We start from the raw sequence: 50,931 nt of genomic DNA, 5'->3' as shown, positions 1-50,931 counted from the left end.
ATGTCGGCCGATTCCTTCGAGTTGGGTGGTAGGCTCATGCAGCCTGCCGGCGGGAGCGGGATCGCAGATCGACGTTTCGCCGCTTGTTGCAGTATTCCAGCTCCGTCATGTGGGCCGCCTTCGGCACCTTGTAATCGGGAGGTGCCGCCGCATTGGTGATGCCGGATTGGTCGCGGGCCTGCTCCATCCTGGTCCACCTCTCCTGTGGGGTGATGCGTCCGGCCCGGAAATCCTCTTCGATCTCGGCAAACCGGCTCTGATAGGCGTCCAGCCGCTGGTAGTGATACGGCGGCGGGGTGGCGCCGCTGGGTGCGGCGCCGATGTTGGTGACTGTCACAGACCGGCTCACTCTGCCCTCCCCTGGCCTGAAAGCGGTGCCGTGTTCGCCATCAGCGTGGCAGACAGCGCGTCGGCGGAAATGAGCCGCCAGCCCTCGGCCATGCGATGGGCAATGAGACGGCCGAGGAAATCGGCCGCCCTTCCCCGCCGAGCATCTTCGTCGTAGGAACCCGGCTCGGGCGGGTGGTCGGGCGGATCGCGCAGACTGACGATCATTCGCAGCAGGGCCTCGCCATGCCGGTGTTCGGTGATCGAGCACGAGCCGTAGCCGTCACGAGCCCAGGCCCAACTGCGGCCATGGCGGGTCGATGTGGGCGCGGGAAGCTCGGTGCCGTCAGAGAGGACGAAGGGGTCGGTCGAATGCATGGCCGGTCACTCCGCCGCTTGCATCTGGCGAGACGGAGCATGGAGCGCGTGCACCGCGTTCGCTTGGGCCAGCAGCATCGCCATACGCTTGGGGACGGAGTTCCCCACCAGCCGCATCGCCTCCGTCTTGGTGAGCGGTCGGGTGACCATCTCCGGTTTGCCGTCCGGGCCGATGACGATGTTGCCCTTGCGGTCGCGCTTGTAGACGGTGATCAGGTCGGGCATCCGCAGTTCATGGGCAGCAGCGGCTTCCCGCGGCCGCAGCATCCGCATGCCGATGTCGACCACGATCCACGGACCGAAGGTCACGAACTCCCGATCATCCCAGACGCCATGGGCGCGGAGAAAAGCGGCGACCTGCCTGGCGCGGGCCAGCTTCTCGGGCGGCAAGGGCGGAGCCGTGACGTCGGCGCCGTGAACGGCGAAGCGATCCACCGTGGGCAGCGCGTTCAGGGGCGCGTCCACGGGCTGGTGCTGCCCGCCTGTGCCATAATACTCAGACAGGTAGGCTGCGGTGACCTGATGATGGGAACCGCCGCGGTCCCCGCCCGAAGTCTGGGCCGAGATGGGCGCCCCGGCATCCTGGGGCACGCCGGTTCCGCGCTGGTGGACAAGGTATGCCCCGGCAACCTGCTGGTGGCTGACGGTCGTAGTCATGGCGCTGACCGGATTGCTGACACTGTGTCCGTTGTGGACGTCGCTCTCCCCGTTCGGTTTGGTGTGGTTGTTGTGCTGGACCATCCAGGCGCCGACGACGGCGTGCTTCGCCGCACCCGCGACCTGGGTGCCGATGGCGTCTTCCACGTCGAGCGCCCGTGGGGCCTGCCCGTCGCGCTCGCCGTAGCCGGTCTGGACGAGCGCCGCGCCGATCACGGCGGAATGCTCCTTGGCGGTCTGCGCTGCCAGAGGATCGTCCGCCGGGCGGCCGACATCACGGGTGTTGTGCTGCTCCAGGAAGGCACCCACCACACCGAACCGTGCGGCGCCGGCCATCATCGTATCGGTGGGCGCGTCGGCGGACTGGCCGGGGCTGTTCTCCTGGAACTTCGTCAGGTGGGCAGCCACCACGAAGTCCCGGTTACCGGTCGTGAGCGCGGGCACGGCTTCGTCCACCGCCGCCCCGACGTTGTTGGTGTTGTTGGTCATGATGGAGGGGGCGAGCGTGGCCCCGACGATCCCGAAGCGGTTCTCGGTGGTGTTGGTCGGCAGTGAGTCCTCTGGAACAACGCCGCGCGCCTCGCCCTCCCTGCGCTCCCCGTGGTAGCGGAGGAGGTGAGCCGCCATCACGGCTTGGTCGTTGCTGCCGGTCGCCGTGCGCATCGCATCCTCGGCGTCGTAGACCCGGCTGCCGCTGCGCGAGTCGTCGCCATGAGCGATGCCGACCAGCGAAGCCGCCACCAGCCCGAAGGACGGGGCACCGCCTGGATGATGGTCGGAGTGCTGCGCGGTGAAGGTCCGCGTGGACTCGTCCATGCCGTGGCCGACCGCTCCGTTACGGAACGTCGTGACGTGGGCCGCGACGATGCAACGGTCCTCCTTCGTCGTGGAGGCGTTCAGTGGTTTGGCCGGGTCCATCGGCGGGACCTGGGCGGCCCGGCCGCCGGCGCCGACGATGGCCGCCCCCATCACCGCGAACTCGCCTCCCTTAACCGCCGCCGTCAGCGTCGGCGTGGCGCCGCCCCCGTCATGCGCCCGCGCCGGGCTCTTGCTGTGCGTCGTCGGGATCAGGGCCGGCCCGACGAGGGCAACCTCGCCGCGGTGCGCGCAGGTCATTGTCGGGCCGGCGTCGCCGATGTCGTGCAGCCGGCCGCCGTGGGTCAGGTGGATCAGGAAGGGTTCCTTGGCATTGAGCACGAACCGCTGCATGCCCACGGCGATCCGCTTCTGGGTCGCCGGCGCGAGATCCTTCGGACGGTCGAAGATGCTGGGCAGGTCGAGCGACCAGTCGATGATCTCCGCAGCGGCGCGGTGGGGCTGGAGCGGCGCCTGCCCGGCGGCGGCTCGCTCCTCGTTCAGCCGTACCAGCTCCTTGCGGCTGGCGTGGGTCTGCTCCGGCCATTCCGGCTTTCGGCCGTCGAAGTGCAGGACGCCGAACAGGCGCTTCCGGCTGGTCGGGACGCCATAGTTGGCGCAGCAGAGATCCCGGTCCTCGTACACGGCGCCCAGCCGCTCCATGTGACGCTTCCAGGCGCGGTAGAGCCGGCCTTCCGTCCGGAGACGGTCGCGGACGCGCTTGCTGTCCGGCACCCGCTCGCCCTCGGCGGCCACCCTGACCATGTGCCGCCCGTCCTTGACCAGCAGGCGTCCTGTCGCCGAGTCACGCTTCGGCTTCCCGAACTTCCGCGGGTTCCGGACGAGCTGCTGTTCCCAGACCGGCACCCGCTCACCCGGCGCGGCGACCGACCCATCGAGTTTCAGCACGCGGCCGGTGGCTGGATCGCGCTTCGCCACCAGATGATTCCATCCACGGATCTCGCGGACGTTCTCCAGGAAGCCGACCTCGGGGCCGAGGCCGCGCTTGCGCAGCACGCCCACCCAGCGGCAGAGCTGCCAGGGCATGGAGCGGACGCGGGGCGACCGTGGGGCGCCACCCTTCGCGACGCTATGGTCCGTGCAATCCGGAGACCCCCAGAGGTTCCCGACATGGCGCCCGCCGGTCGCCTCGAGCGGGTCCACCTCATAGATGTCCGCCTGCAGGTGCTTCGTGAATGGGTTCAGCGCCTTGTGCGCGGCGATGGCGATCTCGTCGTGGTTCACGGCCAGATGCACGGGGAACCCGGCATCCTCCAGCCCTTGGCAGGCGCCGCCCATGCCGGCGAACAGCACGACGTTGATGGAGCCTTCGAGCGGCCATTCCGTCGAGCGGTCGACCGGCTTGTTGCGCCGGGCCTTCGCCCGTGTCCGGACCTTCGAAGGGGGGGTGCTGCTGACCGGCAGCATGTCGATGGTGAACAGGCCGTCCATCGTCACGCCCCCTGCCCGGCCATGAAATCGCGCACGGCCAGAAGCCGCGCCAGATGGCGGCGATCCTGCTGGTGTAACCGCTGCTGCTGCTCGGCACTTCCCTCGTACCGGGTTGGGTTGCTGGCGACGACGCGGGCCTCATGGATGACGAGATCGAGGGCGGACAGCGCATCCGAGACGGTCACGCTGGCGACTTCTTCCGGCGCGATCTCAATGTGGACCGGAGGCGGCGCCGTGATGCCGGGGGAAGCAAGCGGCGGAAGGGTGCGGGCCGGGTGGCTCATGGGACGATTTCTCCGGAGATGGTGACCAGCCGGTTCGCGCGGCCAGCAGCGGCGGCGGCGATGTGGGATTCGGCGGTGCGGTAGCCCGCCTTGACGGGGTGGGAGAGCCAGCAGGCGACATACCCGATGGCGAACAGGGGCCAGCCGATCAGGAGGCGAGGCAGACGGGCGAAGGCGTCACGCATGGCCGGCGCTCCCGATGACGGTGGCGCCGGAGCGAATGCTGGCCACCGCCGCCTCCAGCGTGAGCCGACCGGCGCGGGCCCGGGCGGCATTGGCGGTCCGGCGGTCGCCGTCCTGGTCGAGAAGGTCCGCCTGCCGGCGCAGCATGTCGGCCATCAAGGGCAAAGCTCGGGTGTTGCCTGCCGTCACCGGGCGGGCCGAAAGGATCGGGAAGCGCATTTCAGTGCTCCAGAAAGAGCGGGGTGATTTCGGTTTGGCCGGGGATGTCCCGGTGAGCGTAGAGGCGCTCGAAGAGGGTGCGGCGGCGCGGGATCTGGGCGGGGTTATGAGCTGCGGCCGCAACGGGCGGATAGGGCGCCTGCCCCATCGCCGCCCTGCCCGGCTCGCCGGTCTCGGCTATGCGGCGCATGTCGCCTCCTGTGCCGCGGCGCGCCGCTCCAGCTCCCAGATCTGCGCCTGGAGCGCGGCGTCCAGCCGGGCATGCACCTCGTTGTGGGCCTTGGTGACGTTGATCGTCACGGCGTCGGCGCCTTCCTTCCAGGCCTTGGCGAACGCCCGGCCGTCGGGCCGGACACCGCTCATGATGGCCCAGCGCTCGGAAGCGGGGGCGTCCTTGGTCTTCGGCTTCGGCAGGGCCGCGGACGCATCGTCGACTCGCTCCGCATACTGTGCGCTGGGAAGCCATCCCGACACCGGCTTCCTCTCGCCGGGCTTGGTCATGCTGGGCCCATAGTTTTCAAAGGTGCTGCGGCTGGTGGCATCCCCGTCGCCCAAAGCGTAGGCGACGATCCTGGACAGCTTCAGCCCCGTGAAATGGGCGCTGCGCACCTCGACCAGGGCTTTCTTGATCGCCGTCAGTTCGGGGTTCTTCGCGCAGTTCGGTACATTCGAAACATTCACGGCAGGTCTCCTCGGAGTTGCCAGTAACGGAAGGTGGAATCGAGTTCGGCCCACAGGCTGGCGGCCTGTGAACGGGGTGCGATCTGCCGCTTGCGATTGACACCGCAGTGCAGGCAGACGGCGTCGGAGGCATCCTCGACCGTCTCGATGGGCTCACCGGCCCAGCGGGTGAGGAAGCGGCGGAATTCAGCGTCGCGGCACCGCATGGCGGCCTGTGCCGCGGGCTTCATCTCGTCCCAGTTCTGGCCGGGCCGCCCGATGAAGACCGGCGGTTTGGGTTCACCGTCGTCATCCAGCTCCACGGCGACCAGCATGAACGATGCGCCGGCCGACGCGTTCAAGAACAGGTCGGGCCGGTCGAGCGGGTGGAAGTCGAGCGCCACGCGGAAACCGCCGTCGCCGTTCTGGCGGATGCCTTCAGGCGCGAGCCGGCACTCCATAGCCACGGAGGCGCGGGACGCCCGGTTCGGCATGGTGGGAATGGCGGAGATCGCGCGGCGGGGCAGGGCGGCAGCGTCGGTCACCGGCGCTATCTCCCCTCGATTTTGCGTTGGTGGATGGACAGCTTGAACGCCTGTTCGCGGGCGGCCTCCAGGAGAGCGCCGATCCAAAACTCGACCCTGTTGAGTTCCGAGATCGAGGTCACGCTGTCGAAGCCGAACATCTTCAGTTCGGCCACCAGCAGGTCGCGGTTGAGCTCCCGGAGGGCGTGCGTCAGGAGATGGTTGGCTTCATCGAGGAGCGCGTTACGCTGATCGTTCGGCAGGTCCGGCCAGGACCAGCCCAGGCGGCAGGTCTGCCGCGTCACGAGGCGTTCCAGAACGTCCGGATGGTGAGAAGGGCCGCAGTAGGGCAGGGCGAGAACCGGTTCAGGCATGGGCCAGACTCCTGGAGCGGGTGCGCCGCATTGCGACCAGATAGGCGACGCCTTCGGGCGTCACGCGGATCACGCGGAAGCGATTGCTGATCTTGTGGTAGCTGACGTATCCGGCCTCCTGGCAGGCTTGGAATCGGGGGTCGTTCCAGGCAGAGGACCGGACCTTCAGGCCGTCGCTTGAGGCGGAGATTGTGGCGAGATAGGCGCGGGCGGCGCGGTCGAGGACGTCGCGACCGTCAGCAGGGGAAGCCCGTTCCGACCGGCGCCGGCGGGAACGGTCGGCACCACCGCCGCACCCAGCGCAGCGGCGCGGGAACCCGTCGCCGTCGCCGTCGTCGATCAACTCGCCGCATCCTTCGCACAGGGTGCCGTCCAGCATCATGTCGGCGATCTCACCCATGGATCACCTCCCCGTTCTTGCGACGGATGAGCATTTCGCCGGATCGGAGGGAAACGGTGAGGGTGCCCTGCTTGATGTCGACCTCGGCCACCAGCGGGTGGTCGCAAAGGAGTTCGGTGGCCTCCCGGAGCGTCAGAGTGCTCAGGCGCTGTTCCAGGGATTCGGCGGTATCGCAATGGTTCAGCCCGATGGAGAACAGACGGTGCAGGATGACCGCTTCCGATGTCTTCTCAACGGATGCCATCTCCGCCACGCGCTGTGCTTCCCACGGGGATACAGGGAAGTTCTTCCGAAGCGTGTCACCCATGGACGGCCTCCCCTCGTGCGGAAGCGGGGTGCATGGCCGCCGGGGCAGGGGGCGCCGGGGGCTCCTCCATCCGAAGCGTGTACGGAATCTTGCCCAGTGCCTCCTTCAGTTCGGCGGCCTGCCGGTCGAGGTCGGCATCGTCGAACCACGCCCCCATGCCGACGAGCCGGGCGAGTTCGCGCGTCGCGTAGTAGCGCAGCGTGGCGGCGGTCATGACGGGCAGGGCGACGGAGGAGCCCCCCGCCCCGTGGGTGAGCGTCCGGACGGCCATCGTGATCGCGACGGCGAGGTCCGTGGCATCTTGAGCGAACGACGGATGGGCGCCCATCTCCACCCAGGTCGAGAGCCGCCCATGCTCCTTCTCGGCGTGGTGCAGGATCGTGCAGAGCGATGCCGCCGGCAGGATGACGTGGGTGGGGATTGCTGGCTCAGCCATGACGTGCCTCCGCCGCTGCATGCGCCCAGGCAAGCTCCTGCCGCTGTCGGTCGAGATGTCGGCATTGAGCGTCGTAGCCGAAAAAGATGTCGCTCCTCTCAGCGGTCACATGCATGCGCCACCGAGCCGCCTCGTCATGGTCGCCGCGGTCCACGGCAGCATCGAGCCGGGCTTGCGCAGCTTCAATCCGGTCAGCGCTCCGGATCACTGCCGTTTCCGCCTTCCACACGGCCCGGCGGGCGCTGGACACTCGCTCCATGTCTTTCAAGTCACGGGTGGGGCTTTTCAAGCGGGGGCGGGACAAGCGGATCTGGTCGCCCTCCCATCCGGCAATTGCTTTCTTGCCATCGACAGTCCAGGTGTAGCCCCTGCGGCGATAATCGTGCGCAATCCAGCCCCGGAACCGGCAGCGGTGGAAAGCTGCGGCCTCTTCGAACTTCTCCCGCTCATGCTGATGGTACTGGCCGGACCGCTTGGCCGGTTTCCATGGCTCGCCGGCGAGCCACATGCGCACGAGATCGGCAGTTTCGGACGGCTTCAGCACCGCGGCGGCGATGTCCTTCGCCTCGGCATCCAGATAGAACCACTGGTCGAACATGTTGCTGTAGAGGCCGCTGCTCCAGTTCATGAGGCGCAGCCAGTCCATGGCGGCGAGGCTCAGCAGGGCGTCCTCATCGATGAAGCCTGGGTACCACCGATCGCCGGACCAGCGCATCTCCGGGAACGGACCGGTGTTGCGGGCGTCTTCGCTCAGCAGGACGCGCTGCGCTTCCCGCCAGAGATAGTCGGCGTGGACGGTGCCGTTGCCTTCACAGGTCCGGCAGGATTCGCCGTGGCAGGCCGGGCAGTCGCACCAGCCGTCGTTCTCCAAATCCTCCAGGTCGGCTTTCTTGTAGCCATGCCGGTAAGCGGCATGGGCCTTGATCCGGCGGTCGCCCTTGCACAGCCAGCAATCCGGCTTGTCCGCGCCGGTGCCGTTGCACGTGGGGCAGTCCATCTTGAACAAGGTCGGCGGTTCGTGGTCGAGCGGGTAGGCGTGGCAGATTGTCACCGCCTCATAGGCGTGGGCCACCAGCTTGCCGAAGGCGGTCGGCCGCGCAGTCACGCTGAAATAGCCGTTGATTGCCGTGGGCACGATCATCTTGCGCTCGTTCAGGAGGTGTCCGGTATCGGCGTCGTGTCCGCCGATGCTCGGCCGTTCCGCCCCCTCCCTGCGCACCACGGCGGCCAGCACCTCCTGCTCATGCCGGGAGAAGGGGCGGACCAACTCCCGCTTCCAGTGATCGTGGGAATAGCCGTCACGGGGCATGGGAAGCCTCCGCCTGGTGCTGTGTGCTGGTGGTGCGCATTTCCTCGACCCAGGCCGCAAAGCCCTTCAGCACCGGGACGATGTTCTGGTCATCGGCCCAGCCGGCGAATCCGACGAAACCATCCTGGTTGAAGGACACGGCTTCGCGCCCACGGAAGTGGTCGGATCGGCAGCGGAGATATGCTTCATTACCGCGTCGTTTCTGGGGCGCGGGGGTGATCCCCTCTTCCATGCGATAGGAGCCGAGGATCAGGCCGCTCTCCCGCATCTCCGCGTCGAGCAGGCAGATCAGGCGCTGCAGGTTCGTCTCGGTCAGTATGCTGTAATCCAAGCCACTGGCGGCCCACAGAGCGCGAGCGTCATTCCTGTCCATGAGGCGGCTCCAATTTCAGGAGGACAGCGCGGGCATCCGTCAGCGCGGATTCCATGGCCACGGTCGCGCGGCGCACCCATTCGCCCATGTTCCGGTACTTCTGGTCGCTGGCACCCTTGACCGTGGCGAGGCGGTCCTTGGCATGCCCGAGGACCTTATCCGCGTAGAGCACCCGCTTCAGGGCCTTCCGGAGATGCTCCTTATCCGCCTCGGCGGCGGCGAGGGCGGCACGCGCTTCGTCCCGCTCTGCCTGTGCTCTGCCGGCCGCCGCGATAGCTGCGGAGCAGGTAGCCTTCCATGAATTCCGCTCGGCGATGGCTTGGTTCAATGGCGTGGTGTCAGCAGACATCGGCCACCTCCGCATCGACGCCGGCGGTAACCGTGGCGGGATGGTCTTCCACCGCCTCGACGGTAAGGCCGCGCGCATCCAGGTCCAGATCATGCTCATCGACCCAGGCGCGAACGGCGGCCTCGATCTCTGAATGCAGCGCGCGGTCGGCGCGGATGGCGACGTGGATCTGGTCGGGGAGTCCCCAATCCTCGTCCCGCGTCTGCCCGGCTTCGACTTTCTCCGCCAGCTCCGGGGCGCCGTGCCGGCGAAGCGCCTCGCCCAGCGCCTTCCGGCCAGCCGCGCCGCTGGGTTCCCGGCTGACGCGGCCGCAGGCGTCGGTGAACTCGCCTTCGAAATCCGCATCGGCGTTGTGCCCGGTCAGCGCGTCCATCAGCCAGTTTCCGAGGTGCCCCTCATTCTTGAGCCAGTCGTCGGCCGCTTCGGCGAAGTCCGGATAGGTGATCGGGATGTTCGCGACTTCAGCCGTCTGGAAGGCCTTGCCGCCACCTTGAGCGATGGCGGCGGCGATCGCTTCCGCACGCGAGGTGAAGCCAGTGGTCCAGTAGTCGCCGCCCGCCAGGACATAGCCGAACTCCGGCTTCAAGGCGATGACGCCAGCGACGCGGCTCTCCGTGACGGAGACGATGGTCGGAGCGCAGGCGGCGACCACCGGGGCGGCGACGAGGGCGCGCAGGACGGTGCGGCGGGAGAGGTTATGCATCGGTCACCTCCAGATCCGCTGCTGTATTGCTGATGCCATGTTTTTGGTATCCATCATGTTGGCTGTGTCACTTCGCAGCACGTCGCCAACGTCATGCATTTCAGAACTGAACGCCTCCACAGACCTGTGATGATGGTCTGGGACCGTGATGCATATATTGTATCCGTTCCATTCGAACTTACGTGCGCCACGGTAATGGGTCTTTACGTCAACTTGCTTTCCGTTTTGGAGCTTTCTGGTATGCTTACGTACAGCGTGGAATACTTTTCGGCGCGATCCATTTACCGTGACCTGAAGTTCCCGGTCTTTGAAGAATGTGGAAACGCGATCGACCGGCACACCAAATCGACCAACTACATTGTCCTTTTTAACGTTGATTTGAACGCCGTCAAAAGCAGCTACAGCCGCGCTCATAGAAAGGAAGAATAGGCTGCTTACATAATCCTCAATTGTTTCGCTCTCATTCTTCTTCCTATCTCTGAAAAGCTCGATCAGCGGAGAAGGATATCCAACCGACCTATGCGTGATCATAGTTGAAGAACTATCGCCTCGGCGCTTGTGCCGATGTCTCACCAATTGTTTGCTTGATGTGGCCTGGCGGAGTGGAATCACGGTTCCATCAGGAAGAACGCCAACATAGAAGGCGACAGGAAAGCGAAATTTCTCACCTTTCTTGGTAAAGAATAGAACCCCTTGATAGGTGCTCAATCCTGCAGAAACCACACCGTCTCGGTTGCTGTCAGTTATATGAATTTTTCGGAAATATATAAGCTTCGGAACAATAATGGAGCTATTATCATCGGCTTTGTTTTGAAAAGAAAACATGAAGAATGACGGCCATTGCCGTGGGTCTTTCGGCACGCGATGATCAAGTACGGTCGACATCCGCACTGTGTCGGTGTGCGGAATTATCGTTCCGCCAACCCTTGAGAATAGGCTGTAAGCATCAGGATGTACATCTTTCAGACGTTTAATCCAAAGCATGTAGTCGCCGATACCGTCAAGAATATCGGAAACGTGATAAGCGGAGGTATCGGACGCGTATTTGTCTTCGACATCCACTTCCAGTTCGCTGGCCTTCACGATGGCGGGCAGTTCACCAGCTACGTCATTGGCGACGTAAGCCTGGGATACGGCGACAGAAGTATTTTTCAGTAAAGCGGCGCCTTCGCGCAGATCACAGGAAACAGCACCGCTGGACCGCTTGCGCCATAAATCTCCAATATATGACATCATAGATGTAATCGGGGCATGAATAGCGGTGACAAGGTTCATTTCCGTTGATCCTTCATTTATGTGTCCACGCAGCGCTAAAGCAGCCAGCGAAGATCAAGTTAGGCATTTCCGAGTATTGAAGCCTCAAAGGGAAAGCCCGCGCCCTTGGATGAAGGCTTCGTACAGGTGACTGTCGCGACCTTTCAGTCGAGCTTCGGCTTGGCGGGCAGGCCGATGGCCAGAGCGGACTTGTCGACGCGGGAAGGGCGGGGCATGGGGGCTGGCTCGTCGGGCGTGGGCCGGATCAGGCGGCTTCGTCGGAATAGACGAGGTCAATCGAGTCCTCGCCCTCCCGACCTTCGGCATAGAGGCCATTGATCGGCCACGAAGCTGTGGTCGCCGTATCCGCACCGGCGAACATCACCGTGGCGATGATGGCCATGCCGTCATCGGACAGTTTGGCCGAGATGATGGGCTCCCCAGCCCGAGTGCGAAGCGGGCGCGTCAGGTCCAGGGGAGAGACGGCGTCGAGGTGCTCGGCAGCCTTCAGCCGCCACTTCTGTCTGCACTCTTCCGGCAGATTCTCCCACGTCGGACCGGGTTGGAAATCACCGATGGCGTCGACCATCGTGCGATCGATCTCGTGGAGATCCTTTGCGCGCTGCTCAAGCTGATCCTGCGTGTACCAAGCCATTGTTTCACTCCGTGAAAAACGAATTTCAGAGGAAGCTCGGCAGTCCCAGCACCCGCTCCCGATGCTTGACCAGCCCCACCGACCGTTCCCCGCAACGCCGCACATGAATGAGGCTGAAGAGGGCCACGTCGTAGGTTTCGGCCATGCCGACATCGATGAGGTGACGGGCGAAGGAGGCCGTGAGCTGGGTGGCGCGGTGAGGTGCGTTCGGCACCTCGCCGGTGGGAAGGGCAGGGGAGAGGGTGGCGAGCATGTCGGGCGCCCTCACGCGGCCTTGACCGAGGACGGCGCCGGTTCGCCGTCGCGCAGCGCTGCCATCGCATCCTTCAACGGCTGGGCGACGCCTCCGGAAATCCAGAAGGTCCGGCCCAACTTGGCCGCCTCAAGGTCCGGAATCTTCGCTGCGTTGAGGTTCAGCGCGGTGTTCTTCAACGCCGCAGCGCTGAACGTCATGCAGACCACCGCGGCCATGCCGGTTTTCTTCAGCATACCGAACAGCCCGTTGCGGCCCTTCTGGTCCAGGACGTCGGCGGCGTCGAGGATCACCAGCCGGTCGCCGGCCCGCTCGGCGAGGGCGACTTGCAGGATCGCCCGCACCCGGTACTGGTCGGAGGAAAGCTGCGGGCCCAGACCGGAAAGCTGGCTGTAGGGCCGGCCGCCGTAGCTGATGCTCATGTCCGGCTCGACCCGGACGGCCTTCCAGCCGGCGGCGTCGCACAGCGGGCGGACCATGTCGTTGTTGAAGGTGTCGAGCACCCGCTGCGTGTTGGCCTGCCGCAGCCCGGTCGGCGCGAGGATGCCGATGATGGTGGACATCGAGGTGATCTGCCGGTCCAGAGCATCGGCGCGGGCCTTGGTCTGGTAGAGGTCGAGGCGAAGCTGTGCGGCCGCCACGGCGTCACGGGCTTTCTGCACCGCTTCCGTCGAGCCGGATTCCCCAGCGCTCTGCGCCTCCAGGTCGGTGAGCTTCCGCTTCGCCGATTCCGCTCCGGCGACGGCGCGCTGAGCGTCGTCGAGAACGCGCTGCGCGGCCTGAAGGCCGGCCCTGGCGGTGCTGAGCGCCACCTTGGCGCGGTTGAGATTCCCTTCAACCGTGATGCGGTCAAGGCGGCGCTGCTTCAGGACATCGTCGCTGAGCCGCTCGGCCTTGTCGAGCCGCACCCCGTCCTGGCCCTTGTGGTAGTGGACCTTGCCCTGGCAGTGCGGGCAGGACAGACCGGAATCCTGTTCGGCCGGCAGCAGGTTGGCGACCGCCTGCTCCGCGTCGCGCTGCGCCTTCTCGGCGTCGACCACCGCCACCTCGGCGTCGAGCTTCTTCTTGCTGGCGGCCTGCTCCGCCTCCTTCAGCGCGTCGAGCTTGCCGGCATCGACACGGAGGCGGTCGAGTTCGGACTGGTCCACGGCTTGGTCGGCGACCACCGTCTCCAGCGCCGCGTTCGCCGCCGCGAGAACGGCCTGCAAGCCGTCGGCGGAGACCTCGGCGAGGTCCGGCGTCCAGCCGTCCGGCTTCCAGTTCTGAATCTTCTGGTCGCCGAAGGCTTCGCCGGACACTTCGGCCCAGCGGCCCTTCAGTTCGGTGCGCTCGCCCTCCAGCTTCTTCAGGGCGCCGTCCCAGCCGCGCGTCTCGATCTGACACCAGAGCCAGTGCACGATGTTCAGACCGACTCCGACCGTCTTCAGGAGCTTGGCGTAATCCATGAGGGAAAGAGCGGGATCGGCGGTCTTCCCGGCGTCCTCCAGCGCCTTGGTGATGGACGCCGCGGCGGGTTCATCCTTGAAGCCGGCGTCCGCCAGGGCGGCGGCCAGATCCTCGCGGGTCGGCGCCGTCTTCAGCAGCTCGCCCAGCACCAGGCCGCGCTTCTTCTGGTCGATGTCGACCAGGGAGTCGAGGCCGGCGGCGATGCGCCCCAGCGTGGGCGGGGTGCCGGTGCTGCTGACCTCGGCCTTCGGATAGGAAACCGAGATGGAGCCGCCCGGCCCGGTTACCATGACGGAGCCGGACTTGGCGCCGTCCTTCACCAGCGCCTTGACGTCCTTCTTCAGATAGCCGTGGAGCGGGTCACCGACCATGGCGCCGGCGATGGCCTTGGCGACGGAGGACTTGCCGTGGCTGTTCTCGGCGGCGATCAGGGTGACGCCTTCTCCGAAGGTGATGTCGGCGCGCTCCAGAATCTGGAAGGCGCGGACGGTGGCGGTCATCGTCATGGTTGGTTACTCCGAGAAGAGGCTGCCGGTGTCGTCATCCGCCGGGAGGTCGGGCATGGCGTCTTCGGCGGGCGGGGTATCGGCGCGGCGAGCGCTCGGCTTCGGCTCACGCGACGTTGTGGCCTGTTGCTGAGCGGGTGCGGGTTCGCGCTGCTGCTCCGCGCCGATGTCGTTGTTCATCGGCTGGTCTTCGCCGTGCTCGATCAGCGGGGCTTCGGCTTCGCCAGAGGCGACCGCGCGAACGAGGTCGGGATCGGTCATCTGTGAAAAGTCGATCTGGCCGACATCCGCACCGTCATCGATAGCCGCCGCCGCCGCGATCTGCGGGGTGATCGGAACCTTCTTGCGAAGCCGCTTGGTGCAGGACTTTTCGACCATTTGGTCTTCCCACATCACCCACGGCGTTTCGGCCAGTTTGCGCTCCGCTTTCTGCCGCTGGTCCGGATTCCGGGCATTGTCGATGCCGCGGAGGAGTGCGCGGTAGGTTTCTGAGCGGGAGCGGATCTTCTCGATTTCCTTCCAGGGGACGACCGTGGGAATGAGGTCGACACCGCGTTCGGTTTCCAGCTTGGCATAGGCATAACCAGCGACGATTCGTCCTGGATCATCGACCAAATAGTTGGGCTCGTACTCGAACACGATGTCGGCAGCGTCCTTGAAGACGAACCGGTCGTGCTCGTAAATTGCGCCGGCATTCACACGCGTGATGCCAGGGCTCCGATACATCAGTTCCTTCCAGCCTTGGGCGCCGATCTGGAACTGGCACTCGTAGTAGTCCTCCCACTCGTTGTCGCCGACCTTGCGCCGGGTCTTGTACGGGAGCAGCCACGCAAGTTGCTGGGGCGTGTTTGGCTCCAGCGCGAGCGCGGTCGTGGTCATCGTCGCGCCGAGGACCGTGCGCGGATCGCACTTCAGCAGGTCCGGGGTCCGGTTGATCGCGTTGATGATCAGCCGGGTCATGCGCTCCGGGTTCATGTGCTTCCCGGCCACCGCCGCCAGTCCCTTGCGCACCCGGTCGCTTTCCAGCAGGTCGAGGATGCCCCGCTTGTTCTGCTGCGCCGGGACCAGCGAGGGTCGCGCGCCACCACCATCAGCCATGGTCGTTACTCCTTGTCGTCGGTTTGATGCTCGCGGCAGAAGGCCGTGCCCCAGGCCGGGCAAAAGCGGTCGCTGCAGAGCTTCGAAGAGGGGTTGGCGGCGAAGGCCCACGGATCACCGGGCTCGATGCCCTGCACCGGGTCGCCTTCACGCCAAATCTTGAGGTCGGTCTGGATGTGCCGGATCACCGACCACGCCGCGGTTTCCGCGCCGGCGAGGTCATGAAGGAAGGACTGCGGGTCCGGCTGCGGCTTCTTGATGGAGGCCCGTTCGATGAAGTCCTCGGCCAGCCCTTGGACATCATAGCCGTGGGACTTCGCCAGCAGGGCATAGACGCCGAGCTGGGGCTTGTGGTTTCCCCGCTTCCCGGTCTTCAGATCGCGAACCCGGTGAGGTTCCCGCGCCAGAACGTCCTGCTGTCCTGAGACGATGATCTCCGCAGTGACCTGGGCCTCCAGCCGCTCCTCCACCAGAACCGGCTGAACCAGCGGGGCCACCGCCGCATTGTAGGCGCGCGTCATTCGCACGACCTGCTGTTCGGCAACCGTCAGCGAGCCGGTGGTGCTGTCGTAGATCACGCCGTCGCGGATGCCTTTCCGCACGGTCTCCACCGCGCAATCGGTCGCGACGTCGAGCGGGGGGAGATTCCCCGTCTGCGCCTTCTCGGTGAGAGCCAGAGCCGCACCGGCATGAACCGCGGTTCCGACTGCGGCACCGATGCCGTTGGGCAACTGGCGGAGGTCGTAGCCGGCGGCGACGATCTCGCGGGGAATCTGTCTCGCTGCCCAACGGCGCGGGCAGTCCGGATAGCCGCTGAGCGAGGATGCGCGGATGACGAGCGGTGCCGTCCGAGATGAACGGAGCGCCGTCGAGTTCAGCATCATGTTCATGGCGCGCTGCCTTCCGTCGAAGTGTTCGCGGTCAGGCCTCGGCGCCCGGCTGGTCGCCGCCGGTCTTGCCCAGAACCTTGGTCATCTCGAAGAGGCGCTTGCGCACCGACGGGTCGTTGATGCGGTAGTAGGCGCGCACCAGCTCCAGCGTTTCCCGCTTCGCCATCGGGTCCGGTTCGGAGGAGTCGGCGCTGGCGGTGCACATGTCGTCCGTCACCGCCGCCGCCGTGGTCGCCTCCGACATGTCGTCGAAGAAGAAGGACACCGGCACGTCCAGAACTCGGCTGAGGTCGAACAGCCGGCTGGCGCTGATGCGGTTGGCGCCACGCTCGTACTTCTGCACCTGCTGGAAGGTCAGGCGGAGAGCATCACCCAGCTTCTCCTGCGACATGCCGAGCAGGGTGCGACGCAGCCGGACGCGGGCGCCGACGTGGATATCGACGGGGTTCGGGGCTTCGCCGTGCGGGGGACGGCCGGCGGCGCCGCGGCCGCGCTTGGGAGTGCTCATGCTGGAGCAGGGGGGCGATTCGGCGGAAAGGCGGCGGGAGATGGCGTTCATGGGATTTAGGCTCCGTGTTGGAGAAGGGCAGGGGAGGGGCGGGTGTGGGGAGAAGCGACCGGCAGCTTCTGAGGGCCGGCGCCGCACTGCTGCGGCACGTGGTCGGCCGTCGCTTCGGCGATGAGGATGGCGGCGTTCGCCGCGGTGTAGCGCTTGGCCCACATCTCGATGTGCGGCGGGGCAGGGCGGGTCTTTCGGATCGACGTGCCGGGGCCGCAGACGATGTCCGCGCCGAGGAACGTCACGGCGCCGCCGCTGGCCGGCCCGGCAGGGGAGGGCAGGGCGGCGTAGCTGAAGGAGATCATCACCTGGGCGGAAGCGACGACGCTGCCGTTGATGCGGTTCTCGAAGACCGTGGCGTGGTGGTGATGGGAGGTGGTGGCCATTGCAGTCAGGTCTCCACCGTGTGGTCGGTGGCGGGCGCGTTCGGCATGTCCTCTGGCACGACTTCATGCGACCCACGCGGCGGGTGACCACGCCAGACGCGCCAGAGGTCGCGCAGCAGTGCCTTGGTCATCAGCCTGCGGGCGTGCTTGTCCACACGGGCGGGCGTCCAACGCTGGGCCGCCGTCAGTTCTTTGGTGGCCTCGATGCGCGGCGCGGCCTTGGCCTTTTCGCGCCCGTACACCTCACCATAGGGACCGATGGGACCGGCGGGCGCGATCACCACGTCGCCTTCAGTCTTCGCGCCACGCCACTGGCCGCGGAACAGCGGATCACCGATCACCGCGAACATCTCGGCCCGGCGGCGGGGGTTGTAGCCATGCTCTGCGGCGAGGTCCGCGTCGGACTTCCGCTGCTGGCGCTCGCCGTTGATGACGGCCAGCCCAAGGCGCTTCCACAGGCGGGAGACGGTGGCATAGCTGCCGATGTCGCCGGCCTCCGCGACGATCACGGCCAAGCCGAGATCCCCGAGACCGCGAACGCCCAACGCCCAATCCTTCCAGACCGGGAGAGCCTTGGAGAGCTTGCGCATCTCGCGCTCGGTCTCGGCCAGCATGTTGTCCAGCGGCTCGCGGGACTTCGCCGCGGCCAGCACCAGCGGGGCCACGACGGCACCGACGCTGGCGAACTCGCCGGTAAGTTCCTTGCCGGACTCGATCAGCGCCATGACGGCGGCGGCGCGGCTGTTCAGCGCCTTGCGCTCCTTCTCCGGCATATCGAACTGCCAGCCGAGGAAGCGCCGGATCAGTGCCGCTGTGGCGTTGTTCATCCGGTTCCGCTGCTTGATGCAGAAGGTGCGGCGGACCTGGAGTTCCCCGATCAGGGCGATGGTGTGGGAGAGGTCGGGCGATGCCGGTCTGGGTGTCGCCGAGCCAATGGCCCGATTCTCTCCCCCGCCGTTTCCGGCGGTTTCGGTGTGGGGTGTCGAGGAAGGCGTAGCCTCTATGGGTGTCGCCTTAACAATGGCCTTCCTCGACCGTCCGCGTTTGGGCGCGGGCGAAGGGGTGGAGACGGCGACCACATGATGGGCGTCGCACTTCTGCTGGCCGTCTCCATCCGGCACGGAGCCGGAACTCGGAATGGGGGTGAGGGAGGGCGCTTGTGGACTGGGCGGCAAGAATACAATGGCCGCTCCCTCGCAGGCGTCGGACACCAGCCCGTCGCCGTTCTGAATCTCGTTAAGCATTGGTCGAAACCTCGCTGAAGCCGTCCGGCTTGGTCAGGGTGACCGTGGGCGGCGTGATGGACGGCGGGTTGGTGGCGAGTTCCCAGCAACGCTCCGCATCGGAGTCGGTCACGAAGTCACCGATGACGCCGCCGTGGGGGATGCCGGTGATGATCAGCTTCACGAACCGGGCGTCACGCTCGCGGCCCGCTGCCCAACGGTCGGCTTCCTCAACCTTCACGGCACGCAGCGGCTGGCCGTTGATCTGGTAGCTGTCGAGCAGTGACCGGCGGACCGGCGCCATAGCGGCGGCGATGATGGACGCGCCGCGCTTGGCGTGGCCGGGGGAGATTTTGGGGCGGGCGCCCGATGTATGGGTGACGTCAGGTGTCTGGCCCGCCCCGCCGGCCTTGGCCGGATAGGTGGACGCGGCGTTCCGTGCTTGGGTGTCAACGGACATTTGGCCGCGTCCCCGGCTGTCGCCAGCCGGAAGGGTTGAGGAGGAGGCGAGTCGATCATGGGCGTCGTAGTAGCGTTGGCCTCCCCCAGCCGCACGGGGCGGCTTCTCGGAATAGGGGCGAGCGGCAAGTGCATAGTGGTTGCCGTACAACGTCTGGCCGCTCGCAGCCGCGTCATCGCGCGGCGTCTCGGGAATGGCATGCCCGCCGGCACGCCAGCCTTGGGTGTCAGACCGATGCTGGCCGGCGGGCTGCACCTGCCGATGGGCGGCTGGTGTCTCGGGAAGAGGGGCGGACGGGCGGGCGTAAGGGTTCTGGGTGCAGCCTTCCGAATGGCCCATCCCGTCCGCGTCGGCGTTGCCGCCGAAGGTGTTGGGTGCGGCGGGGGCGCATGGGACATGGGTGTCTGGCGCAATCTGGCTCCCGCCGCCGGCAACGGCTTCCGCCGTGCCGATCTCGTCATGTTCAATGTTGCTCACCGCCGCCCCGGACAGCATCTCCTCCCGCAAGCACGCGATCAGCCGCGCGCAGTTGTCGGGGAAGAAGAGGTTGTTCACGGCATCCATGAGGTTGGTGTCGGCGCGCAGTTCATTGGCGAGCAGGACCGCGGCGGCGGCGCCGTCCCGAAGTTCGTTCTCAGCCCGCTCAATGCACTCGGCGGCGATCTGCCGAACCCGTTGCAGAGCAGGGGCGTAGGGGAGGGTGGTGGCATTCATCATCAAGCCCTTGTTCACTCTGCGGCAGCCGGCGGCGACTTCCGCACCCGGCCTTCCGGTTCAAAATCAGCGGCCCGCCGCGCCGTCTTCTGGTAGGCGTTCCAGGCGTGTCGCAGACTGGCGAGGGACCGCCGCCCCCATGCGGAACCCAGCGTCCCGCCCCGAAGATGCCTTCCCACCGCCCGACAGGCTTCGACCAACTGGCTGGACCAGAAGCGCTTATCCGCCTCTGCATCCCGCCGCTTCATCGCAGCCGCGCCGTGCTGGAGCAGGAACATCCGGTTTCGGAAGTCCCGGTCCGAAAGCTGGCCGCTGACGATCTGGTCGATGTCCGTGGGAAGGCGGCGCATCGGCTATCCCCCCACCGCTTCGCGGTGCCGGTTCACCTGGGCGAGAGCCGGCAGCAGATGAGCGGCCAGCACCTCGACCGGGAACCGTTCGCGCAACGCGGCGACCGGCACGTAGCCGTCACGGTCCGCATGCTGGCGGAGAGCGGCGCCGATAGCGGTCGTGGTGGAGGTGGCGTCCTGGGAAACCATCATGCCACCCTCAGATCCATGGACCGTCCCCGCGCGAACTCCTCCGCCCGGTCACGGCTGGCGAACGGCCCTTCGGCACGGCCCGCGGCGGTGAGCGGCTCGACGTAGAACCCGGCGGTCGGATGCCGGGGGCCGACCTCGTTCTGGCCGACAAAGTAGATTTCCGGCTCGTTCAGCTTCTTGGTCACGCGGCACCTCCGACCGGAAGGGCGGCGGCGCCACCGTTGACCATCCCGGCGAAGCCCGGCCCGGCCAGGCGGATGCGATCCACCGGAGCGCTCCAGCTCGGCGTCTCGGCGAAGACGACGCCGTTGCTGCAGGGGCTGAGCCGGTCGATCTGCGCCGCCGGCAGCGTGACGAGATCGCTGGCGTGCTCGACGCGGTCGCCGACCTTGAACCCGGAGCAGAAGGGCGGGGCGCTCATGCGGCCCTCCGCTTCTTCGTCTCGGCCGTCGGCGCGGTGAGGATGGTGATCGGGGTGGGCTTCTGGAGGGCGACCAGCCGGTCGGCGATCTGTTCGTGGCGGCGGCCGACATGCGTCAGGCCACGAGCGAAGCAGTTCGCGGCGATGCCGCGATGGTAGCGCGCGCAGATGGTGGCGCAGCGCTCGGCGTCGGCGGGGAGGTCGGTGCGGTCACGGTTCGGGCGGAAGTCGGCCATCACGCCACCTCGCTTGGCGTGGGGACCTCGGGCGCCGACGGCGCTTCCACCGCGGGCTCCTTGACGTCCACCGTGGTCGGCAGGGCGACGAGCTTCTCCTTGGCCTCGGCGATCACCGCGTCGAAGTCGAAGCTTTCGGCGATCACGGTGCTGCGGAAATCGGCGGTGGCGGCTTTCACGGAGACGAACGGGGCGACCGTAAAAGCAGAGGGACGAGCCGTGATGTCGATCGTGATTGCGGCGATGACGCCCGGCTCGCTGGGGGTGAGCCCGACTCCGGGCACATACCGCTCCGGACGAATGAAGCGGCCCAAGGCCAGCTTCATGAGCTGGTCCGCCAGCTCGACAGGGGAGAGCGGAGCCGGCGTAACCGGAACCGCGTCCGGCAAGGGGGCTTCTTCATCAGTGCCCCCCTGCGCCTCGGCAGCAATCGGCGGCGCTAGGACATCGGCCAGTGCGTGGAGATAGTCGGCGAGGTTCTGGACCGGCTCGGTCCCCCGCTGTCCCCAATGCGGCAGCGGGCCAAGGACCGCCTGAAGGTGGGCTCGCAGCTCGGGGGAGTTGGGCGAGCATACCTCTTCGTCCCCCGCCACTCCGAGCGAACGGAAGCCGCACATGAGGTGCATGGCCGCGTTCGCCGCGTCCGTGTGGATGATGTACTTGGGGTGTCCGGTGGGCTGCGTCTGGTTCTGATCCATGGCGATGTCGCCCCTGTTGATGGTGCTGCTGTTCGGCTTGCCGGGAGGTCCGGATCGTCTCCGGGCTTCCTGGGAAGCCGCCGGGCGAAATGGCGCCCGGTGGCTCGGTTCAGGCCGGCGGGGGCCGCCGTTACTCGTCCTCGTCCGGCTCGCTGCCGCCCTGGTCCTCGTCGCCGTCCTCGTCGTCACCGTCGTCCAGGGCCTCGACCTCGGCGTCGGTCGGTTCGGTGCTGGCGAGCTGGGTCGGCTTGCTGATCTCGCTGTTCACGTCGGGCATGCCCGTTCTCCTTTTCGGTTTTCGATGTGCCGCGGCTTGCGGCTGGCTGGCTGATGGGCCGGGCTTGGCGCGCCCGGCTGGCGCATTCCGTTTGTCAGGTCGTCGGGTTCTGCCCGGAGAGGATCGGGCTCCATACACCGGCCGTTTCGGTGCGGTTGCCGCCGTCCTTCTGCTGAGCGGTGATGCTGGCTTGGCTCGCTGCGCGGGGTATTGCCTCGGCTCCCCCGACCGGTGCGACTGGGGGAGGTCCACCCATCGCCCAAAGCAGCGCCAGCAGGATTAATTCAAGCGTGCGGTCCTCCTCTTCCTGGTGCAGCGGAAGGGGCGCCATCCCCTTCTACTGCCTCGACCCCCACCCAGCGGTCAGGCCGGGTAAGGGGGCGAGGGGCCGTTTTGACTCCTCCGGCTGAGGAGATGGCGCGCCCTTACTCCGCCAATTCCCGGCGCATTGCGGGAGCCGAAGCTGGGACCTACTGACCAAGGCCGGGCCTGTGCACCGGCGAGCCCTAGCGTTCGGCCCCGCATCTGGTGCCGGGGCGGTCGGGCGGATCGCGTTCGACCTGGGGCTGGTCGGCGTCGTCCAGCGGACGCGGCCAGTTTCCCCAATCGCCCGGACGGCGCAGCCATCGGGTCCAGTCGCGAATCCAATCCACTCTTCGCCTCCTGTTGGTGCCAGCATCGAGCCGTGCTGGTGTCGGACCGGGCCGAAGCCCTCTCTCACGGCCCCGAGCCCCTGCGACCGGACCGTTAGGGGCTGGAGCGCGCCGGAGCGCGGGGTGGGGGGAGCGGTCAGGAAGCGTCGCCGACCGGGTCGGGGACTTCGATGTCCTCGATCTCGCTGATGCAGGATTCGAGGTGACCGATGACATTCGCGGCTTCGTCGCGGATGGTTTCGAACTCGCTCTTGGAGATCATCACCCACTTGCCGTCCGCGATTTCCGGCGTGACATCCAGAGCTTCACGAAGGTCTTTGATGTCCCGCTCAGCAGAGGACTTGTCGGAGTATTCGAAATCGGGCATGGCGACGGGCATCCGTTGGAAGGTGAAGTGAAAAGGGCTTACTCGGCGGCCTGCCGCATGCTGGCGGCCTTCCGGGTGGTGATCAGGCGGACCGGGACGCCGGTGCCGGACTTGGCGAACGTGCCGGCGGGGAGCTGCTCGACTTCGGCGTTGTTGTCGGAGAGCCAGTTCCGAAAGTCGCGGCACTCGCGCTCCTGACCGATGAAGCCGTGCTCGCCCATTATGGCGACCAACCGCCCGCCCTCGCGCAGCAAGCCGAAAGCGGCCATGACGTGGCGGATGTCCTGGTTGCCGGTGAAGGGCGGGTTCATCACCACCTTGTCGAAGCGGCGGCGTTCGCGGATCGCCCATTCCAGGAAGTCTTCCTGGTGAACCTCGATGCCGCCGATGCGGCTCAGCACGTCCGCGTTGACCGGGTCGATCTCCACGGCCACCACCTCGGCGCCCCGCGCCAACATCGGCTTGACCAAGCGGCCATGGCCGGCCTCCGGCTCCAGCGCGAGGTCCCCCGCCCTGATGCTGGCCAGCTCCGCCATGCGCTCGCCCAGGTCTTCGGGGGTCTGGAAGAACTGAAGGGTGGCCTTCCGGTTCAGCGCCTTCCCGGTCCCCAGGGCATCCTCCAGGATCGCGCGGGGATCTTGAGCGAACAGGTGACCGCCGGCCTTCCGGTTCCACTTCCCGCCCATGGCGGTCAGCACCTTGTTCACGGCGTCGTACAGCGGGCGCGGGAGCTGGCCGGGCGGAAGGATGATGGCGTTGCCCTGGACGGTGGCTTTGCCGAGAACGGTGGCGACCTCCGGCGGAACGGTGACGGTTTTCATCTTCATGGAGCGATTCCAGTTGAGGCGTTGGGTTGTTGCGCCGGACGGTCAGGCCGCCATCGCGGGTGACTGGACGGCGGCCCCCCGGACGGGCCGGCTTTCCGACCGCTTCACGCCGTTGATGCGCAGAACCTCCCGGATCACCGGGACGGCGGCAGCGTCCGGATCATCCGCGATGGTCCAATCCCAGACCCTCTCAATCCCCTCGGCGGCGCGCATCGCGGCCTCGGCGCTCGGAGCGACACCGATCAGCGTTCCGGTCGGCAGGTGGGTCAGGTTCCAGCCGTCATCCGCGCCGTGGACACCGAAGGCGCCACGGGCCTTGCCGAAATCGACCATCGCCGGGCCGCCGCGGTTCATGGCGATCAGGAACGGATAGAACGTCCAGGCGCCGTCCGGGGCGGTGGTGTTGAGTGGGGCAGGGGAAGCCATGGGTCCCTCTGGCGTTCAGTGCTTGGAGGAGGTCCGCCGGGGCAAATGCTGGTTCAGCGCGCCCCGGCGGCAGGCGGGGAAGGGATGGTCAGGCAGCGGCGGCGGCGGGCGCTTCGGCGGCCTCGACGGCGCCCACGTCCTGCGAGGCGGGCTCAGCGTCCTGCTCGCCGGTGTCGGCGCTGGCGTCGGTGACCGGCACATGCAGGAAGGCGATGCCGTGGTCCGTCAGGTAGTCGGTGTCGAGCCGCATCCCCTTCACGCCCTCGGTGCCGGTTTCGCGCTTGATGGTCTCCCACAGCGCATCGGCGTCCGCCTTGCTCTGCCCGATCAGGTCCTTCACCTGACCCATGAGCGCCTTGATCTGCTGGGCGATGGCGTCGTGGTTGGCGTCGAGCTGACGCGCGGCGTCGATGGCGGCGCCCTCCAGCTTGATCGAGCGGGTCGGGCGGCAACCCTCGCAGCCGCAGCCGCCGAAAACCTCGGTGATGGAAACGTCGAGCATCAGTGATCCTTGATGTTGGTGGTTGGCCGGACCGGATGGGGCCGCCTTCAACGCCTCATGCCCCACCCGCGGGATCGGCGCGGGTAAGGGGCTTGGAACCGAGAAGGGGAGGGGAGTGGTCAGGTCGTTGCGGGATGCCCCGCCCTGCCCTTCTGGCCGGCCAGCATCGGCGAGCCGGTCGCCCAGAGATGCCGAGCTTCGTCCACCACGCCCATGTCCTGGGCCGCGCCCTCCAGCACCGGCGCGATGGCCGTGCGGCAGGCGGCAAGGAAATCCTGGTCGAGATCGACGTCAGCGGTGCGGCAGGCAGGCAGGCCCATGGCGGTATCCTCTTCCGGATTCTGCGCTCCGCCCCTGAGAAGGTGCCCGCCGACCGGCTCGACCGGCGGGCACAGTCTGAGGAGGAAACGCCCAGCACTCGAACGAGCGTAGGAGCGCGTACCCCTTGGGTGATGGTGTGAACCGCTACCTTGCGGGGTATGGATATAAATTACATAACGCAATTATGCGAAGTCAACCGAAAAATTACATATCGTAATTTGTTGGGCGCGGACATCGATCACGCGGGGAGACATACTCGACGAGGAAGTGCGCTATGGCGGGCGCTCATACGTTCGTATGTGGAGAGTAATGAAGGACGTCGTTGCCACTGCATTGATGCTATTGGTTGCTGCCCCAGCGCTCGCCGCCGATCTGACCGGCACCGCCTCGGTGATCGACGGCGACACACTGGAGATCCGCGGAACACGCATCCGTCTGCACGGGATCGACGCGCCCGAGAGTCAGCAGTTCTGCCAAGACAGCGCTGGGAAGAACTGGCGCTGTGGGCAGATGGCCGCGCTTGCACTGTCGGAACGGATCGGGCGGCGCACGGTGACCTGCGAGCAGAAGGACAAAGACCGCTATGGCCGAGTCGTTGCCGCGTGCTTCGTCGGCGGTGAGAACCTAAACGCCTGGATGGCCGCGAACGGCTGGGCCATGGCCTACCAGCAGTACAGCAAGGACTATGTGGGCGCTGAGGCTACGGCCAGGGCGGCGCGGGCTGGCATCTGGGCCGGAACGTTCCAGCCGCCGTGGGAGTGGCGCGCGGCGAAGCGTGAGGGCAAGCCCCAGGTTGCCAACCAGAGTCGTTTGGCACCGGTGACGGCCCCGACCAAGGCACCCGGCGAGTGCCAGATCAAGGGCAACATCAACTCGAAGGGCGAGCGCATCTATCACGTCCCCGGCGGACGGTCCTACGGCCAGACGCAAATCGACACGAGCGACGGCGAGCGATGGTTCTGCAGCGAGGACGAGGCGCAGGCTGCGGGCTGGCGGAGGGCGGGGCAGTGAGGGGTCATCGGGCAACCTTCGCGTCTCCAGGACTGTGACGACGGAAAGGCCGCTCCAGCTCGGAGCGACCTTTCCATGCGTCTTAGTCTGTCGAACCTTCCTCGATGTGGTGAAGGGCGTTCCGAAAGTATGCCACGGTAAACACCCTAGTTGCTGAGCTCAGCGTCTGATCTGGTCGCTTCCGGCCGTCAATCTCGCTGTAAAGCTCCGATAAACTTTTTTTCTCCCGGTCGCAGATATCTTTGAGAGCTTCGCGGAACTCTGGTTCCATCCGTGCACTGGACCGCCGACCTCCAACGAATATGTTGTGACTCTTAGTCCATCCTGAGCTTGCCGACTTGTCAGCCGGCGGCGTCTGGTTGTCCGGCATGGTTATGCTGCGAGTTCCACGGCATTGGCCGGCGTTACGCCCTCCAGAGGACCTGGCCGGTCCCAGGCACCTTCAGGCCGGATCAGCACGAGGTGCCCGGAATGAAGCCCCAGAGCGTCGGCTGGCAGTTCGGCGTCCCCGGCCATCGCCACCAGCTTGTAACCCTCAACTTCGAACTCACCATTCGGCACCCGCGCCGTGCCGAATCGCGCCCAGAACCCCACGAGCTCCTCGACCGCGTGACCGTAGACGGTGCGATATCCCTTGCGATGGCAGAAGTCGAAGGCGAACTGGGCAAGTTCATAGGCGACCCCCCTCCGACCATACCGCCCACGCCGATAGGACGGCAGAACAGTCAGGCGCTCGGGCTTGGCAAAGGTTCCGAAGTAGCGGATTCGGCAGCAGCCAACCGGTTCTTTGTCGATGGTGGCCAGAAGGTGCGTGGCGTGATGGTCGTTTCCATCAAATTCATGCCCATACGTCCGCCCGGCCTCGCCCAGGTAGACCGCCGCCCTGACTGCCATTGCCTTCATCAGGTCGTCCCAACCCGAAACCACCGCTACTTGAATGACCCCCTTACGATGGGGTGCCCCGTCTGCGCTATTCATGGATGAATACCTTTGCATGCGTTTCAGATCAGGCGCGCACTAACCGGGAATTGCCCACATCTGTCTGCAAGACAGCGTTCATTTCTTTCGCTCAGCAGCGCGTATGCAGAAAGTTACGTCATGCAGTTGCGTGTATAGTTGTCTTCGTTTCGTATCAAAAGTATGCATGGATGCATAACATGGTGGATCTGGACTGGGACGACGTTCAGCTGTTCCTACGGGTGGTTCGCGCGGGTAGCTTCAATGCGGCGGCGGAGGGAACACCGCAGACTCAGCCGACCATCAGTCGCAGAATTTTTGCTTTGGAGCAGAAGCTGAACACGCGTCTTTTTCGTCGCCTTCCACGCGGAGTGCGACTAACCCCGGCTGGTGACGCAATCCTCTGCTTTGCATTGGAAATGGAGCGTGCGGCCCGTTTTATTGTGGCTTCCGCGGCCCAGGAAACCGAATTGTCTGGCCGGGTGCGGCTTTGGGTGACCGACGGGATCGGCGGCTACTGGTTACCTCCACGCCTGGCCGAGTTCCACAAACGCTTCCCAGCGGTAACCGTGGACATACTGTGCTCCCAGGAGCCTCCGAACATTGACAAGATGGAGGCTGATATTGTGGTCCATTGGGTGGAACCAACACATCCAGATCTTGTCGTTTTGTCAAAAAACACGATGGTTTTCCGCCCGTGTGCATCGCGCGATTACCTGGAAATCTATGGAGTACCTCAGAATTTGGCCGATTTGCGGCGCCATCGTTTGTGCAATCACCTACACTATCCAAGGGATGGGGAATGGAAGACCTGGGCGGATCTGCTGGACGGGCATCCTAACCTCAGCTATCGAACCAATTCTTCAATGACGCTTGGTGAGGCTACCGTTCACGGTGTCGGTATCAGCCTCCAACCGATCGGCGTTGTCGATCGGGAGCCCAACGTGGTTATGCTTGATCTCGAGGGTTACGAGACGTCGGTGACGTTCTGGTTGGTTTGCCATCGTGAGACTAAAGATGTGCCGCGGATGAGGGCGCTGATCGAGCACCTTCAATCGACGCTGTTCCAATCGCAGCTTCAAGGAACAGCGTTTAAAAAGCTCCCAAATAGCGAATGAGAGTCTATAGCCGGGGGGGCAGAGTTTGATTGCGGCCAGCCCGCAGTCGCCCTGGCCGATCTGAAGCGCCCGCGCCTCGAAAGCCGCTCGTTCCTCATCCTCTGGCTCCCGCACGACCAAGGCGTCACGGTGCGCCGATTGTGCATTGCCTAGCAGCATGACCGCGGCCACGGTGCGTGCGCGGCCAACGTTACGCGCTAACACCACGACGCGCTGCCGGGCGACCTCCACGACGAAAAGCTGACGAAGGCTATCGGACATAGCGAACTCCAAAACAGATGTTCGCTTTATGTTCGCGTTTACTATGCCTGGAGTCAAGTGCAAGCGCAGTTCAAGATTCTTCGGTGCTGTGGTTTGCCCACGAGCCTATTCGGCGCGGTAGCTTCCGACTACCACTCCAGTAATAGCCACCTCTTCATCACCGTCGCATGCGAGCGGGACAGGTTGCTGAAAGGCTGGGTGTGTGGAACGCGGCCACAGCCAAACTTTTTCGTCTTGCACCCTAAATTCCTTCACGGTTGCTTCAATACAACCGTCATAGCGGCGTCGCTCCACGACAACACGTTCTCCGTGGCGTGGTTCTCTGCCGAGATCTATAAGCTTGATGCAGATGACGACGCTGCCGTCAGGGTACAGCTCGTTCATTGAAGGTCCGCGGACCTCTAGGCCATAGCGTCTCTGGTTGGGAAAGCGGCCGTCTGGGGGAATTGCAATCTCATACCATTCATCGCTTTCCCACTGCACGGCTTCCACCCAATTCCCTGCCTGGACGGCACCGACAACAGGAACGCTGGAGACGTAGACTGTGTTTTCTGGCTCGTCTCCAGAGCCTTCCGGTCCGGCACCCTTTCCCGTCAATAGCCACTCTACACTAATGTCAAGAAGAGTTGCATACTTGAGCGCGGCATTTCTCGAAAGGCCACGAGTTCCGGTTTCGTGCGTCGAATAAGTGGATTGAGGAATGCCGTGCGTATCGGAAAACTGCTTCGCAGTCCGATACTTACGCGCAGCACGAGCTATCCTCAAGCGATCCGCAGGCGTCTCATCCATATTGCATTTTGTAATCCGCCGCTTGCGACACGGCAACACCTCGGAAATTACATCACGCAATACGGCGGGTTGACCTAAAAAATTACGCAGCGTAATATCCCCGGCATGAGAACGTTCCGGGACATCATCGACGCTTGGCCTTCCCGACAGATTCTTGCGGATGATCTGGGGATTGGGGCCAAAAAAGTAAACGTCTGGCGCCATCGGGGCGCTATTCCCCCCGCTCATTGGCTCTGCCTGGTCAATGCGGCCAGGACCCGGGAAATCGAGGGCGTCACTCTCGAGTTATTGGCGTCTTTCGCAGCGAAAGCAGCCATCCGCAAATCGTGTGCCGGTTCCAGTTCTGCCCAAGAGGGGAATGATCGGGCTGCCGTCAGCTTAGCCAATGAAATGAAGGTCCAACTCCATTCCTTTCCGAACCGACCAGATGTGAGTTGACCATGACCATGGACTTTCTCACCAGCTTGAGCGCTGCCGACTTGGAGACAGATTCCCAGCATTCGGAACCGTGTCAAGCATGTCTCGGTGCTAAGTGCCCTGTCACGCGCGCATGCGAGGTGGAACGGTACCCCTCGCGTGGTAGCGCCGAACCCATCCTGCCGCTGATCGCCGGCCTCTTCGCGCTCTGGCTGGCGTTCCTGCTGACCCTCGCTGCGGGGGCATAAGCCATGTTGATGCCGCTCTACGACCCGCCCTGGACCGCGCAGCTCGCCACCGCGATCTGGCCCTACTACGCCGTCATCGCGATCGGCCTGGCCGTGCTTGGCATCCGCAAGTGCTGGGGAGGCTGAGCGCATGCCGGTCATCGCCACCATCTCAGACCCCCGTCCGGTCAACGGCGACAACGCCATTCATCGGCTCCCTGTCTTTCAGGTCGGCAACGCGCTGCGCTACGGCGCCGACGCGGCTGCTGATCGCCCAAACCTCCCGCTCCTCATCTCGCGGCACCACCACGGCCAGCCGTGCAAGCGCGCGGATCGCCTCCGCGGCGGCTTGGTCAACGACCGTCACGGTGCTGAGCAGGGCGGCGCCCGTAATGGGCGTGGCGATGCCGGTGTCGTCGGCAATGGGAAGCGGAAGCTGAGCAGTCATGTCCCCAATGTGCGGAAGCAACGCCGGGGCGTCACGTCCAATCGAAAGGGCTATTTTGGATGACCATTTATCGAAAGCCCGGCTCCATTGAGGATGCGCTGCGTCAGGCCGTCCAGGAACTGAGCCCGCAGGAAATCAAGAAGGCCACCGGTCTCGGGGACTCGAAGTTCCGCAAGACCAGCAACCCACTCTACGACACGGATCTGGAACTGGCTGACGCCGCCGCTCTGGATGCCGCCCTGGTCGCCCGCGGGAAATCGCCGGTCTTCATCGAGGTAATGCAGGAGATCACCGCGGCGAAGCTGGCCGAGTTGCAGGGAGACCAGCGTCCGGAAACGGACTTTGCCCGCCAGCTCGTCCGCCTCGACATCGAGTCCGGCACTCTCGCCAAAGAAATCGACACCGCCCTGGCCGACGATCATGTCGACCAGCAGGAACGCCGGCGCATCGCCCGTGCTGCGCAGAACGTCATGGACCATGCCCGGGAAATCCGGGACGCGGCCGAGCCACCGCACCTGTCCGGCAACGTCACCCAGCTCCGGGCCGAAGCGTCGGCCTGATCCCTCCGGGCGCCACGGCGTCACACCCAAGCACTTCTGAAGACCGAAAGGAGGTGGCCTCATGGCCCGCAAGCTGAACGAGAAACCTGCCATCGACCCGTCAAGCATTTCCCCGTCCGACCTTGAGCGGGCGATGGATCAGTTGCTTGAGCGGGAGTCCCAAGCCGCCGCCGCGAACTCCAAGAAAGCGGAGGTGATTCGCGACGCTGCGAAGACCGGTGTTCGCAAGCCCGTGTTCAAGGCGCTGGCGCGGCTGTTCGCGAGGAAGCGGAACGACGATCCCGAAGCGACCATCGAGGCCCAGCAACTTCTTCACCTGATCCCGGCGCTTCAGCTCAACGTGCCCCGCCAGCAGGCGCTGTTCGATGAGATGCCGGACGCCGAAGCCGTCGCGGGCGCGATGGAAGCGGTCATCGGGCCGGACCTGTCGGCTATCCCGAACCCGCCCCCGCCGGCCGACTTCGAAGGCAAGAAGCGCAAGCTTGGCGCTTGGGCCAAGGGCTGCGAAGCCCGTCGCAACGGCGAGAAGCGCTCCGACTGCCTGCTTACCGGAGCGGAGTCCGTCGCGATCTTCGAGCAGGCGTGGGACGCCATGGACGCCGCGATCAAGGCCGCGGCGGAAGGTGGTCAGCCGGCATCCGGCGCCAGCGCGACGGTCGGCTCCGAACTCCCCGATGGCATGTCGCAGGACGAGCACACGGCTCTCCTCGCGGAGGGCATCAAGCTGTTCCGCGAAGGCAAGGCGCCCGGCGCGCACGCCTACGGCGACGACCCGGTGAAGGCCGGCATCGTCATGAAGGGCTGGGCGACCGAGCAGGATGCCCAGAACGCGGCCCGCGCCACCGAGCGCGCGGCGGAGCAAGCCGCCGAGGGCGGCGGTCAGCAGTCTGAGCAGGCACTGAGCGCCGAGGAAGTCCAGGCGCTGGAGGCGGAAGGCGCCACCGCCTGCGAAGCCGGCGAGCCGCAGTCCGCATGTCCGCATCCCGCCGGAAGCGCCAAGGCCGACGCGTGGCTGGCCGGCTGGGAGCGCCAGGACAACGCGCTGTTCGATGAAGCCGGTCCGGCCGCCGCCGAGGCGCCGGGAGAGAGCGGGGAGGTGGTTTTCGCCGATGCGGACGACGGCGACGATCTGCCGGACCTGCCGGAGGACGATGAGGCGGACGTGCTGATGCCGGCGATGGCCAGCAACGGCGCCGCCGACGCCTTCATGGCCCCGGCGGAGTAACGGGAAATGGCCGGCGGCATTCTTGGCCTCGACCTTGGGCGGACGATGGGATGGGCGGTCGCTGACCGCCCTGCCATCGACGTCTGGCCGCCCGGTCCGTTCCTGATCGGGCGGACACCGCCCCGTCCGAAGATCCACAGCGGATCGCACGTCATCGGCCCCAGCGGCATGGAACATGGTCGCTATTTCCTCGCCTACGACAACTGGCTCTACGAGATGCTGGAGTGGTTTAAGCCGAAGGCCGTTGCGGTCGAAGCGGCCATCGTCACTGGGAAGGGAGGCAACTCACGACGTGGTGAAGGCATCGAAGCTATCCGGCGCCTTGTAGGCAAGGAGACCGTTACCAAACTGCGCTGCGCCGATATGGGGCTGACGTACGTCTCTTTCCACAATGCGACCGTCAAGAAGCAGTTCGCAGGCAATGGCCGCGCCGACGAACAGGAAATGCTTAGGGCGTTCCTGGCGCGCGCATGGGGCAATGGTGCTGTCTGGGCAGACCACAACGAGGTGGATGGTTCCGCGGTCCTCGAATGCGGTGTCCGCGTGCTCAAGCACGGGGAGACGCTGTGATGGCGTCGGAGAAGCCCTTCGCCACGGAAGCGGAGATGTGCGCCGCCTTCCTCGCGCTGGTCGGGCCGGATTGGACTTCCTATGCCGAGACGGCGGGCTGGGACATCTTGCTGGTTCGGAATGCCGACGGTTTCCAGGTCGGCATCCAGGCGAAGCTCCGATTGAACGGGCATGTGCTGGCGCAAGCCGTCGAGCAGTATCACGACCGGTGCGGCCCCGATTGCCGCGCGGTGTTGGTTCCGGCGGGCGCGGATGGAGCGCTGTCCACCGTCGCGGAGTTCTGCGGCATCACCGTCATCACGATCTCCCCCAAGACCCATTATTACGTCAGGGAGAGGTTCTCACCTGAACTGCCGACAAAGACTGGACGGGTCTGGTGGGGTGAGCACTGGTTTGAAGCTGGGCCTCTGAAGCGCTGCCCCCTTCCGGAATACGTCCCGGACGTGACGGCCGGTGCCCCGGCTCCGATCCAGCTCACCGACTGGAAGGTCAAGGCGCTGAAGGTCGCCGCGCTTCTGGAACTGACCGGCTACGTCACCCGCGCCGATTTCAAGGCGCTGAATCTCGATATCCGGAGGTGGATTGTCTGGGGGGCGCACTGGCTGAAGCCGGTTTCCGGATCGGAGACGGACGCCATCGGCATGCCGGCGTTTGCCGCCGACTATGCGCTGCCCGATTTTCAGAAGCAGCATCCCGACGTGTTCGCCAAGGTGCTGGCCGACGCCCCTAAGTGGGGACCGCGCGTCCGGCCCGGCTGGGAGCCGAAGGTGGTGGCGCCGCAGCAGACCATCCTCACGCCAGTCACCTACCTCGCACTTCAACAGCAGCTCATCACCGCTTCTCCAACCCATTGTCGCGCGCTTCTCGACCTGGAGCGTGGCGCCGCGCTACCGGCGGAGCACGCCGACGCCGACCTGGGCGCCATGGTCGATCAGGTGCCGGTGATTGCCAAGGCGGTCGCCAACCGGGAGGCGACGGTCCGGTACTTCCTCGGTGCGGCCATAGCCGCCGGGCTGCTGGGCTTTGCCGCGCCCGCTGACGGTTCGCATGGCGCCCCAAACCAAGGAGTCGCAGCATGACCCGCGCCCAAGCAACCCTCTGGGACGACATGCGCACGACGCTTCCTGAGGCCATCGAACTGACGGCTCAGAGCCTGTGCGCCTATGGTCCACAGCATGATCACTGGGCCATCGGCTGGTCATGGGGGAAGGACAGCACGACAACGCTGACGGTTCTCGGTGCGGACACGAGGATGGAGTTGCCGCCGCTGGCCATCGCGGGCCAGCAGATCACGCGACAGCTCGAAGCCCGCGGCGTGACCGTCCGAACGGCCCTGGCGCCTATGGACCTGCGCATGATGGTCTACATGCTCGGGCGTGGCGTGCCGCCGCCGTCGAATTCATTCCGCTGGTGCACCCGCCAGATCAAGGTGGAGCCGATGCAGGCGGTGTTGGAGGATCTGCTGGCCGAGGTGCCCGGCACCGTCCTGATGATCACTGGCGTTCGTGAAGGTGAAAGCGCGGTTCGCGACGCCCGGATCAAGATGAGCTGCGGCAAGGACGGCGCCGAGTGCGGGCAGGGGTGGTATCAAGAGGTGCTGCCTGAGGTCCCTGGCATGCGCGGCCGCATCGCCACCCTCGCGCCCATCCTGCATTGGCGCGTCTGCCAAGTCTGGGATTGGCTCATGTTCGAGGCCCCGGCGCTGGGCTGGGCAACCGCCGACGTCGCGGACGCTTATGGGGGTGACGAGGCGGAGGAGATCAACGCTCGGACCGGCTGCACCGGCTGCGCTCTCGCCAGCCGCGACCTTGCGCTGGAGACGGTTCTCAAGTCGCCAAAGTGGGCTTACCTCGCGCCGTTGCGCGAACTGAAGCCTCTGTACCGCGAGCTGAAGAAGGCAAAGCACCGCCTGCGCAAGCCGGGCATTGACAGCGAAGGCAATGCGACCGGCGGGAAGAACAAGCAACGTCTCGGACCGCTGACACTCGAAGCCCGACAGATGGGTCTGGAGCGGGTGCTGGACATACAGCGACGGTGCAACGAGGCCGCCGACCGGCTTGGCCGCCCACGGATCGACTTCATCAATCCAGAAGAAGAGGGCCGCATCCGCGAACTGATCGCTGCCGCAACGTGGCCGCAGGGCTGGGACGGCGACGAGCCCGTTGGTGATGTGCCGCTCGACCAAGTCTACCGCGACGGCCTAATTCAGCCGCTGCTGGTGAGGTGAGCGATGCCCTGCCGCCGCTACACCCCCAGGCCCAGGTGGACCCCCGGCGAGAAGCGCCGCGCCGAGAAGGACCACCGCGCTGGCAAGCTCGAAGCCGTCACCGCGCACGCCGTCGGGCGAAGCGCAGGGGCCGTGAAGGCGAAGCTCGCCCGCATGCAGGTTCCGAAGAACCCGACCGACCCGCGCCAGGGAGCGCTGTCCGGTCTCGACACCGACACCACCGACAACGATTCGAGGGAGGACGACCATGCTGCAGCTCGTCGCCGTCAACGGACATCGCCTGGAACGCCCGGTCTGCTACCGGCGCCATGTCGTCCCCGCAGATCACGCCGCGCGGCTGGCCGACGCCACGCGCCGCACCTTCGCGACGGTCGCCGCCTTCACGCCAGATCCCGGCTTGGCCGCTTGGTGGCTGGCCGCCGGCCAAGTGTGGGCGGACTTTTTCCTCAACACCGAGCGGAGGCACTGACCATGAGCCTGGGAACCGCCATCGATGCCGAACTGGCGACCACCGCATCCCTCAACGCGCATATCGAGTTGTACCGCGCCGCGGCGCTGGGCGGCGATGCTGAAGCCCTCCGCCGTGCCCGCGTGAACTGCGAGGCTGCGCTGGACGCCCGGCTGGACGCCATCGACGTGGTGGTCAAGGAGCAGCGCAAGCATCGACGGGGGCTGGGACTGTGAGCCTCTTCACTGGCCCCTCCCTGCTGCTCGACCTGCCGCCCATCTCGGCCCCGGCTGCGCGTGAACCGCTGGCGTCGGTGCCCGGCTGGTTTTGGGGCGAGGAGCTGAAGCCGCGCGGCTATGGCCTCATCCTGATCGACCCACCTTGGTTGCAGCAGATGTATTCGGAGGAAACCGGGACCAAGAAGGCGCCGCAGGGCAAGTACGACTGCATGCCGCTGAAGGACATCCAGGCGCTGCCGGTCGGGCAGCTTGCCGCACCGAACTGCTTCGTCGTGATGTGGACCCTCTGGAACTTCATCGCGCCGGGCTGGGCGAGCGACACCATCCGACGCTGGGGCTTCGAACCGAAAAGCGGCGGCGCTTGGTTCAAGGTGACCAAGACCGGCAAGACCGCCATGGGCACCGGTTACGGCTTCCGTGGCTGCTGCGAGCCGTTCCTGACCGGCTCGATCGGTGCGCCGAAGGTCCGCAGCCATCGGGAGCGCAACGGCATCCTCACCGAGGTTGAGATGGATGCCGAACTGGAACTGGACGCCCTCATCGGGCTGCTGAGGGAACATTCCCGCAAACCGCCTGAGATGCACGAGGCTCTGGAGCGCATGTTCCCCGGCGTTCCGAAGGTCGAGATTTTCGCACGGCAGCGCCGACCCGGCTGGGATGCCTGGGGCAATCAGGTGGATTTCTTCTATGGAGAAGCGGCATGACGGCCTGCTCCTCGATCAGGGTGGCCGCGGCGAACCGGATATGGGTCGCGCGAAACGCGGGACATCGGCCCGTCATCGAGATGGCGCTGCCGGCCGTGATGCTGTTTGCCGCCACCAAGACCATCGCGACGGACCCGCGCGCGGCCAAGGTCCGCAGGAGCTTCTTCGCTGGATTGCTTCCGACGCTGGAGGCCGCGGTTGCAGAGCCGTTCGCCTCGCAGCCCGTGAACCTGCAGCGCGCCGCCTCTGGTGTCACCGCCTGGGCGGCGGGTGTCGCCTTCGAGGCGGCGCCGCCGGCCGCGCCCGCGACGCTGATCTACCGGGCCGCGGTTCGCTGGACCGACGCCCTGCTGCTGACCGACTTCCTGACGCTGCGCGCCGGCTCCGCGTGCCGTCGCTAAAGCCAAGAATGAACGCGCCCAAGCCCTGCGCGATGCCCAACCCACCTTGCCGAGCCTGCCGATCACCCGGCGCCGGCTGAACGAAACCCCGTAGAAGGGATGATCCCCATGAGCCTGCTTTCTCGACTCAATCTGAAGCCGCTCGTCATCAACAAGCCGTCCACCCTCCCGCTGGTCCGCGTCGCCATCCAGCCGGCCCGTGCCGGCCGCCATGTCTCGGCGGCGCGTCTCGACATCACCTTTTCCCGCGAGCTTGGAAAGCAAATCGGAATCACGGCTTCCGGTCAGAAAGCCGCGATCTACGTCGACGGCCAGTTCATCGCGCTGTGCGATCCGGATGCCGGGCGGAAACTCTTCGGAGCCGCGACGAAGGAATATCAGGTCGGTGTGAAGAACGATAAGGCCGAGAATGCGGCCCTGCATTTCGCGTCCTCCCTTCCACCGGCCTGCGTGACCGAGAAGTGCCCGACGCAAGGCCCGAAGCAGATCGAGGTTGAGAACGGCGTCCTGATCATCGAGTTGCCGGACTCGTTCATCCGCCCGGAATACCTGACCAGCATGGAAGTGGCGGCAGCCGTCAATCAGCGGGAATGGAATCCACCTCTTGTCTCACCCTCGGGCATTGAGCCCATGCTCGTTGAGCCGGCGCATATCCCCAGCATTTTCAGCCATCCGCAGGACGGGGGCGTTGTTCAGGCTCCTGCCCAGACCGTAGTTGAGGCGACGTCGCCGACCCCGGATGACACGATAATTCAACCCGACCAGCCGCAGCCGGTCGAAGCCGATGGTGACCAAGCCCCGGAGGACGCCACCCTGGTTCCCGATGAGGCGGTGGAACCGGAAGGCCCGGCGGCCGCGCACATCTCCGTTGATGACGCGGGCTTGCAGGGGGTGGAGCGCTGCATCACGCCTCCGCCTCCGGCTTCGGAAAAGGTCTACGTTCCCCCCTCGCTGGAGGATCGGCTTTACGATCACCTTCTACAGCTCGCCCGTGAAGGCAAAGCGTGCCCCGACAATCAGGCGCTGGCGACGCACATCAATTCGAACCCGAACTCGGTCTCCGCCACCCTCTCCATGATGAAGTCGCGTGGACGGGTTTCCGTCTGCTACGTCAGCGCCGAAGGAGAGCGGCGCAACGAGGTCGTTCGAGGCTGGCAGCGCGTCTTCACGATGGTGGCCGACAAGGCGACCACGGCGGCCCCGCAGCCGGTGAACGCGGTCGAAGCGGCCGTCGAGAGCAACGCGCCTTCCGTTGAATCCCCCGCAGCCCCGCCGCCGAAAACCGTCGCTCCGGCTGCTTCCCCGCGCCGCGTCCCGTTGACGCCGAGCAAGGGGCGGCAGCTCTCCGAAGCCGAACTGGAACTCCAGGAGGTGGTGGGCGCGCGGAAGCCCGTCGCTGCTGCAACCGATGTCGATGCGGATTTCGAATACCTGCGCGACAAGAAGGTCCCTGTGTTCCGCGTCCCCAGCAACAAGGCCCATCCCTTCCGGCTCAATGACCGGCCCGCGACGGCGGCGGAGATCACCGCGAAGGCCGCACGAGTGCGCCAGATTTCCGGAGGGCGGTGATGGGCGCCCCGGCTCCCCTCGTCAACTGGCCCACCGACCCGGAAGACCTCTTCCTGGAACTGCATGTCGAACTCGGCATGTCGGTCACCGCCATTGCCGAACTTCTTGAACTCCCCGAGGCCGCTGTCGCCGAGGCGTGCCGCAACTTCGGCATCATCCGGGAAGCTGCGCCGGAACCTGTCGATCCCGGCCCGGAGCCGGGCGACCGTGGCCCGAAGGAGCCAAGGGGATGCCGTTGGATCGACGGCGATGTCCGGTCCAGCGATTGGAGCTACTGCCAGGAAAGCACGGTGCCGGGCGCGCGGCATCCCTACTGCCGCCATCACCTGCAGCGGTCCTATCAGCGGGCAAGCGCGGCGGCTTCCAGCCGGGACCTGATCGAATGACCACTGCCGCAGCCATCCCAGGGCGGGAAAACGCCCTTCGGGCGGAAGCCCATGCCATGGAAGTCCAAGCCGAGCGACGTGGGAAAGATCGCGCCTACTCGGTGCGTACCGTTCTGCTTACCCGGCAGCTTGCGCAGAGCCTGGAGCACGACGCCGTGGCGGTGGCTGCCGGTGCCCGTCTGGCGGAAAAGGCAGGAACGCGATGAGCATCATGGCCGCACCGCACCTGATCGTCGTCACGGAGGGCATGACCGAAGCGGAATGCCTCCTGGAGATGCGCTCCGCCGCGGTGCGGGCGCATGACGCCAGCCCCTGCCGCAAGACGCGCGACGACCTCCTGGAGGCGGAGCGCGCCTACCGTGCCGCCCTGGGGTGGACGACGGAACAGATCACCGATGCGCAGCGCGTCATCAACGACCGTCTGAACACGTTTTTCGGGGAACCACAGAAATGAACCACATCGGCAACCCCGGTCACATCGAGCGGACCCCGCCCCACAACGAGGAGGCGGAACAGGCGCTGCTCGGCGCCATCCTCATCAACAACAGGGCCTATGAGAAGGTCAGCGAGTTCCTTCGGCCTGAGCATTTCTACGATCCGGCGCACCAGAGGATTTTCGCGGCGATCTCCGAAGAGGTCGAGGCCGGCCGCAAAGCCGATCCGGTGACCCTCCGTGATCGTTTCGCCAGCGATGCCGATCTGGCCGGGGATGGGGGTGGAGCTGCCTACCTCGCCCGCCTGGTGGCCAATGTCGTCACGGTGGTGAACAGCGCCGATTACGGCCGCATCATCCATGAACTGTTCCTCCGCCGGCAGCAGATCGAGGTGGCGCTGTCGATGCTGGATGACGCCTACGACGTCGGCAGCGGCCGGTCACCGGAGGAGGCCATTGCGGAGTTCGCCGGCGACCTGGATCGCATCCTCGACATCGCACCGGCGTCACAGGCGACGTTCACCAGCATGCGCGATGCAGCCGAGGAAGCCTTGAACCGGGCCGATGCTGCTCGGCGTACCGGCGGCGGTTTGTCCGGGGTCTCGACGGGCCTGATCGACCTCGACCGTCTGACCGGCGGGCTCCAGCCCACCGACCTCATCATCATCGCTGGTCGCCCCAGCATGGGGAAGACCACCCTCCTCAAGAACATCGCCGTCAGCAGCGCCAAGCGCTGGAAGGCCGGTCTTCCCAACTCCGCCGCGGTCGGTGTCTTCTCGCTCGAAATGTCGGCGGAGCAGTTGGCGGCGAACTTCTTCGCCGAGGAAACCGGGATCGCGACACCGCGACAACGGCAGGGCCAAATTTCCGACGATGAATTCGTGAAAATGACCGGGGTGGATTCCGACATCCCGCTTTTCATCGACACGACGGCGGACAGCTTGCCGGTCCTGGTCAGCCGCGCCCGACGACTCGTCCGGAAGCACAAGGTCGGGGTGATCGGCGTCGACTACATCCAGCTCATGAGCGCCGGCAGCGGCCGCACCGACAACCGCGTCCAGGAAATCACCCAGATCACCCGAGGGCTGAAGAAGCTGGCCCGGGAACTCGGGGTCCCGGTGGTCGCACTGTCCCAGCTCTCCAGGCAGGTCGAGCAGCGGGAGGACAAGCGCCCGATGCTGGCCGACCTCCGGGACTCCGGCTCCATCGAGCAGGATGCCGACGTCGTGATCTTCTGCTACCGGGAGCAATACTACCTGGAACGGGCGGAACCGAACCGTCGACCAGATGAGTCAGACGATAAATTCAACAACCGGCACCAGCAGTGGCAGCAGCGCTTGGGCGAGGTCTACAACATCGGCGAAGCCATCATCGCGAAGCAGCGCATGGGCGCGATCGCAACGGCCCGTCTGCGCTTTGACGGGCCGTCCAGCAAGTTCAGTGACCTCGCCCACGATCACCAAGCCTGAGGATCAACATCATGGTGATCGATGAGGGCTTCGCGAAATCGTATCGGCGCCGTTGGTCGCATCCCGTTTTCCGCAATCTGCGTGACGCCGCCATCTGGGCGTGGATGACAGATACAGCCGCGTGGCGGTCCGTCAGGGTGCGCTTTGCGGACAGGTTGGTGCAGCTCGAACGCGGACAACTCGTCACCAGCGAACGCTTCATCTCCGAAGGGTTCTGTGTGGATCGGACTGTCGTGCGCCGCCTTCTGGCCGCCATGGAGCAGGAGAATATGATCGTCTGCCGGAAGTCGCCCGCCGGCACCATCATCACCATCGTCAACTATGACCAGTACCAGGGTGACGGTGAGGGAACCGCACGCCCGGACATCACCGACGAAAAACCCACCAGAAACCCACCACACCAACCGCTTGAAACCCAGGAATCAGACCACCGGAACAACCACCAAAGCAACCACGCAAACTACTGTTACGAAACAGATTTTATGGAATCAGCGGAAACAAGCCAACCACAGGTGATCCAGGGCCGCCCAGCGCCGGCAACCCACCAAAGCGAAGAGAACCAACCAAATAAGAAAGAAGGGAATAACCCGAAGAAAGAACTTAGGGAAAGCGCTGAGACGCGCGCGAACGGCGCTGTGCATTGCGACGTCGTGCTCGACCTCACCCCGGTTGCGGTCACCACGGACGCCCCCGGCGCTGATGCGGCTCCGGTGGCTTTAGAGCGGGTTGCCGCAGCCGGAGCGCCAGTCCCAGCCAAGCCCGAGGTGCCGCTCTGGCGGCGGATCATCCGGGCGTTCGATGAAATCCGGGTCGAGGTCTACGGCCCCGAACTGGCCCGCGCCAACCCAGCGACGACCGACCGAACCTTTGCGGTGCGCTGGATCGAGCTTGGGGCGGATGAACTCCTCTGCCGCGACGTGTTCGTGGACAAGATCAACAAGGCGAAGAAAAACAAACGGTCACCTCCCGATACCCTGAGGTTCCTGAATGGCGCAGTCGAAGACGCGATTGCAGAAGCCCGGTCGATCAGGGAAGCGAATTTTGAAGGAAGATCAAGAAATGCAGCGGAACGCAGTTACCAAAGTGCCGGTCGGACATCAGCACATAGCGCCCTGTTTGACGCCGCGGCTGCTGTCGATGCTCGCCTCCGGAAAAAAGAATTCGCTGATTGACGGCGAGTTCGGCGGGCGCCATGAAGACCTGAACTGGGCGCCGCCGCTGGTGAGCCGCGAACAGTATCGAGAAATCCTCGCTTCGGACATCCCGGCCCTGGAAATCCATCTGCGCCCGGCAGACGGCCCATGGGTCAATGGCCGCTGTGCCGCGCTGCTGTCCCATTACTACGTCCCGGATGTGCCGTTCGAATTGCAGGTCGCCGCGCTGGAGGATTGGGTCCGTCTGCTCTCCCCATTCCCGAAATGGGCCATCGAGGCGGCGGTGGACGAGTGGTTGTCCCGGCCCGGCCGGCAGAAGCCCATGCCGGGCGACATCATCGCGGCGTGCCGCTGGCGCGTCGAGGAGCCGGCGCTGAACCTGAAGCTGCTCCGCAAGCTGGTGGACCGTTACGAGCGGGAGTTACCGGGGGGCCGGACATGAGCCCGAAACCACCGAAGTGCCCGCTGGGCAGGCTGCACACCACCCGCGTCGGTGCCCGTGAAGCGGCCAAGCGGGGCAGGACGGAGACCGGCGTCATCGTCATTTTTCCCGACATGCTGAAGGACGACCTGGAACGGGAATTCGTGAACCGGATCGCGGATCGGGAATACGGGGCGGCAACCGGCAGCGGGGGGAAGGGTCGATGAGCGAGGATCAAAAGGCCACCACCCCGAGCGCCGCCGCGCTGAAGGCCCGCGCTCGCCGGGTCCATCGCGGAGAGGCCACCGAAGCCGAAGCCCGGAAGCGGACCAGCAAGGCATCGCTCCAGGGCATGCTGCAACTCCCGCTTCTGGAAGCGCTGGAGGAGGCCGGCGGCAAGGCGCGGCCCCGCGACCTCTACCAGCAGCTCGCCACGCGCCTCGGTGTTCCGGACGGTCTCCGCCAGGAGCGCCGGACCTGTGGCGATGGGCAGAGCTACCGGGTTTTCGACCAGCAGGTCCGCTGGGCCCGGCAGACCGCCGTGATGGAGGGCTTAATCGCCGACGGCACTCGCGGCATCTGGGAGTTGGCCGATCCCGGCCATACGAAGCTGCTGCGCGCCCGGCGCGGCGTCACGCTGCTGATCTACTCGACGGACCTCGGCGTCGCGCTGTGGACGCATGCCGAAGATGCGGCCTCCGTGATCGAGCCGGAATCGGTGGACCTGATCCTGACCAGCCCGCCATACCCGGTGGTGGCGCGCGATTACGGTCGCATGGATGTCCCGCAGTGGTTGGACTGGATGCGGCGACTGACGGCCCTGTGGCGCGATCTGCTGACCGACACCGGGACGCTGGCCCTGAACCTGGGCGACGTCCATGTGCCGGGCTCCCCAGCGCTGTCGCCCTACGTCGAGCGCTACGTGCTGAGCGCCATCGATGAATGCGGTCTCCATCTGGCCGGGCGGATGCCGTGGTTTAGCCCGACCAGGATCGGCAACATCCAGTGGACCTCCAAGGCGAAGGTCCGGCCGAAGCGGCAGGTCGAGCACGTCGTGCTGCTATCCAAGGCCGCGAATCCGTCCTGGGACATCACGCGGCTTCCACCGGTGCCGTTCAGCCCGGACACCCACCGCTGGTGGCAGCGGAAGCAGCAGGGCAGGACGCAGAAACGCCCCTCCGATTACGACATCCGTGAAGAGGCGTTCGAACCGAAGGGTGCCGGCGCGCTGCCCGGCAACCTGATCGTCGCGGCCGGCGCGCCGGGCATGGACGCCTACAGCCGCCGCTGCCGGGCCGCCGGCCTGCCCCGGCACAGCGCCCGCTTCCCGGCGGAGGTGCCGCGCTCGATCATCCTGACCTGCACGGCACCGGGCGAGACGGTCTACGATCCCATGGCGGGGAGCAACGTCACCGGCATGGTGGCGCAAGAGCTGGGGCGGCACTGGATCTCGTCCGAGGTGATGCTGCGCTCCGTCCAGGGCTCCGCCTTCCGTTTCGACAATCTTCCGGGCTTCAGCATGAAGCCGCTGCCGCCGGGGGTGACCCCATGATCGAGATCATCATAGCCGGGCACGTCTTCATCGTGACGCTCACCGTCTCCTACGTCCTTCAGTTCCTCGCCAGCACCTTCTCCGTGCTCACCCATTGGCTCATGGGCTCGAAGGTGCTGGCCGGCCCGGTGATCGGGCTGGTCTCGACCCTGCTGTGGACCACGCTCGTCATCCACGACGGCATGTGGGGGATGATCCACGTCGAGATCCTGATGCTCGCCATTCACACCCGCAATCTCGTCCGGTGGCGGCGCGAAGCACGTACTGCGCCCACTGTTTAAGGGCGAGCGCAAAGCCTGACGCATTAGGCTTTGCGCTCGATAGTGTGAAGTAATTAGTGCTTGACAACGCAGATCCGTACGCCGCCGTGACTTTGAAATCCATGCTGGAACTCACTTACATCCCTGATCTCACCGAGATCGTACACGCAAAATAACACATTTTCATAAACAGAAAGATAAGCAGGGATATCAGCGCTCATTTCCTCAATGCACTTTGAAACGTTACCTCCAGACTTTATAAGCTTCACTTCAAGTGATAGTTTCAATGAAGGGAAAGCAAAATCTGGTATAAATTCCTTCCCAGAAAACTTTACTTTACCGGATTCTCGGTCATAATCAATGGATTTTTGGTATCCTCTCCCGACTAGCAAGGCTTCTATTGAGTTTTGGACATCGAGTTCTTTTTCTGGCTTATTGAATATCGCTTTTCTTAGATTTGCTGACAATAGATCTTGGACTTGGGAAATCGAAGCAGAGGTGCCTGTATCGTAGCTAACAAGTATGCCGCTAAGGATTAACGTGTCTGCATAAATAGTGTCAAAAACACTCTTTTGAAATGGCCAAACCGTACTCGACCAAGTGCCCATCTTGTCAGTATCATACATATTCACATCTCTGTTGCCGCTGGCGTTGATGTATTCCTGAGCCAGAACGTTGTAGGCGCGAGCATAATTTTTGTAGGCGCCCCACTTCGCATGATCCGGGGTGCTCCCAGCCATAACTGCGTCCATTGCTCGTCGAAGGGCGTCCACTCGCACTGACAAGCGCTTAAGAAGCAAATGGTTTTCTTTAGGCATTTTCTTCCCTCTTTTGGTTGACCTGTTATCTATTAACTGCCTTATCCCCGGAACACTTGGCTCCTGTGCCATTCCACATTCTGCGGCCCCGGTCGAAACGCCGGATCGATCGGGGTCAGCACCGGTGCTCCGTCAAGGTCGAAGAGTCCCCGCGCTGACGGCCCGCTGATTGACCGGCTCACCTCGACTCGCCCGTCCAGCGTCAAGGTCAGCACCCCGAGGTCGAACAGCCGGTGGTGCAACACGCAGAGGGACAGCCCATTGGCAATGTCGCTCCCTCCGCCGAATGCATGCCAGCGGAGGTGTGCCGCCTCCAGTCCGACCAGCCCGTCACCGCATCGGAGCTGGAACCGGCACACAGCGCATTCGCAGAGGTATGCCCGGAGAACGGCATCTCGGAATCTGGGGTCCCGGCGGGCAGATCCGGTTCCTTCCAGATCCAGCCCAACCGCCGCAGCGATGTCTTCATGCAGGCTGGCCGGGAAGTTGGTGTCGAGGATACGGCGTACGGCTTGGTTGATCAGCCCGGGCTGCTGGTGCAGCAGTTCCAGTACCTCCGTCGTGAAGCCGCCCAATGTGTCAGCGTCTGCCATAGCCGCTGGCCGGCCCTGGCCGCTGGCGTCGAAGATAGAAGAATGGGCGTCCAGGCTCCAAATGCCGTCGGAGCGCAGCCGTACGAACGGGTCGGAAGCTCGCGCCCGCGTGCCGACAGGGCCGTAGGTACGGATCAAGGTTGGGAGAATGGACGCCGCGTCCCGGTACCGAATACGTTCCTGCCCACCCTTCAACCGCGCCAGAGCGTAGAGCAGAAGCAGAGGCTTGTGCGGCGCCCGGACGCCATTGCTGGTGTTGCGTCGCAGATTTCCGAGGATGGTAAGGAATTCCGGGGTATCCATGGACGGGTAGCATCGTTGTCGACTACCACCAACCTACAACCGTCGCGTCGCAGGTTCCAGGGCATGCGCAACTATCCCCGCCCGAGCTGCCCCGCCATTCCCCCATCCACCACGGGCCGGTACTGGATCACCTTCGCCATCACCCCCGGCCCGCTGTGCGGCACGAAGAACCGGGTGGCGCCGGAGATCATCTCCTGGATCACCCCGACCTTCTTCAAGTCTTGGTAATAGTCCCCCAGGACGGCCCCTTCAGTTCGATGCGGGCCTCGCCGGAGACCTTGGCCCGCACCACCCTCCAGCCGTTGGCGAGCTGGAGGTCATGGCCGGCCAGCACCGTCTCAATGGCCTCCTTCGGTGACCAGGGTTTCCCGTAACTGGCGCCCAGCTTGGCAAGAACCTGACGGATTTGCACCGCCGGCACGACACGCCCGAGCAGGCGGGTGCCGTCATCGGTCTGGAGCCGGTAGACCTTCGGCTCTCCGGTGTCCGACAGCTTGTCCCAGATCGGGAGCAGGATGCCGGAAATGACGTGCATGGCTTCGACCTGGAAGGGTTCGCTCTGCCCGACCTCCGCAGCCCAGGCAGGGCGTGCTTTCCTGTGGTCGATGAATTTGTAGGTCGCGAAGCGGTCATCGATGTGCTTCGCATCGACGTAGTGGGTGTGCAGAGGCCCGACGAGCCGGTACTGCGGCACCACGGAGCCATCCTTGAGGTCGGTGCGGTTGTGCGCCGGGCGGAGGGCATAGACGCGCCCGGTCTTCCGGTTCTTCACGAACCGCAGGATGTCGGGGTGCTTCTCCATCACCTCGTCGTAGCTGATGGGGTTGTTCCGGCGCCAGACCTTGAGTTCGGTGTAGGTCGTCTCGGCGCCGGTCCGCGGGCAGGTGTAGACGACGCGCGGTGGCGACATGACCTCGATGCTGTCCGCGATGACGGTTTCCACCCCGACGTTGAGCAGGCCAGCCTCGGCCGCGGCTTCCACGGCTTGGTCCAGCCGGGAGGCGAACTCATCGAAGAGGCGGTTCATCGGATCGACGCGCATCGACAGCAGGCGGTTCAGGAACTGCTTCACGGTTGGCAGCTTCGCGATCAGAAGGTCGCCTTCCTCGTTCAGCAGCTTCAATCCCAACTGCCGCTGGAACTCATCGATGTTGAGGCCGCTGACCTCCTTGCCGGAGTCCAGATCCTTGATGAGCTGGAACAGTGCGGCGGAGCCGTAATCCCCTTCGAGGTTGTCGCGCTCGCTGAACAGCCCCTGCTCCCCGGTGTTGCGCTGGCCTTTGGTGAGGGCGCCGAGCTGGCCCAGCCGCCGGGCGATCGAGGTGATGAACCGCTTGTGCCCCTTCAGGCTGGTGGTGCACAGCACGACCTCCGGTGCCGATTCCTGATCGGAGCGGTGCGGGCGGCCCACGGCCTGGGTCGCTTCCTTCGCACTCCAGCCGGCCTGGGCGATGTAGAGCACGCGCTGCCGGCGGTTCTTGAACTTCCGCCCGGCATGGAGATCGATGCCGGTGTTCCCGGCGTTGCTGTAGGCGACGATCGGCTTCCGGTCCTCCTGGAAGGCTTGCAGGTCGGCCATCATGTGGGCCTTGCTGCGGGGCTCGATCACCGGCCGCACGATGCCGCTGGCGTCCGGCCGTTTCACGATGCGCCTGGTGCGTCCGGTCAGCTCGGCCACCATGTCGGGGCCGAAGCGGTCCAGAAGCTGCTCCAGCGGGCCGTTTGGGACGCGGAGGCACCCGATGCGGCCCAGCAGGTTCTCCCGCATCTCCAGGGCTTCCTGATTTATGATCGGGGCACCGGCTCTATCGGTGGCGACCTGCACTCGGATGTTCCCGGACTCGTCGGCATAGGGTTCGTGCTGCTTCACCGGGAAGCACAGTTCCAGGTATTGGATCAGGCTTTCCCGCGGCGACGTGTCGAGATCGTCGAGGTTCTCCTCGGCGCCTTCCCTTGCAAGCGCGCGTTCCTGGGCGGCCTCGTTGGTGTTGACGAAGTAGAGCAGCGGCGACCGTCCGGCCCGGACATCCTCCTCCATCTCCTGGAGGATCGTCGGCATCATCATGGCGGTCAGCACCTGATTGAAGAACCGCTGGTGCGTCCCCCAGAAGGCGCTCATCGTCTTGGACATCGCCTGTCCGTCGCTCGCGGTGCCGACCAGCTTTGTGGCTTCGTGGACGTTGGCCAGCACGACCTGCCACGCCTCGGCCATCTCGTCGTAGAGCGCGACCTGTTCCGGTGTCAGGTCGTGAACCAGCCGCCGGTACCGGATGTCCTCGTAGGAGAGCGAGCGGGCACCGTAACGGCCAAGCGCCTTCAGGTCGCGGGTGACGATCTCCATCGCCGCGATGCCGCCGGACTTGATCTGGTCGATGAAGGCGAGCTTGGTGGCAAATGGGGTGCCGAAGCCCCACAGGCCGAGGCGGTCGCAGCTCGACAGGTTCTCGACCTTGTCCGCCAGGGTTGCCGAGACATAGACGATGCGCGCCAGCGGGAGCGACTTCTGGAGGTCCACCGACGCCAACCCGGTCTGGCTGGCCTTCGTCTTGCCACGGGAGCCGTCCGTCTCTACGGCGTTCGCGGCGGCGTGGTGCTCGTCGGAGATAACGACGCCGTCGAAGTCCGGGCCCAGCCAGTTGAGGATCTGCTGGAGACGGGTGATCTTCTCCCGAGGCTTGCTGCGCAGAGTCCCGGTGCTGACCAGCAGGATGCCGTGCGGTGCCTTGATGGCTTCACCCGCGGGCGTCTTGGAGAGCGGGAAGATGACCGAGGGATCGCCGCCGAGGTCGGACCAGTCCCGTCGCGCGGCGCCGAGCAGGGTGGAATCGTTCTTCGTGATCCAGAGCGCCTTACGGCGGCCCTGGTGCCAGTTGTCGAAGATGATGCCCGCAGCCTCCCGGCCTTTACCGACACCGGTCCCGTCCCCGATTGCGTAGCCGGCGCGGCATGGCGTCTCCCCTGGCGCGGCCGGCTGGAATTCCCCGTGCGCCTGACCGGCATAAATTACTGCTTCGAGCTGGGCGAGCGACAGCCGCCCCTCCAGGATGACGCTCTCCGGGAAGTGCGGGGCATACCGCGGCTCCGGCGGCAGCACAGCGGCCATCGCGGCGCTCTCAACCAGCTTGGATGGATGCGGCCGCGCGCTGGGCACCTTCAGGCGCTGCGGTTCATAGGGCTCGTACTTGGTGTCGGTGATCGGGGCATCGTGGCGGTCGCGCGTCTTGGCCTGCTCGACGGCGGGGCGTGGGCGGGCCGGTGTCGGCGCTGCGGGGCGGGCGACCGCAGCCGGCATCTTCGGACCAGCGGCGGGGACGACGTGCGGCCGGTTCAGCCGAACGTTCTCCAGCACCGCCATCATGCTGGTGATGGAGTCCAGCTCCGCCACGATGGGGCGGTTCGTTGCGGACGTCGGCCCGGTCTTGTCGATCACCGCGACGCGCACCGCGATGTCGGTCCCAGCCTTCCGGAAGGCGCGGGCGTCCAGCAGCAAGTTCGCCTTGACCGAGTAGACCTGGATGATCTGCCGCCACCAGTCCCGGAACCGGGCGGCGCCGAAGGCCATGCCCGGCGGCAGGATCGCGACCAGCCGTCCGTTCACCAGCAGCCGCTTCAGCGCTTGGTCGACGTGGCGAGCGGCGGTCATCGGGTCCGCCTTGTCGCCCAGCCGGCCCGCGGTGGCGCTGAACGGCGGGTTGATCAGCACCGCCGTGGGCAGCACCTGCTTCGGAAGAACGGAATGGAGATGGTCCGCATTCTCGCGGAAGACCGGTGCGAACCCCAGCCCCTCCAGCAGTCCGGCGCGGCGCTCCGACAGCTCGTTGCAAACCACCGATGCGCCGGCGTTCCGGGCGTGGACAGCGAGACCACCGACACCGGCGCTCGGCTCCAGCACCACGTCTCCGGGCTTCAGGTCCGCCAGCCACGCCGCGGCGAAGCCCAGGGCGGGGGGCGTGCTGAACTGGTCGAAGGCCTCGACCTCATCATCCCGCCGGGTGCGTGTCGGCAGCAGCGCGCCCATGGCCTCCAGGTCGCCGACCCGGACCTGGGCGGACACCAGCCCGACCGTGGGCGCCAACATGACCCGGCGTTCCAGGATCAGCCTGTTGAGCGCCTGTTCCGCAAGGTCGTAGGCGTCCGCCGTCGAGTAGGTGCCGGCTGCCATGGTGCCGCCGAAGTGCTGATTGGCGACGCCGACCAGGAATTGCGGGGAGATTTTGGTACCGGCGCCGATCTGGGCAGAGAGGTCGGCAAGCTGCGGAACGCGCACCTGGGCGGAGACGGACATGCAGGTTCCCCATGTGGGCAAGAACGGGGTGTGCCCGGCATCGCGGTTCGGATGCCGGGTCAGTAGAGCGGGAGGTGATGGTTGATTTTACGGTGGTGCTATTGAGTGGACAACGAACACACAGAACGGAATAAGAAATTTATGTTTGCAAGAAAATGCGCGTTTTAAAATGGAAAGCAGTTCACGAGGCAGCTAAGTTTGCTTTCATTCTGAGCGCGCACTGTTCGTCAGCGATGATCTGGCCATAGCTGGGTGACGCGCTTTCCCCCGATTACCAGACGCCGCGGGGCGGGAGGTGTTGGGCCTCCAGCCAGCGTGTGATCGTCAACTCGGCGTCCACCATAGACCAAGTGACCCCGGCGACCAGGAGCGCGGCGCCGGCAGAGGTGGCCAGCCGCTGTGCGTCATCGAAGGTCTCGGCGTAACGGTCCAGCAGCGGGAGGGAATAGCACCCCGTGGTCCAGTTGGCGGAGGACCAAACTGCGAAGCAGGCGCGCCCTTCCGAGGTGATGCGGGCGGTCAGAACGAAGCCGGGGATCATGGCGCGTTCGGCGATCTGGAAATCGTCAGTGCTGGTCAGGCCGTTATGCATCGGTGTGTCGGTCTCCCAACCGATGTTGTCGACCACCACTGCGGCCATCGCCTCCACCGGGTCCTGGAAATACCCGTCCGGCCCGGTGCCGCTCCACAGCGAGCGGCCACACCACAAGCCGGGCACCTGGAAGGACTCCGCCCGCCAGAGGAAGGCGCCGGGCGCTGTGTCGTTGAGCGCGTGGACGCGGCCAATGGGCCGGCCGTCCAGCATGACGGAGGTCTGCTTCGTGGCGAGGCTGGTGACCGCCGTCAGGCCGCGGGCCTCCGTGGAGTGGCGCGCCGCGTGATAGGCAGTGCCGGCGGGCGTGGCCTGATTCGTGATGCGGAGGTTGTCGAGCGCGGAGAAGTCCGACATGGTGATCTCCTTCAGACCTGGGTGGCGCTGTTGGCGCCCGCCGGCTTCCAGGCGTTCCGCAGGCTCACCTCCGACTGGAGGGCCAGGATCGTCTTGCTCTGCTCCTCCCGCAGGTCCAGCGCGAAAGCGATGTTGGTGTAGAAGCTGACATTGCTGTAGTCGTCGGGCTGATCGCTGGTGACGCGGCGGTTGTAGGCATCGACGATGCCCTCCAGCGTGTCGATGACGTGCTGGCCCTCCGGGCTGAAACGGTCGCGGGCATCCGGCGGCGCCTCGAACATGCAGGCATGGGGGTTGTCGCGCTGCCAGCGGACATAGACGGGGTTCACCACCATGATCGGGCAGGCGCTGACCGATAGGTGGAGCGACCGCCCCATGCTGTAGCGCTCGATGCGGACACCGCACTTGATGCCTGCGGGCAGCGTGCCGGCGGCGATGGCCGCCTTGATGTCGCCCCGGACCAGTTTCGCGACCTCGGCGATGTCCCGCCCGGCCTCGTACTTGTTGCCCTGGACCGTGGTGTAGGTCGGGCCTCGCGGGGTCTGCTGCTTCGGCTCGACCGGCTGCTGGGGTTGAGGTGCGGCCAGCGGGAGGGGGAGGATTTGGGCGGACATGGTGGTCTCCGGGAAGTAT

The 50,931-nt window shown here is 65.5% G+C and carries 73 protein-coding genes (1 of these 73 running past the window's edge); 23 read left to right on the top strand and 50 right to left on the bottom strand.

Translation table 11 applies throughout. From position 1 onward, the window contains the following. From ACFPMG_RS24765 to ACFPMG_RS24565, 41 genes are all read right to left on the bottom strand, one after another. On the bottom strand, positions 1–2 hold a 2-nt sliver of the coding sequence (locus tag ACFPMG_RS24765; RefSeq protein ID WP_376997917.1) for a beta/alpha barrel domain-containing protein. 646 nt of this gene lie to the left of the window's left edge; only 2 of the gene's 648 nt are visible here; only part of the start codon is in view: it crosses the left edge, with 2 bases visible at positions 1–2; its stop codon lies off the left edge, out of view. Between the two features lie 32 nt (positions 3–34). Continuing rightward, positions 35–349, bottom strand: coding sequence for a hypothetical protein (locus ACFPMG_RS24760; protein WP_376997915.1), 315 nt, complete (start codon positions 347–349; stop codon positions 35–37). Further along, on the bottom strand, positions 346–705 hold the full coding sequence (locus ACFPMG_RS24755; RefSeq protein WP_376997913.1) for a hypothetical protein: 360 nt from the start codon (positions 703–705) through the stop codon (positions 346–348). The genes ACFPMG_RS24760 and ACFPMG_RS24755 overlap by 4 nt, the downstream gene beginning before the upstream one ends. 6 nt (positions 706–711) lie before the next feature. Continuing rightward, positions 712–3,669 carry a DNA cytosine methyltransferase gene (locus tag ACFPMG_RS24750; protein WP_376997912.1) on the bottom strand — a complete coding sequence of 986 codons (2,958 nt, stop codon included), beginning with the start codon at positions 3,667–3,669 and terminating at the stop codon, positions 712–714. A gap of 2 nt (positions 3,670–3,671) precedes the next feature. Continuing rightward, positions 3,672–3,953, bottom strand: coding sequence for a hypothetical protein (locus tag ACFPMG_RS24745; protein WP_376997911.1), 282 nt, complete (start codon positions 3,951–3,953; stop codon positions 3,672–3,674). Continuing rightward, positions 3,950–4,138, bottom strand: coding sequence for a hypothetical protein (locus tag ACFPMG_RS24740; protein ID WP_376997910.1), 189 nt, complete (start codon positions 4,136–4,138; stop codon positions 3,950–3,952). The genes ACFPMG_RS24745 and ACFPMG_RS24740 overlap by 4 nt, the downstream gene beginning before the upstream one ends. Beyond that, complete coding sequence (locus tag ACFPMG_RS24735; protein ID WP_376997909.1) at positions 4,131–4,355, bottom strand: hypothetical protein; 225 nt, start codon at positions 4,353–4,355, stop codon at positions 4,131–4,133. The genes ACFPMG_RS24740 and ACFPMG_RS24735 overlap by 8 nt, the downstream gene beginning before the upstream one ends. A gap of 1 nt (position 4,356) precedes the next feature. Then, positions 4,357–4,545 carry a hypothetical protein gene (locus ACFPMG_RS24730; protein WP_376997908.1) on the bottom strand — a complete coding sequence of 63 codons (189 nt, stop codon included), beginning with the start codon at positions 4,543–4,545 and terminating at the stop codon, positions 4,357–4,359. Then, entirely contained in the window at positions 4,533–5,036 is a 504-nt protein-coding gene (locus tag ACFPMG_RS24725; protein ID WP_376997907.1) for a hypothetical protein, read from the bottom strand. The genes ACFPMG_RS24730 and ACFPMG_RS24725 overlap by 13 nt, the downstream gene beginning before the upstream one ends. Continuing rightward, positions 5,033–5,560: a hypothetical protein gene (locus tag ACFPMG_RS24720; protein ID WP_376997905.1), complete on the bottom strand. Its 528-nt coding sequence runs from the start codon at positions 5,558–5,560 to the stop codon at positions 5,033–5,035. The genes ACFPMG_RS24725 and ACFPMG_RS24720 overlap by 4 nt, the downstream gene beginning before the upstream one ends. A 5-nt stretch (positions 5,561–5,565) precedes the next feature. Further along, positions 5,566–5,913 (bottom strand): hypothetical protein, encoded by a 348-nt coding sequence (locus ACFPMG_RS24715; protein ID WP_376997904.1) that lies wholly within the window; start codon positions 5,911–5,913, stop codon positions 5,566–5,568. Then, the gene (locus ACFPMG_RS24710) at positions 5,906–6,313 is read right to left on the bottom strand and encodes a hypothetical protein (RefSeq protein ID WP_376997903.1); all 408 of its coding nucleotides are present in this window, start codon (positions 6,311–6,313) and stop codon (positions 5,906–5,908) included. The genes ACFPMG_RS24715 and ACFPMG_RS24710 overlap by 8 nt, the downstream gene beginning before the upstream one ends. Continuing rightward, positions 6,306–6,620 carry a hypothetical protein gene (locus ACFPMG_RS24705; protein WP_376997902.1) on the bottom strand — a complete coding sequence of 105 codons (315 nt, stop codon included), beginning with the start codon at positions 6,618–6,620 and terminating at the stop codon, positions 6,306–6,308. Before ACFPMG_RS24705 ends, ACFPMG_RS24710 begins: the two co-directional genes overlap by 8 nt. Further along, a complete protein-coding gene (locus tag ACFPMG_RS24700) occupies positions 6,613–7,056 on the bottom strand; it encodes a hypothetical protein (RefSeq protein WP_376997901.1) in 444 nt (147 codons plus the stop codon). The genes ACFPMG_RS24705 and ACFPMG_RS24700 overlap by 8 nt, the downstream gene beginning before the upstream one ends. Beyond that, positions 7,049–8,365 (bottom strand): hypothetical protein, encoded by a 1,317-nt coding sequence (locus ACFPMG_RS24695; protein WP_376997900.1) that lies wholly within the window; start codon positions 8,363–8,365, stop codon positions 7,049–7,051. The genes ACFPMG_RS24700 and ACFPMG_RS24695 overlap by 8 nt, the downstream gene beginning before the upstream one ends. After that, positions 8,355–8,738: a hypothetical protein gene (locus ACFPMG_RS24690; protein WP_376997899.1), complete on the bottom strand. Its 384-nt coding sequence runs from the start codon at positions 8,736–8,738 to the stop codon at positions 8,355–8,357. Before ACFPMG_RS24690 ends, ACFPMG_RS24695 begins: the two co-directional genes overlap by 11 nt. Beyond that, positions 8,725–9,087, bottom strand: coding sequence for a hypothetical protein (locus tag ACFPMG_RS24685; protein ID WP_376997898.1), 363 nt, complete (start codon positions 9,085–9,087; stop codon positions 8,725–8,727). The genes ACFPMG_RS24690 and ACFPMG_RS24685 overlap by 14 nt, the downstream gene beginning before the upstream one ends. Further along, positions 9,077–9,790 (bottom strand): hypothetical protein, encoded by a 714-nt coding sequence (locus ACFPMG_RS24680; protein ID WP_376997897.1) that lies wholly within the window; start codon positions 9,788–9,790, stop codon positions 9,077–9,079. The genes ACFPMG_RS24685 and ACFPMG_RS24680 overlap by 11 nt, the downstream gene beginning before the upstream one ends. Before the next feature lie 3 nt (positions 9,791–9,793). Continuing rightward, complete coding sequence (locus tag ACFPMG_RS24675) at positions 9,794–11,065, bottom strand: hypothetical protein (RefSeq protein ID WP_376997896.1); 1,272 nt, start codon at positions 11,063–11,065, stop codon at positions 9,794–9,796. A gap of 244 nt (positions 11,066–11,309) precedes the next feature. Further along, on the bottom strand, positions 11,310–11,699 hold the full coding sequence (locus ACFPMG_RS24670) for a hypothetical protein (protein ID WP_376997895.1): 390 nt from the start codon (positions 11,697–11,699) through the stop codon (positions 11,310–11,312). Positions 11,700–11,724: 25 nt separating this feature from the next. Beyond that, positions 11,725–11,952 carry a hypothetical protein gene (locus ACFPMG_RS24665; protein ID WP_376997894.1) on the bottom strand — a complete coding sequence of 76 codons (228 nt, stop codon included), beginning with the start codon at positions 11,950–11,952 and terminating at the stop codon, positions 11,725–11,727. Between the two features lie 11 nt (positions 11,953–11,963). After that, positions 11,964–13,904: a hypothetical protein gene (locus ACFPMG_RS24660; protein WP_376997893.1), complete on the bottom strand. Its 1,941-nt coding sequence runs from the start codon at positions 13,902–13,904 to the stop codon at positions 11,964–11,966. A 6-nt stretch (positions 13,905–13,910) separates the two neighbouring features. Beyond that, the gene (locus ACFPMG_RS24655) at positions 13,911–15,002 is read right to left on the bottom strand and encodes a recombinase RecT (protein WP_376997892.1); all 1,092 of its coding nucleotides are present in this window, start codon (positions 15,000–15,002) and stop codon (positions 13,911–13,913) included. A 5-nt stretch (positions 15,003–15,007) separates the two neighbouring features. Next, positions 15,008–15,892: a PD-(D/E)XK nuclease family protein gene (locus ACFPMG_RS24650; RefSeq protein WP_376997891.1), complete on the bottom strand. Its 885-nt coding sequence runs from the start codon at positions 15,890–15,892 to the stop codon at positions 15,008–15,010. 31 nt (positions 15,893–15,923) lie between these two features. Next, complete coding sequence (locus tag ACFPMG_RS24645; protein ID WP_376997929.1) at positions 15,924–16,400, bottom strand: helix-turn-helix domain-containing protein; 477 nt, start codon at positions 16,398–16,400, stop codon at positions 15,924–15,926. Positions 16,401–16,456: 56 nt separating this feature from the next. Next, complete coding sequence (locus ACFPMG_RS24640; protein WP_376997890.1) at positions 16,457–16,837, bottom strand: hypothetical protein; 381 nt, start codon at positions 16,835–16,837, stop codon at positions 16,457–16,459. Between the two features lie 5 nt (positions 16,838–16,842). Next, positions 16,843–18,081 carry a hypothetical protein gene (locus ACFPMG_RS24635; RefSeq protein WP_376997888.1) on the bottom strand — a complete coding sequence of 413 codons (1,239 nt, stop codon included), beginning with the start codon at positions 18,079–18,081 and terminating at the stop codon, positions 16,843–16,845. Further along, a complete protein-coding gene (locus ACFPMG_RS24630; protein WP_376997886.1) occupies positions 18,074–19,237 on the bottom strand; it encodes a hypothetical protein in 1,164 nt (387 codons plus the stop codon). The genes ACFPMG_RS24635 and ACFPMG_RS24630 overlap by 8 nt, the downstream gene beginning before the upstream one ends. Before the next feature lie 11 nt (positions 19,238–19,248). Continuing rightward, positions 19,249–19,584 carry a hypothetical protein gene (locus ACFPMG_RS24625; protein ID WP_376997884.1) on the bottom strand — a complete coding sequence of 112 codons (336 nt, stop codon included), beginning with the start codon at positions 19,582–19,584 and terminating at the stop codon, positions 19,249–19,251. A 3-nt stretch (positions 19,585–19,587) separates the two neighbouring features. After that, positions 19,588–19,776, bottom strand: a complete 189-nt coding sequence (locus tag ACFPMG_RS24620; protein WP_376997883.1) for a hypothetical protein — start codon at positions 19,774–19,776, stop codon at positions 19,588–19,590. Next, on the bottom strand, positions 19,773–19,961 hold the full coding sequence (locus ACFPMG_RS24615) for a hypothetical protein (RefSeq protein ID WP_376997882.1): 189 nt from the start codon (positions 19,959–19,961) through the stop codon (positions 19,773–19,775). The genes ACFPMG_RS24620 and ACFPMG_RS24615 overlap by 4 nt, the downstream gene beginning before the upstream one ends. Further along, positions 19,958–20,197, bottom strand: coding sequence for a hypothetical protein (locus ACFPMG_RS24610; RefSeq protein ID WP_376997880.1), 240 nt, complete (start codon positions 20,195–20,197; stop codon positions 19,958–19,960). Before ACFPMG_RS24610 ends, ACFPMG_RS24615 begins: the two co-directional genes overlap by 4 nt. Beyond that, positions 20,194–20,433 (bottom strand): hypothetical protein, encoded by a 240-nt coding sequence (locus ACFPMG_RS24605; protein ID WP_376997879.1) that lies wholly within the window; start codon positions 20,431–20,433, stop codon positions 20,194–20,196. The genes ACFPMG_RS24610 and ACFPMG_RS24605 overlap by 4 nt, the downstream gene beginning before the upstream one ends. Further along, positions 20,433–21,131, bottom strand: a complete 699-nt coding sequence (locus ACFPMG_RS24600) for a hypothetical protein (RefSeq protein ID WP_376997878.1) — start codon at positions 21,129–21,131, stop codon at positions 20,433–20,435. The genes ACFPMG_RS24605 and ACFPMG_RS24600 overlap by 1 nt, the downstream gene beginning before the upstream one ends. Positions 21,132–21,261: 130 nt before the next feature. Further along, a complete protein-coding gene (locus ACFPMG_RS24595) occupies positions 21,262–21,408 on the bottom strand; it encodes a hypothetical protein (protein ID WP_376997876.1) in 147 nt (48 codons plus the stop codon). Positions 21,409–21,914: 506 nt separating this feature from the next. Continuing rightward, a complete protein-coding gene (locus ACFPMG_RS24590) occupies positions 21,915–22,061 on the bottom strand; it encodes a hypothetical protein (RefSeq protein ID WP_376997875.1) in 147 nt (48 codons plus the stop codon). Between the two features lie 136 nt (positions 22,062–22,197). Continuing rightward, entirely contained in the window at positions 22,198–22,428 is a 231-nt protein-coding gene (locus ACFPMG_RS24585) for a hypothetical protein (protein ID WP_376997874.1), read from the bottom strand. A gap of 38 nt (positions 22,429–22,466) precedes the next feature. Then, a complete protein-coding gene (locus ACFPMG_RS24580; protein ID WP_376997873.1) occupies positions 22,467–23,255 on the bottom strand; it encodes a hypothetical protein in 789 nt (262 codons plus the stop codon). A 42-nt stretch (positions 23,256–23,297) separates the two neighbouring features. Then, positions 23,298–23,681, bottom strand: a complete 384-nt coding sequence (locus ACFPMG_RS24575; RefSeq protein ID WP_376997872.1) for a hypothetical protein — start codon at positions 23,679–23,681, stop codon at positions 23,298–23,300. An 88-nt stretch (positions 23,682–23,769) separates the two neighbouring features. Further along, positions 23,770–24,183 (bottom strand): hypothetical protein, encoded by a 414-nt coding sequence (locus ACFPMG_RS24570; protein WP_376997871.1) that lies wholly within the window; start codon positions 24,181–24,183, stop codon positions 23,770–23,772. A gap of 119 nt (positions 24,184–24,302) precedes the next feature. Further along, positions 24,303–24,503 (bottom strand): hypothetical protein, encoded by a 201-nt coding sequence (locus ACFPMG_RS24565; protein WP_376997870.1) that lies wholly within the window; start codon positions 24,501–24,503, stop codon positions 24,303–24,305. Positions 24,504–24,813: 310 nt separating this feature from the next. Between ACFPMG_RS24565 and ACFPMG_RS24560 the strand changes: the two genes are divergently transcribed. Next, on the top strand, positions 24,814–25,515 hold the full coding sequence (locus tag ACFPMG_RS24560) for a thermonuclease family protein (protein WP_376997869.1): 702 nt from the start codon (positions 24,814–24,816) through the stop codon (positions 25,513–25,515). A gap of 82 nt (positions 25,516–25,597) precedes the next feature. Here ACFPMG_RS24560 and ACFPMG_RS24555 read toward each other — a convergent pair whose 3' ends face one another. Continuing rightward, positions 25,598–25,885, bottom strand: a complete 288-nt coding sequence (locus ACFPMG_RS24555; RefSeq protein ID WP_376997868.1) for a ribbon-helix-helix domain-containing protein — start codon at positions 25,883–25,885, stop codon at positions 25,598–25,600. Between the two features lie 2 nt (positions 25,886–25,887). Further along, a complete protein-coding gene (locus ACFPMG_RS24550) occupies positions 25,888–26,418 on the bottom strand; it encodes a GNAT family N-acetyltransferase (RefSeq protein WP_376997867.1) in 531 nt (176 codons plus the stop codon). A 254-nt stretch (positions 26,419–26,672) separates the two neighbouring features. On the opposite strand from ACFPMG_RS24550, the gene ACFPMG_RS24545 reads away from it, so the two are divergent. After that, complete coding sequence (locus ACFPMG_RS24545) at positions 26,673–27,590, top strand: LysR family transcriptional regulator (protein ID WP_376997866.1); 918 nt, start codon at positions 26,673–26,675, stop codon at positions 27,588–27,590. A 366-nt stretch (positions 27,591–27,956) separates the two neighbouring features. Here ACFPMG_RS24545 and ACFPMG_RS24540 read toward each other — a convergent pair whose 3' ends face one another. Then, positions 27,957–28,844 (bottom strand): LexA family protein, encoded by an 888-nt coding sequence (locus ACFPMG_RS24540; RefSeq protein ID WP_376997865.1) that lies wholly within the window; start codon positions 28,842–28,844, stop codon positions 27,957–27,959. Positions 28,845–29,308: 464 nt separating this feature from the next. On the opposite strand from ACFPMG_RS24540, the gene ACFPMG_RS24535 reads away from it, so the two are divergent. Then, positions 29,309–29,431, top strand: coding sequence for a hypothetical protein (locus ACFPMG_RS24535; RefSeq protein WP_376997864.1), 123 nt, complete (start codon positions 29,309–29,311; stop codon positions 29,429–29,431). Between the two features lie 25 nt (positions 29,432–29,456). Here ACFPMG_RS24535 and ACFPMG_RS24530 read toward each other — a convergent pair whose 3' ends face one another. Continuing rightward, complete coding sequence (locus ACFPMG_RS24530; protein ID WP_376997863.1) at positions 29,457–29,732, bottom strand: hypothetical protein; 276 nt, start codon at positions 29,730–29,732, stop codon at positions 29,457–29,459. 59 nt (positions 29,733–29,791) lie between these two features. Between ACFPMG_RS24530 and ACFPMG_RS24525 the strand changes: the two genes are divergently transcribed. From ACFPMG_RS24525 to ACFPMG_RS24435, 19 genes are all read left to right on the top strand, one after another. Next, positions 29,792–30,292, top strand: coding sequence for a phage regulatory CII family protein (locus ACFPMG_RS24525; protein ID WP_376997861.1), 501 nt, complete (start codon positions 29,792–29,794; stop codon positions 30,290–30,292). Between the two features lie 61 nt (positions 30,293–30,353). Then, positions 30,354–31,517: an Rmf/CrpP family protein gene (locus tag ACFPMG_RS24520; RefSeq protein ID WP_376997859.1), complete on the top strand. Its 1,164-nt coding sequence runs from the start codon at positions 30,354–30,356 to the stop codon at positions 31,515–31,517. Between the two features lie 6 nt (positions 31,518–31,523). Then, entirely contained in the window at positions 31,524–32,087 is a 564-nt protein-coding gene (locus ACFPMG_RS24515) for a hypothetical protein (protein WP_376997858.1), read from the top strand. Then, positions 32,087–33,166 carry a hypothetical protein gene (locus tag ACFPMG_RS24510; protein ID WP_376997856.1) on the top strand — a complete coding sequence of 360 codons (1,080 nt, stop codon included), beginning with the start codon at positions 32,087–32,089 and terminating at the stop codon, positions 33,164–33,166. Before ACFPMG_RS24515 ends, ACFPMG_RS24510 begins: the two co-directional genes overlap by 1 nt. Continuing rightward, entirely contained in the window at positions 33,163–34,314 is a 1,152-nt protein-coding gene (locus ACFPMG_RS24505) for a phosphoadenosine phosphosulfate reductase domain-containing protein (RefSeq protein WP_376997854.1), read from the top strand. The genes ACFPMG_RS24510 and ACFPMG_RS24505 overlap by 4 nt, the downstream gene beginning before the upstream one ends. Positions 34,315–34,561: 247 nt before the next feature. Next, the gene (locus ACFPMG_RS24500) at positions 34,562–34,783 is read left to right on the top strand and encodes a hypothetical protein (RefSeq protein ID WP_376997852.1); all 222 of its coding nucleotides are present in this window, start codon (positions 34,562–34,564) and stop codon (positions 34,781–34,783) included. A gap of 2 nt (positions 34,784–34,785) precedes the next feature. After that, the gene (locus ACFPMG_RS24495) at positions 34,786–34,998 is read left to right on the top strand and encodes a hypothetical protein (protein ID WP_137107682.1); all 213 of its coding nucleotides are present in this window, start codon (positions 34,786–34,788) and stop codon (positions 34,996–34,998) included. Then, complete coding sequence (locus ACFPMG_RS24490; protein WP_376997851.1) at positions 34,995–35,705, top strand: MT-A70 family methyltransferase; 711 nt, start codon at positions 34,995–34,997, stop codon at positions 35,703–35,705. The genes ACFPMG_RS24495 and ACFPMG_RS24490 overlap by 4 nt, the downstream gene beginning before the upstream one ends. Next, positions 35,702–36,106: a hypothetical protein gene (locus ACFPMG_RS24485; protein WP_376997850.1), complete on the top strand. Its 405-nt coding sequence runs from the start codon at positions 35,702–35,704 to the stop codon at positions 36,104–36,106. Before ACFPMG_RS24490 ends, ACFPMG_RS24485 begins: the two co-directional genes overlap by 4 nt. Before the next feature lie 108 nt (positions 36,107–36,214). Next, a complete protein-coding gene (locus tag ACFPMG_RS24480) occupies positions 36,215–37,675 on the top strand; it encodes a hypothetical protein (protein WP_376997849.1) in 1,461 nt (486 codons plus the stop codon). Further along, positions 37,675–38,061, top strand: coding sequence for a hypothetical protein (locus tag ACFPMG_RS24475; RefSeq protein WP_376997848.1), 387 nt, complete (start codon positions 37,675–37,677; stop codon positions 38,059–38,061). The genes ACFPMG_RS24480 and ACFPMG_RS24475 overlap by 1 nt, the downstream gene beginning before the upstream one ends. Beyond that, entirely contained in the window at positions 38,058–38,267 is a 210-nt protein-coding gene (locus ACFPMG_RS24470; RefSeq protein ID WP_137107678.1) for a hypothetical protein, read from the top strand. The genes ACFPMG_RS24475 and ACFPMG_RS24470 overlap by 4 nt, the downstream gene beginning before the upstream one ends. A gap of 5 nt (positions 38,268–38,272) precedes the next feature. Further along, positions 38,273–38,515 (top strand): hypothetical protein, encoded by a 243-nt coding sequence (locus ACFPMG_RS24465; protein WP_376997847.1) that lies wholly within the window; start codon positions 38,273–38,275, stop codon positions 38,513–38,515. Further along, the gene (locus ACFPMG_RS24460; protein ID WP_376997846.1) at positions 38,512–39,963 is read left to right on the top strand and encodes a replicative DNA helicase; all 1,452 of its coding nucleotides are present in this window, start codon (positions 38,512–38,514) and stop codon (positions 39,961–39,963) included. Before ACFPMG_RS24465 ends, ACFPMG_RS24460 begins: the two co-directional genes overlap by 4 nt. Before the next feature lie 11 nt (positions 39,964–39,974). Continuing rightward, complete coding sequence (locus tag ACFPMG_RS24455) at positions 39,975–41,135, top strand: hypothetical protein (protein WP_376997845.1); 1,161 nt, start codon at positions 39,975–39,977, stop codon at positions 41,133–41,135. Continuing rightward, on the top strand, positions 41,101–41,559 hold the full coding sequence (locus ACFPMG_RS24450; protein ID WP_376997844.1) for a hypothetical protein: 459 nt from the start codon (positions 41,101–41,103) through the stop codon (positions 41,557–41,559). The genes ACFPMG_RS24455 and ACFPMG_RS24450 overlap by 35 nt, the downstream gene beginning before the upstream one ends. Beyond that, positions 41,556–41,765: a hypothetical protein gene (locus ACFPMG_RS24445; RefSeq protein ID WP_376997843.1), complete on the top strand. Its 210-nt coding sequence runs from the start codon at positions 41,556–41,558 to the stop codon at positions 41,763–41,765. The genes ACFPMG_RS24450 and ACFPMG_RS24445 overlap by 4 nt, the downstream gene beginning before the upstream one ends. Further along, positions 41,762–43,090 carry a DNA methyltransferase gene (locus tag ACFPMG_RS24440; protein ID WP_376997841.1) on the top strand — a complete coding sequence of 443 codons (1,329 nt, stop codon included), beginning with the start codon at positions 41,762–41,764 and terminating at the stop codon, positions 43,088–43,090. Before ACFPMG_RS24445 ends, ACFPMG_RS24440 begins: the two co-directional genes overlap by 4 nt. Continuing rightward, positions 43,087–43,371 carry a hypothetical protein gene (locus ACFPMG_RS24435; RefSeq protein ID WP_376997840.1) on the top strand — a complete coding sequence of 95 codons (285 nt, stop codon included), beginning with the start codon at positions 43,087–43,089 and terminating at the stop codon, positions 43,369–43,371. Before ACFPMG_RS24440 ends, ACFPMG_RS24435 begins: the two co-directional genes overlap by 4 nt. A gap of 53 nt (positions 43,372–43,424) precedes the next feature. Here ACFPMG_RS24435 and ACFPMG_RS24430 read toward each other — a convergent pair whose 3' ends face one another. Together ACFPMG_RS24430 and ACFPMG_RS24425 are read right to left on the bottom strand one after the other, a co-directional pair. Next, positions 43,425–44,168: a PD-(D/E)XK nuclease domain-containing protein gene (locus ACFPMG_RS24430; RefSeq protein ID WP_376997839.1), complete on the bottom strand. Its 744-nt coding sequence runs from the start codon at positions 44,166–44,168 to the stop codon at positions 43,425–43,427. A 41-nt stretch (positions 44,169–44,209) separates the two neighbouring features. Further along, the gene (locus tag ACFPMG_RS24425) at positions 44,210–45,064 is read right to left on the bottom strand and encodes a phosphorothioated DNA-binding restriction endonuclease (RefSeq protein WP_376997837.1); all 855 of its coding nucleotides are present in this window, start codon (positions 45,062–45,064) and stop codon (positions 44,210–44,212) included. 63 nt (positions 45,065–45,127) lie between these two features. Between ACFPMG_RS24425 and ACFPMG_RS24420 the strand changes: the two genes are divergently transcribed. Further along, positions 45,128–45,292, top strand: a complete 165-nt coding sequence (locus ACFPMG_RS24420) for a hypothetical protein (RefSeq protein WP_376997836.1) — start codon at positions 45,128–45,130, stop codon at positions 45,290–45,292. Here the strand turns inward: ACFPMG_RS24420 and ACFPMG_RS24415 are convergent. From ACFPMG_RS24415 to ACFPMG_RS24405, 3 genes are all read right to left on the bottom strand, one after another. Continuing rightward, positions 45,279–49,349 (bottom strand): strawberry notch-like NTP hydrolase domain-containing protein, encoded by a 4,071-nt coding sequence (locus ACFPMG_RS24415; RefSeq protein ID WP_376997834.1) that lies wholly within the window; start codon positions 49,347–49,349, stop codon positions 45,279–45,281. The genes ACFPMG_RS24420 and ACFPMG_RS24415 overlap by 14 nt on opposite strands. Positions 49,350–49,620: 271 nt before the next feature. Next, positions 49,621–50,298 (bottom strand): hypothetical protein, encoded by a 678-nt coding sequence (locus ACFPMG_RS24410; RefSeq protein ID WP_376997832.1) that lies wholly within the window; start codon positions 50,296–50,298, stop codon positions 49,621–49,623. 11 nt (positions 50,299–50,309) lie between these two features. Further along, positions 50,310–50,912, bottom strand: a complete 603-nt coding sequence (locus ACFPMG_RS24405) for a hypothetical protein (protein ID WP_376997831.1) — start codon at positions 50,910–50,912, stop codon at positions 50,310–50,312. Between the last annotated feature and the right edge of the window lie 19 nt (positions 50,913–50,931).

It is taken from the genome of Azospirillum himalayense, from assembly GCF_042657465.1.
Taxonomy (GTDB): Bacteria; Pseudomonadota; Alphaproteobacteria; order Azospirillales; family Azospirillaceae; genus Azospirillum; species Azospirillum himalayense.
This window is presented reverse-complemented; position numbering and strand designations above follow the sequence as displayed.

Excerpts from the sequence above, each read along its gene's own strand:
- ACFPMG_RS24440 (WP_376997841.1), top strand. The coding sequence starts at position 41,762 with ATGAGCGAGGATCAAAAGGCCACCACCCCGAGCGCCGCCGCGCTGAAG.
- ACFPMG_RS24745 (WP_376997911.1), bottom strand. The coding sequence starts at position 3,953 with ATGAGCCACCCGGCCCGCACCCTTCCGCCGCTTGCTTCCCCCGGCATC.
- ACFPMG_RS24495 (WP_137107682.1), top strand. The coding sequence starts at position 34,786 with ATGAGCCTGGGAACCGCCATCGATGCCGAACTGGCGACCACCGCATCC.
- ACFPMG_RS24500 (WP_376997852.1), top strand. The coding sequence starts at position 34,562 with ATGCTGCAGCTCGTCGCCGTCAACGGACATCGCCTGGAACGCCCGGTC.
- ACFPMG_RS24755 (WP_376997913.1), bottom strand. The coding sequence starts at position 705 with ATGCATTCGACCGACCCCTTCGTCCTCTCTGACGGCACCGAGCTTCCC.
- ACFPMG_RS24475 (WP_376997848.1), top strand. The coding sequence starts at position 37,675 with ATGGGCGCCCCGGCTCCCCTCGTCAACTGGCCCACCGACCCGGAAGAC.
- ACFPMG_RS24560 (WP_376997869.1), top strand. The coding sequence starts at position 24,814 with ATGAAGGACGTCGTTGCCACTGCATTGATGCTATTGGTTGCTGCCCCA.
- ACFPMG_RS24610 (WP_376997880.1), bottom strand. The coding sequence starts at position 20,197 with ATGAGCGCCCCGCCCTTCTGCTCCGGGTTCAAGGTCGGCGACCGCGTC.
- ACFPMG_RS24670 (WP_376997895.1), bottom strand. The coding sequence starts at position 11,699 with ATGGCTTGGTACACGCAGGATCAGCTTGAGCAGCGCGCAAAGGATCTC.
- ACFPMG_RS24435 (WP_376997840.1), top strand. The coding sequence starts at position 43,087 with ATGATCGAGATCATCATAGCCGGGCACGTCTTCATCGTGACGCTCACC.
- ACFPMG_RS24555 (WP_376997868.1), bottom strand. The coding sequence starts at position 25,885 with ATGCCGGACAACCAGACGCCGCCGGCTGACAAGTCGGCAAGCTCAGGA.
- ACFPMG_RS24705 (WP_376997902.1), bottom strand. The coding sequence starts at position 6,620 with ATGGGTGACACGCTTCGGAAGAACTTCCCTGTATCCCCGTGGGAAGCA.
- ACFPMG_RS24405 (WP_376997831.1), bottom strand. The coding sequence starts at position 50,912 with ATGTCCGCCCAAATCCTCCCCCTCCCGCTGGCCGCACCTCAACCCCAG.
- ACFPMG_RS24715 (WP_376997904.1), bottom strand. The coding sequence starts at position 5,913 with ATGCCTGAACCGGTTCTCGCCCTGCCCTACTGCGGCCCTTCTCACCAT.
- ACFPMG_RS24650 (WP_376997891.1), bottom strand. The coding sequence starts at position 15,892 with ATGAACATGATGCTGAACTCGACGGCGCTCCGTTCATCTCGGACGGCA.
- ACFPMG_RS24430 (WP_376997839.1), bottom strand. The coding sequence starts at position 44,168 with ATGCCTAAAGAAAACCATTTGCTTCTTAAGCGCTTGTCAGTGCGAGTG.
- ACFPMG_RS24515 (WP_376997858.1), top strand. The coding sequence starts at position 31,524 with ATGGCCGGCGGCATTCTTGGCCTCGACCTTGGGCGGACGATGGGATGG.
- ACFPMG_RS24445 (WP_376997843.1), top strand. The coding sequence starts at position 41,556 with ATGAGCCCGAAACCACCGAAGTGCCCGCTGGGCAGGCTGCACACCACC.
- ACFPMG_RS24460 (WP_376997846.1), top strand. The coding sequence starts at position 38,512 with ATGAACCACATCGGCAACCCCGGTCACATCGAGCGGACCCCGCCCCAC.
- ACFPMG_RS24545 (WP_376997866.1), top strand. The coding sequence starts at position 26,673 with ATGGTGGATCTGGACTGGGACGACGTTCAGCTGTTCCTACGGGTGGTT.
- ACFPMG_RS24600 (WP_376997878.1), bottom strand. The coding sequence starts at position 21,131 with ATGGATCAGAACCAGACGCAGCCCACCGGACACCCCAAGTACATCATC.
- ACFPMG_RS24465 (WP_376997847.1), top strand. The coding sequence starts at position 38,273 with ATGGCCGCACCGCACCTGATCGTCGTCACGGAGGGCATGACCGAAGCG.
- ACFPMG_RS24690 (WP_376997899.1), bottom strand. The coding sequence starts at position 8,738 with ATGGACAGGAATGACGCTCGCGCTCTGTGGGCCGCCAGTGGCTTGGAT.
- ACFPMG_RS24570 (WP_376997871.1), bottom strand. The coding sequence starts at position 24,183 with ATGCTCGACGTTTCCATCACCGAGGTTTTCGGCGGCTGCGGCTGCGAG.
- ACFPMG_RS24550 (WP_376997867.1), bottom strand. The coding sequence starts at position 26,418 with ATGAAGGCAATGGCAGTCAGGGCGGCGGTCTACCTGGGCGAGGCCGGG.
- ACFPMG_RS24730 (WP_376997908.1), bottom strand. The coding sequence starts at position 4,545 with ATGCGCCGCATAGCCGAGACCGGCGAGCCGGGCAGGGCGGCGATGGGG.
- ACFPMG_RS24640 (WP_376997890.1), bottom strand. The coding sequence starts at position 16,837 with ATGGCCACCACCTCCCATCACCACCACGCCACGGTCTTCGAGAACCGC.
- ACFPMG_RS24660 (WP_376997893.1), bottom strand. The coding sequence starts at position 13,904 with ATGACGATGACCGCCACCGTCCGCGCCTTCCAGATTCTGGAGCGCGCC.
- ACFPMG_RS24605 (WP_376997879.1), bottom strand. The coding sequence starts at position 20,433 with ATGGCCGACTTCCGCCCGAACCGTGACCGCACCGACCTCCCCGCCGAC.
- ACFPMG_RS24635 (WP_376997888.1), bottom strand. The coding sequence starts at position 18,081 with ATGCTTAACGAGATTCAGAACGGCGACGGGCTGGTGTCCGACGCCTGC.
- ACFPMG_RS24630 (WP_376997886.1), bottom strand. The coding sequence starts at position 19,237 with ATGATGAATGCCACCACCCTCCCCTACGCCCCTGCTCTGCAACGGGTT.
- ACFPMG_RS24480 (WP_376997849.1), top strand. The coding sequence starts at position 36,215 with ATGAGCCTGCTTTCTCGACTCAATCTGAAGCCGCTCGTCATCAACAAG.
- ACFPMG_RS24485 (WP_376997850.1), top strand. The coding sequence starts at position 35,702 with ATGACGGCCTGCTCCTCGATCAGGGTGGCCGCGGCGAACCGGATATGG.
- ACFPMG_RS24530 (WP_376997863.1), bottom strand. The coding sequence starts at position 29,732 with ATGACTGCTCAGCTTCCGCTTCCCATTGCCGACGACACCGGCATCGCC.
- ACFPMG_RS24710 (WP_376997903.1), bottom strand. The coding sequence starts at position 6,313 with ATGGGTGAGATCGCCGACATGATGCTGGACGGCACCCTGTGCGAAGGA.
- ACFPMG_RS24565 (WP_376997870.1), bottom strand. The coding sequence starts at position 24,503 with ATGGGCCTGCCTGCCTGCCGCACCGCTGACGTCGATCTCGACCAGGAT.
- ACFPMG_RS24655 (WP_376997892.1), bottom strand. The coding sequence starts at position 15,002 with ATGGCTGATGGTGGTGGCGCGCGACCCTCGCTGGTCCCGGCGCAGCAG.
- ACFPMG_RS24420 (WP_376997836.1), top strand. The coding sequence starts at position 45,128 with ATGCGCAACTATCCCCGCCCGAGCTGCCCCGCCATTCCCCCATCCACC.
- ACFPMG_RS24740 (WP_376997910.1), bottom strand. The coding sequence starts at position 4,138 with ATGCGTGACGCCTTCGCCCGTCTGCCTCGCCTCCTGATCGGCTGGCCC.
- ACFPMG_RS24535 (WP_376997864.1), top strand. The coding sequence starts at position 29,309 with ATGTTGATGCCGCTCTACGACCCGCCCTGGACCGCGCAGCTCGCCACC.
- ACFPMG_RS24470 (WP_137107678.1), top strand. The coding sequence starts at position 38,058 with ATGACCACTGCCGCAGCCATCCCAGGGCGGGAAAACGCCCTTCGGGCG.
- ACFPMG_RS24415 (WP_376997834.1), bottom strand. The coding sequence starts at position 49,349 with ATGTCCGTCTCCGCCCAGGTGCGCGTTCCGCAGCTTGCCGACCTCTCT.
- ACFPMG_RS24735 (WP_376997909.1), bottom strand. The coding sequence starts at position 4,355 with ATGCGCTTCCCGATCCTTTCGGCCCGCCCGGTGACGGCAGGCAACACC.
- ACFPMG_RS24625 (WP_376997884.1), bottom strand. The coding sequence starts at position 19,584 with ATGCGCCGCCTTCCCACGGACATCGACCAGATCGTCAGCGGCCAGCTT.
- ACFPMG_RS24585 (WP_376997874.1), bottom strand. The coding sequence starts at position 22,428 with ATGCCCGATTTCGAATACTCCGACAAGTCCTCTGCTGAGCGGGACATC.
- ACFPMG_RS24700 (WP_376997901.1), bottom strand. The coding sequence starts at position 7,056 with ATGGCTGAGCCAGCAATCCCCACCCACGTCATCCTGCCGGCGGCATCG.
- ACFPMG_RS24410 (WP_376997832.1), bottom strand. The coding sequence starts at position 50,298 with ATGTCGGACTTCTCCGCGCTCGACAACCTCCGCATCACGAATCAGGCC.
- ACFPMG_RS24680 (WP_376997897.1), bottom strand. The coding sequence starts at position 9,790 with ATGCATAACCTCTCCCGCCGCACCGTCCTGCGCGCCCTCGTCGCCGCC.
- ACFPMG_RS24695 (WP_376997900.1), bottom strand. The coding sequence starts at position 8,365 with ATGCCCCGTGACGGCTATTCCCACGATCACTGGAAGCGGGAGTTGGTC.
- ACFPMG_RS24520 (WP_376997859.1), top strand. The coding sequence starts at position 30,354 with ATGGCCCGCAAGCTGAACGAGAAACCTGCCATCGACCCGTCAAGCATT.
- ACFPMG_RS24665 (WP_376997894.1), bottom strand. The coding sequence starts at position 11,952 with ATGCTCGCCACCCTCTCCCCTGCCCTTCCCACCGGCGAGGTGCCGAAC.
- ACFPMG_RS24510 (WP_376997856.1), top strand. The coding sequence starts at position 32,087 with ATGGCGTCGGAGAAGCCCTTCGCCACGGAAGCGGAGATGTGCGCCGCC.
- ACFPMG_RS24575 (WP_376997872.1), bottom strand. The coding sequence starts at position 23,681 with ATGGCTTCCCCTGCCCCACTCAACACCACCGCCCCGGACGGCGCCTGG.
- ACFPMG_RS24425 (WP_376997837.1), bottom strand. The coding sequence starts at position 45,064 with ATGGATACCCCGGAATTCCTTACCATCCTCGGAAATCTGCGACGCAAC.
- ACFPMG_RS24580 (WP_376997873.1), bottom strand. The coding sequence starts at position 23,255 with ATGAAGATGAAAACCGTCACCGTTCCGCCGGAGGTCGCCACCGTTCTC.
- ACFPMG_RS24595 (WP_376997876.1), bottom strand. The coding sequence starts at position 21,408 with ATGCCCGACGTGAACAGCGAGATCAGCAAGCCGACCCAGCTCGCCAGC.
- ACFPMG_RS24685 (WP_376997898.1), bottom strand. The coding sequence starts at position 9,087 with ATGTCTGCTGACACCACGCCATTGAACCAAGCCATCGCCGAGCGGAAT.
- ACFPMG_RS24505 (WP_376997854.1), top strand. The coding sequence starts at position 33,163 with ATGACCCGCGCCCAAGCAACCCTCTGGGACGACATGCGCACGACGCTT.
- ACFPMG_RS24645 (WP_376997929.1), bottom strand. The coding sequence starts at position 16,400 with ATGAGCACTCCCAAGCGCGGCCGCGGCGCCGCCGGCCGTCCCCCGCAC.
- ACFPMG_RS24525 (WP_376997861.1), top strand. The coding sequence starts at position 29,792 with ATGACCATTTATCGAAAGCCCGGCTCCATTGAGGATGCGCTGCGTCAG.
- ACFPMG_RS24750 (WP_376997912.1), bottom strand. The coding sequence starts at position 3,669 with ATGGACGGCCTGTTCACCATCGACATGCTGCCGGTCAGCAGCACCCCC.
- ACFPMG_RS24450 (WP_376997844.1), top strand. The coding sequence starts at position 41,101 with ATGCTCGCCTCCGGAAAAAAGAATTCGCTGATTGACGGCGAGTTCGGC.
- ACFPMG_RS24540 (WP_376997865.1), bottom strand. The coding sequence starts at position 28,844 with ATGGCGCCAGACGTTTACTTTTTTGGCCCCAATCCCCAGATCATCCGC.
- ACFPMG_RS24455 (WP_376997845.1), top strand. The coding sequence starts at position 39,975 with ATGGTGATCGATGAGGGCTTCGCGAAATCGTATCGGCGCCGTTGGTCG.
- ACFPMG_RS24620 (WP_376997883.1), bottom strand. The coding sequence starts at position 19,776 with ATGATGGTTTCCCAGGACGCCACCTCCACCACGACCGCTATCGGCGCC.
- ACFPMG_RS24675 (WP_376997896.1), bottom strand. The coding sequence starts at position 11,065 with ATGAACCTTGTCACCGCTATTCATGCCCCGATTACATCTATGATGTCA.